The organism is Janthinobacterium sp. SUN120, assembly GCF_030397735.1.
In the GTDB taxonomy this organism is placed as follows: domain Bacteria; phylum Pseudomonadota; class Gammaproteobacteria; order Burkholderiales; family Burkholderiaceae_D; genus Janthinobacterium; species Janthinobacterium kumbetense.
This window is the reverse complement of sequence record NZ_JAPUBW010000007.1, coordinates 1-56,244: the sequence shown is the minus strand read 5'-3', so window position 1 is coordinate 56,244 and position 56,244 is coordinate 1. Positions and strand designations below refer to the sequence as shown.

The 56,244-nt window shown below is 62.5% G+C and carries 52 protein-coding genes, 1 other RNA gene and 1 riboswitch; of the genes, 29 read left to right on the top strand and 24 right to left on the bottom strand.

Annotated features, from left to right (window positions below):
• The first annotated feature begins 899 nt into the window (after positions 1–899).
• Positions 900–1,997 (top strand): porin, encoded by a 1,098-nt coding sequence (locus O0879_RS26315; protein ID WP_289913654.1) that lies wholly within the window; start codon positions 900–902, stop codon positions 1,995–1,997.
• Positions 1,998–2,148: 151 nt separating this feature from the next.
• Positions 2,149–2,691, top strand: coding sequence for a hypothetical protein (locus O0879_RS26310; RefSeq protein ID WP_289919574.1), 543 nt, complete (start codon positions 2,149–2,151; stop codon positions 2,689–2,691).
• Between the two features lie 73 nt (positions 2,692–2,764).
• Here the strand turns inward: O0879_RS26310 and O0879_RS26305 are convergent, their stop codons facing one another.
• Positions 2,765–4,468 carry a thiamine pyrophosphate-binding protein gene (locus O0879_RS26305; protein ID WP_289919572.1) on the bottom strand — a complete coding sequence of 568 codons (1,704 nt, stop codon included), beginning with the start codon at positions 4,466–4,468 and terminating at the stop codon, positions 2,765–2,767.
• A gap of 198 nt (positions 4,469–4,666) precedes the next feature.
• On the opposite strand from O0879_RS26305, the gene rnpB reads away from it, so the two are divergent.
• From rnpB to O0879_RS26220, 17 genes are all read left to right on the top strand, one after another.
• An RNA gene (gene rnpB, locus O0879_RS26300) (RNase P RNA component class A) lies at positions 4,667–5,006 on the top strand.
• Between the two features lie 661 nt (positions 5,007–5,667).
• A complete protein-coding gene (gene mraZ, locus O0879_RS26295) occupies positions 5,668–6,096 on the top strand; it encodes a division/cell wall cluster transcriptional repressor MraZ (RefSeq protein WP_034748899.1) in 429 nt (142 codons plus the stop codon).
• 9 nt (positions 6,097–6,105) lie between these two features.
• A complete protein-coding gene (rsmH, locus tag O0879_RS26290; protein ID WP_251351073.1) occupies positions 6,106–7,083 on the top strand; it encodes a 16S rRNA (cytosine(1402)-N(4))-methyltransferase RsmH in 978 nt (325 codons plus the stop codon).
• Entirely contained in the window at positions 7,080–7,349 is a 270-nt protein-coding gene (gene ftsL / locus O0879_RS26285; RefSeq protein ID WP_034748894.1) for a cell division protein FtsL, read from the top strand. Before rsmH ends, ftsL begins: the two co-directional genes overlap by 4 nt.
• Positions 7,349–9,127, top strand: coding sequence for a penicillin-binding protein 2 (locus O0879_RS26280; RefSeq protein WP_034748891.1), 1,779 nt, complete (start codon positions 7,349–7,351; stop codon positions 9,125–9,127). The genes ftsL and O0879_RS26280 overlap by 1 nt, the downstream gene beginning before the upstream one ends.
• Before the next feature lie 8 nt (positions 9,128–9,135).
• Positions 9,136–10,644, top strand: coding sequence for a UDP-N-acetylmuramoyl-L-alanyl-D-glutamate--2,6-diaminopimelate ligase (locus O0879_RS26275; protein ID WP_289919569.1), 1,509 nt, complete (start codon positions 9,136–9,138; stop codon positions 10,642–10,644).
• An 11-nt stretch (positions 10,645–10,655) separates the two neighbouring features.
• Positions 10,656–12,086 carry a UDP-N-acetylmuramoyl-tripeptide--D-alanyl-D-alanine ligase gene (gene murF / locus O0879_RS26270; RefSeq protein ID WP_289919769.1) on the top strand — a complete coding sequence of 477 codons (1,431 nt, stop codon included), beginning with the start codon at positions 10,656–10,658 and terminating at the stop codon, positions 12,084–12,086.
• Positions 12,087–12,088: 2 nt separating this feature from the next.
• A complete protein-coding gene (gene mraY / locus O0879_RS26265) occupies positions 12,089–13,264 on the top strand; it encodes a phospho-N-acetylmuramoyl-pentapeptide-transferase (protein ID WP_077399841.1) in 1,176 nt (391 codons plus the stop codon).
• Positions 13,264–14,820 carry a UDP-N-acetylmuramoyl-L-alanine--D-glutamate ligase gene (gene murD / locus O0879_RS26260; RefSeq protein WP_289919568.1) on the top strand — a complete coding sequence of 519 codons (1,557 nt, stop codon included), beginning with the start codon at positions 13,264–13,266 and terminating at the stop codon, positions 14,818–14,820. Before mraY ends, murD begins: the two co-directional genes overlap by 1 nt.
• Positions 14,820–16,031, top strand: a complete 1,212-nt coding sequence (ftsW, locus tag O0879_RS26255; protein WP_289900367.1) for a putative lipid II flippase FtsW — start codon at positions 14,820–14,822, stop codon at positions 16,029–16,031. Before murD ends, ftsW begins: the two co-directional genes overlap by 1 nt.
• Positions 16,028–17,122, top strand: a complete 1,095-nt coding sequence (gene murG, locus O0879_RS26250) for an undecaprenyldiphospho-muramoylpentapeptide beta-N-acetylglucosaminyltransferase (RefSeq protein ID WP_289906880.1) — start codon at positions 16,028–16,030, stop codon at positions 17,120–17,122. Before ftsW ends, murG begins: the two co-directional genes overlap by 4 nt.
• A gap of 10 nt (positions 17,123–17,132) precedes the next feature.
• Positions 17,133–18,536, top strand: a complete 1,404-nt coding sequence (gene murC / locus O0879_RS26245) for a UDP-N-acetylmuramate--L-alanine ligase (RefSeq protein ID WP_070222485.1) — start codon at positions 17,133–17,135, stop codon at positions 18,534–18,536.
• Position 18,537: 1 nt separating this feature from the next.
• Positions 18,538–19,506, top strand: coding sequence for a D-alanine--D-alanine ligase (locus O0879_RS26240; protein WP_289919566.1), 969 nt, complete (start codon positions 18,538–18,540; stop codon positions 19,504–19,506).
• Position 19,507: 1 nt separating this feature from the next.
• Positions 19,508–20,326 (top strand): cell division protein FtsQ/DivIB, encoded by an 819-nt coding sequence (locus tag O0879_RS26235; protein ID WP_099665427.1) that lies wholly within the window; start codon positions 19,508–19,510, stop codon positions 20,324–20,326.
• Between the two features lie 49 nt (positions 20,327–20,375).
• Positions 20,376–21,608, top strand: a complete 1,233-nt coding sequence (gene ftsA, locus O0879_RS26230; protein WP_010394955.1) for a cell division protein FtsA — start codon at positions 20,376–20,378, stop codon at positions 21,606–21,608.
• A 154-nt stretch (positions 21,609–21,762) separates the two neighbouring features.
• Positions 21,763–22,971 (top strand): cell division protein FtsZ, encoded by a 1,209-nt coding sequence (ftsZ, locus tag O0879_RS26225; RefSeq protein ID WP_034748865.1) that lies wholly within the window; start codon positions 21,763–21,765, stop codon positions 22,969–22,971.
• A gap of 297 nt (positions 22,972–23,268) precedes the next feature.
• Positions 23,269–23,775 carry a peroxiredoxin gene (locus O0879_RS26220; protein ID WP_034784976.1) on the top strand — a complete coding sequence of 169 codons (507 nt, stop codon included), beginning with the start codon at positions 23,269–23,271 and terminating at the stop codon, positions 23,773–23,775.
• A gap of 140 nt (positions 23,776–23,915) precedes the next feature.
• Here O0879_RS26220 and O0879_RS26215 read toward each other — a convergent pair whose 3' ends face one another.
• Positions 23,916–24,683, bottom strand: a complete 768-nt coding sequence (locus O0879_RS26215) for a class I SAM-dependent methyltransferase (protein WP_289919562.1) — start codon at positions 24,681–24,683, stop codon at positions 23,916–23,918.
• Positions 24,684–24,787: 104 nt separating this feature from the next.
• Between O0879_RS26215 and O0879_RS26210 the strand changes: the two genes are divergently transcribed.
• The 3 genes from O0879_RS26210 to lpxC all read left to right on the top strand — a co-directional run bounded on the left by O0879_RS26210 (position 24,788) and on the right by lpxC (position 27,575).
• The gene (locus tag O0879_RS26210) at positions 24,788–25,561 is read left to right on the top strand and encodes a helix-turn-helix transcriptional regulator (protein WP_289919561.1); all 774 of its coding nucleotides are present in this window, start codon (positions 24,788–24,790) and stop codon (positions 25,559–25,561) included.
• Between the two features lie 160 nt (positions 25,562–25,721).
• Complete coding sequence (locus O0879_RS26205; RefSeq protein WP_099668227.1) at positions 25,722–26,564, top strand: DMT family transporter; 843 nt, start codon at positions 25,722–25,724, stop codon at positions 26,562–26,564.
• Positions 26,565–26,639: 75 nt separating this feature from the next.
• On the top strand, positions 26,640–27,575 hold the full coding sequence (lpxC, locus tag O0879_RS26200) for a UDP-3-O-acyl-N-acetylglucosamine deacetylase (RefSeq protein ID WP_077399869.1): 936 nt from the start codon (positions 26,640–26,642) through the stop codon (positions 27,573–27,575).
• 159 nt (positions 27,576–27,734) lie between these two features.
• Here lpxC and O0879_RS26195 read toward each other — a convergent pair whose 3' ends face one another.
• Positions 27,735–28,244 (bottom strand): DciA family protein, encoded by a 510-nt coding sequence (locus O0879_RS26195; protein ID WP_099665424.1) that lies wholly within the window; start codon positions 28,242–28,244, stop codon positions 27,735–27,737.
• 279 nt (positions 28,245–28,523) lie between these two features.
• Here O0879_RS26195 and secA point away from each other — a divergent pair, with 279 nt between their 5' ends.
• Complete coding sequence (gene secA, locus O0879_RS26190) at positions 28,524–31,292, top strand: preprotein translocase subunit SecA (protein ID WP_289919560.1); 2,769 nt, start codon at positions 28,524–28,526, stop codon at positions 31,290–31,292.
• Positions 31,293–31,372: 80 nt separating this feature from the next.
• Here secA and O0879_RS26185 read toward each other — a convergent pair whose 3' ends face one another.
• Complete coding sequence (locus O0879_RS26185; RefSeq protein ID WP_289919559.1) at positions 31,373–32,452, bottom strand: alpha/beta hydrolase; 1,080 nt, start codon at positions 32,450–32,452, stop codon at positions 31,373–31,375.
• 505 nt (positions 32,453–32,957) lie between these two features.
• On the opposite strand from O0879_RS26185, the gene argJ reads away from it, so the two are divergent.
• From argJ to O0879_RS26160, 5 genes are all read left to right on the top strand, one after another.
• Positions 32,958–34,196 (top strand): bifunctional glutamate N-acetyltransferase/amino-acid acetyltransferase ArgJ, encoded by a 1,239-nt coding sequence (gene argJ / locus O0879_RS26180; RefSeq protein WP_289919558.1) that lies wholly within the window; start codon positions 32,958–32,960, stop codon positions 34,194–34,196.
• Positions 34,193–35,074, top strand: coding sequence for an ATP-binding protein (locus O0879_RS26175; protein ID WP_289906890.1), 882 nt, complete (start codon positions 34,193–34,195; stop codon positions 35,072–35,074). The genes argJ and O0879_RS26175 overlap by 4 nt, the downstream gene beginning before the upstream one ends.
• Positions 35,071–35,493 carry an NUDIX domain-containing protein gene (locus tag O0879_RS26170; protein ID WP_289919556.1) on the top strand — a complete coding sequence of 141 codons (423 nt, stop codon included), beginning with the start codon at positions 35,071–35,073 and terminating at the stop codon, positions 35,491–35,493. Before O0879_RS26175 ends, O0879_RS26170 begins: the two co-directional genes overlap by 4 nt.
• A 120-nt stretch (positions 35,494–35,613) precedes the next feature.
• The gene (locus O0879_RS26165) at positions 35,614–35,823 is read left to right on the top strand and encodes a DNA-binding protein (protein ID WP_289919554.1); all 210 of its coding nucleotides are present in this window, start codon (positions 35,614–35,616) and stop codon (positions 35,821–35,823) included.
• Positions 35,824–35,829: 6 nt separating this feature from the next.
• Entirely contained in the window at positions 35,830–36,246 is a 417-nt protein-coding gene (locus O0879_RS26160; RefSeq protein WP_289919552.1) for a PIN domain-containing protein, read from the top strand.
• A gap of 3 nt (positions 36,247–36,249) precedes the next feature.
• Here the strand turns inward: O0879_RS26160 and yacG are convergent, their stop codons facing one another.
• From yacG to O0879_RS26130, 6 genes are all read right to left on the bottom strand, one after another.
• A complete protein-coding gene (yacG, locus tag O0879_RS26155; RefSeq protein WP_034748814.1) occupies positions 36,250–36,441 on the bottom strand; it encodes a DNA gyrase inhibitor YacG in 192 nt (63 codons plus the stop codon).
• 18 nt (positions 36,442–36,459) lie between these two features.
• Positions 36,460–37,215, bottom strand: a complete 756-nt coding sequence (gene zapD / locus O0879_RS26150) for a cell division protein ZapD (protein WP_077399896.1) — start codon at positions 37,213–37,215, stop codon at positions 36,460–36,462.
• Between the two features lie 62 nt (positions 37,216–37,277).
• Entirely contained in the window at positions 37,278–37,925 is a 648-nt protein-coding gene (gene coaE, locus O0879_RS26145) for a dephospho-CoA kinase (protein WP_289919550.1), read from the bottom strand.
• Positions 37,926–37,956: 31 nt separating this feature from the next.
• Positions 37,957–38,826 (bottom strand): A24 family peptidase, encoded by an 870-nt coding sequence (locus O0879_RS26140; protein WP_289919548.1) that lies wholly within the window; start codon positions 38,824–38,826, stop codon positions 37,957–37,959.
• 106 nt (positions 38,827–38,932) lie between these two features.
• Positions 38,933–40,129, bottom strand: a complete 1,197-nt coding sequence (locus O0879_RS26135; RefSeq protein ID WP_289919547.1) for a type II secretion system F family protein — start codon at positions 40,127–40,129, stop codon at positions 38,933–38,935.
• 73 nt (positions 40,130–40,202) lie between these two features.
• The gene (locus O0879_RS26130; RefSeq protein WP_289919546.1) at positions 40,203–41,675 is read right to left on the bottom strand and encodes a DHA2 family efflux MFS transporter permease subunit; all 1,473 of its coding nucleotides are present in this window, start codon (positions 41,673–41,675) and stop codon (positions 40,203–40,205) included.
• A 206-nt stretch (positions 41,676–41,881) separates the two neighbouring features.
• On the opposite strand from O0879_RS26130, the gene O0879_RS26125 reads away from it, so the two are divergent.
• The gene (locus O0879_RS26125; protein ID WP_289919544.1) at positions 41,882–43,039 is read left to right on the top strand and encodes a hypothetical protein; all 1,158 of its coding nucleotides are present in this window, start codon (positions 41,882–41,884) and stop codon (positions 43,037–43,039) included.
• Positions 43,040–43,042: 3 nt separating this feature from the next.
• On the opposite strand, the gene O0879_RS26120 is transcribed toward O0879_RS26125, so the two are convergent.
• The 14 genes from O0879_RS26120 to O0879_RS26055 form a co-directional block, all read right to left on the bottom strand.
• Entirely contained in the window at positions 43,043–44,497 is a 1,455-nt protein-coding gene (locus O0879_RS26120; RefSeq protein ID WP_289919542.1) for a cobyric acid synthase, read from the bottom strand.
• Entirely contained in the window at positions 44,494–45,315 is an 822-nt protein-coding gene (locus O0879_RS26115; RefSeq protein ID WP_289919540.1) for an ABC transporter substrate-binding protein, read from the bottom strand. The genes O0879_RS26120 and O0879_RS26115 overlap by 4 nt, the downstream gene beginning before the upstream one ends.
• Positions 45,312–46,223 (bottom strand): cobalamin-binding protein, encoded by a 912-nt coding sequence (locus O0879_RS26110; protein WP_289919537.1) that lies wholly within the window; start codon positions 46,221–46,223, stop codon positions 45,312–45,314. Before O0879_RS26110 ends, O0879_RS26115 begins: the two co-directional genes overlap by 4 nt.
• Positions 46,220–47,206, bottom strand: coding sequence for a threonine-phosphate decarboxylase CobD (gene cobD / locus O0879_RS26105; protein WP_289919536.1), 987 nt, complete (start codon positions 47,204–47,206; stop codon positions 46,220–46,222). The genes O0879_RS26110 and cobD overlap by 4 nt, the downstream gene beginning before the upstream one ends.
• Entirely contained in the window at positions 47,199–48,152 is a 954-nt protein-coding gene (gene cbiB / locus O0879_RS26100) for an adenosylcobinamide-phosphate synthase CbiB (protein WP_289919535.1), read from the bottom strand. The genes cobD and cbiB overlap by 8 nt, the downstream gene beginning before the upstream one ends.
• The gene (gene cobU / locus O0879_RS26095) at positions 48,146–48,712 is read right to left on the bottom strand and encodes a bifunctional adenosylcobinamide kinase/adenosylcobinamide-phosphate guanylyltransferase (protein WP_289919534.1); all 567 of its coding nucleotides are present in this window, start codon (positions 48,710–48,712) and stop codon (positions 48,146–48,148) included. The genes cbiB and cobU overlap by 7 nt, the downstream gene beginning before the upstream one ends.
• Positions 48,713–48,719: 7 nt before the next feature.
• Positions 48,720–49,352, bottom strand: coding sequence for a cob(I)yrinic acid a,c-diamide adenosyltransferase (gene cobO, locus O0879_RS26090; RefSeq protein WP_099665407.1), 633 nt, complete (start codon positions 49,350–49,352; stop codon positions 48,720–48,722).
• Between the two features lies 1 nt (position 49,353).
• The gene (locus O0879_RS26085) at positions 49,354–50,121 is read right to left on the bottom strand and encodes an ABC transporter ATP-binding protein (RefSeq protein ID WP_289919533.1); all 768 of its coding nucleotides are present in this window, start codon (positions 50,119–50,121) and stop codon (positions 49,354–49,356) included.
• A complete protein-coding gene (locus O0879_RS26080; RefSeq protein WP_289919532.1) occupies positions 50,118–51,143 on the bottom strand; it encodes an iron ABC transporter permease in 1,026 nt (341 codons plus the stop codon). The genes O0879_RS26085 and O0879_RS26080 overlap by 4 nt, the downstream gene beginning before the upstream one ends.
• Before the next feature lie 85 nt (positions 51,144–51,228).
• Complete coding sequence (locus O0879_RS26075; RefSeq protein WP_289919530.1) at positions 51,229–53,091, bottom strand: TonB-dependent receptor; 1,863 nt, start codon at positions 53,089–53,091, stop codon at positions 51,229–51,231.
• A gap of 127 nt (positions 53,092–53,218) precedes the next feature.
• Positions 53,219–53,461, bottom strand: a riboswitch (cobalamin riboswitch).
• A gap of 44 nt (positions 53,462–53,505) precedes the next feature.
• Positions 53,506–54,060, bottom strand: coding sequence for a histidine phosphatase family protein (locus tag O0879_RS26070; RefSeq protein ID WP_289919529.1), 555 nt, complete (start codon positions 54,058–54,060; stop codon positions 53,506–53,508).
• 6 nt (positions 54,061–54,066) lie between these two features.
• Positions 54,067–54,873: an adenosylcobinamide-GDP ribazoletransferase gene (locus O0879_RS26065; protein ID WP_289919526.1), complete on the bottom strand. Its 807-nt coding sequence runs from the start codon at positions 54,871–54,873 to the stop codon at positions 54,067–54,069.
• A gap of 4 nt (positions 54,874–54,877) precedes the next feature.
• Positions 54,878–55,918, bottom strand: coding sequence for a nicotinate-nucleotide--dimethylbenzimidazole phosphoribosyltransferase (gene cobT / locus O0879_RS26060; RefSeq protein ID WP_289919524.1), 1,041 nt, complete (start codon positions 55,916–55,918; stop codon positions 54,878–54,880).
• Between the two features lie 44 nt (positions 55,919–55,962).
• Positions 55,963–56,133: a hypothetical protein gene (locus tag O0879_RS26055; protein WP_289919523.1), complete on the bottom strand. Its 171-nt coding sequence runs from the start codon at positions 56,131–56,133 to the stop codon at positions 55,963–55,965.
• Positions 56,134–56,244 lie beyond the last annotated feature (111 nt).

Below are 56,244 nucleotides of genomic sequence, written 5' to 3'. Positions count from 1 at the left end.
TTGATTTCGGTCAATGTGTCGTTTTTTAGACACAAATATGTCAAAATATTGAGAAGGCAACATTGTAAGAAATTGTTTCAACTGATGCGGAATTTGCAAGCAAGAGTCGTCCTCATCCGTTCCAAGCGGGCACCCGGCGCGCGTGCCGAAAAACATGGAAAACATTTCTATGTGAGCAATTTAAATTACCGGAAAGTCAGTAATTGTGTTGATACTCTGCCTATTTTCCTGACGCGCGCGCCGACGTCGAAAATCGCGTCTACGCCCCTGAATAATGCGGCAACGCACCAAAACAGGGCGTCTTATTTCCCGTTTTCGGGCATCCGGCAGCAAACATTGGCGATGCCGTGTATGCTTCGTCCCGTTTATCCATTATCGCCTGACAAATTGTGCGCTTTGTCGCGTAAATCATGCAGGGCAAATGATGGGTAAAGCATGTTGACGTTTTAATCACACGCCTGATACTGTTGCACTAATACAACGGGTGTCGACAAGGCATGCGCTATGATGGAATGGTCAATCAGGCCAATGCATTGGTTGGCAAGGGGCACTGGCTCTGTCGCGTAGTACGGTTGGCGATGGTCGGGATGCCTGAAAAAGCCCTCGGCCTGGTACCGGAAGTAACATGTTGGAACTTGATGGAATGTGAAACGGTCGTTATAGTGCCGCTTCCGGTGCCCTTTGAGCACCGAACCGGCGCATGAAAATACGGTCGCTCTGCAGCCTTCAAGCTTATCGGTGCAATAGCGTGCCGATACCGATGTGAATTGTTCCCCTGACCGGAACAGCAATGTGGCAGGTGGAGACCTTGCCCTCACTCATAAAAAGCGCTCTGTTAGAGCGCAGCTCGAGATGCATAGGCTGTATTACTTTTTGCTTCAAAATTAAAGGAAATCGCAATGAAAAAAACTCTGATCACCCTGGCAGTTCTGGCAGCAGCAACTGGCGTAGCCCAAGCTCAATCGAGCGTTGTTATCTACGGTACCGTTGACGCTGGTTTCGTCAGCGAGCGCGGCGGTGTTAACGGCAACGTTAACAAACTGGACAGCGGCGTTGCTTCGGCTTCCCGTCTGGGCTTCAAAGGCACCGAAGATCTGGGCAGCGGCCTGTCGGCTCTGTTCGTTCTGGAAGCTGGTTTCGGCGTTGACACCGGCGCGCAAGGTAAAAACGAAGCCCTGTTCGGCCGTCAATCGTACGTTGGTCTGAGCAGCAAAACGACCGGTACCCTGACCCTGGGTCGTCAATACACGCCTTGGTACAACACCCTGTCGAAAGTTGCTGATCCATTCGCAGTGGGCTACGCTGGTTCCGCCAAGAACCTGTTCCCATCGAAAGCACTGACCCGCACCAGCAACACCGTGCTGTACACCTCGCCAAACTTCAACGGCTTTGACGCTGACGTGGCTTACACCTTCGGCGAAAAAGCTGAGTCGAACAAATACGGCCGTCAAATCGGTGCGTCGGCTGGCTACTCGAACGGTCCTCTGAACGCGCGTCTGGCCTACAACACCACCAGCAACGAATCCGCTACCAGCAACAAAGGTAGCGCACGTAACTGGTTGGCTGCAGCTAACTACGACTTCGCAGTTGCTAAAGCTTACGTCGCATATGGCGTGAACAAAGGCGACAACAGCGCTGTAGCGAACAACGCCAAGGAAAACGCAGACGGCACGTTCTCGACCGCCAACTCGTTCAACTACAACACCGCTGCTTACAGCAACGACAGCAACAACATCCTGGTTGGCGCAACCGTACCTGTTGGCCCAGCTGGCACCGTAATGGCTTCGTTCATCCGCACGAACGACAAAGCTGCTACGAACGCTGATGCTGATCAATGGGCAGTGGGTTACTCCTACGCTCTGTCGAAGCGCACGAGCACCTACGCTTCGTACGCCAAGATCAAGAACAAAAACGGCGCAGGCTACACCGTTGGTAACAACAGCAATGTTGGTACGGGCGACAAAGCCTTCAACGTTGGTGTTCGTCACTCGTTCTAATATTCGCGCAAGCGAAGCTTAGTACCGCTGCCAGCATCCCTTCGGGGATGCTGATAAGCAAGGAAACGCGTCTCCAGGCTAGTCCTGGCGGCGCGTTTTTGCATGTGCGGCGCCAGTTATAATGGCGCCGTTACTCAAGTAAAGGAATGCCATGTATCCACACACATCGCCGCGCCTGGCCGCCTTGCTGGCCGCGCTGCTGTTCGCTGGCGCCACAGGCGCCGCTGTCGCTGCCGTCAAGGGCAAGAAGCCGGCCGGACTGGAGCGCTATGGCGTGGCCGTCTATTCCGACCTGTGCCTGCAAAAGGATAGCGGCGAAATCGGCGGCCAGCGCGTGACCCTGCACCGCTTCGCCGAGGCCGATTCCGTCATCTATGAATTCACGGCAGGCGCCCTGAGCTGGCCCATCGTCGCCAACGACGTCAACCTGGACGCCGCCACGGGCGCCTTCGACTTCACCATCGCCGGCGCCGACAGCGAAGAGCGCACCATCGTCGGTAAGTTTTCCAAGGACGGCCAGACCCTGACCCTGGAAGGCGATTATTGCGGCGGCAACGTGCGCATGCCCATGAAACTGAGCCGCGTGCGCGATTTCGGCCGCCCTTTGAAAAACTGCACGCCATGCCCGCCGATGCCGCAGGCGCCCGCCGAGGCAGTGCCTGCCGAGGAAAGCGCGCCAGTGCCCGCCGCCTGAGCGATTGCTGCTGTGAAAAAGAAAAAGGCCCGGTATCGACCGGGCCTTTGTTATTTTCAGCGCTGCAAGGGGCTTATTTGGCCGCTTGCGCCTTTTCCGCCGTGGCGCGGATGGTGGCGAGCGTCGCATTTGGCGTGATCAGGTTGCCGTCGTAGCGCAGCTCGATCAAGGCCGGCAAGTTGTTGGCCTTGGCGTGTGCCAGCGCCCGCTGCAGGGCAGGGGCGAACTCTTCTGTCGTAGCCACCACTTCGCCATGCGCGCCATACGCTTGCGCCAGCGCCGCAAAATCCGGGTTGTGCAGGGTCGTGCCCGACACCCGGCCCGGGTAATCGCGTTCCTGGTGCATGCGGATGGTGCCGAACATCTGGTTATTGAAGACGATGATGACCACGCCCGCCTGGTATTGCACGGCGGTGGCCAATTCCTGGCCATTCATCATGTATTCGCCGTCGCCGGCGAAGGTGATCACGGTGCGCTCGGGGTGCACGATCTTCGCCGCTACGCCCGACGGCACGCCGTAGCCCATGGCGCCATTGGTCGGCGCCAGCTGGGTGCGCATGCCGCCGTAGCGGTAAAAACGGTGCGCCCACGAGGCGTAATTGCCGGCGCCGTTCGTCAGGATGGTATCGAGAGGCGCCTGCGCCATGATCTCTTGTGTCACTTGCCACAGGTCCAGCGGCGCCTGGCCATCCTGGAAGATGGGCGGGCGCTCTTGGTAGGCGGCCAGCTCGGCTTTCGCTTCGGCCGGCGTATGTTTCCATGCGGCAGCATCGACGGGTGCCATGGCGGCCAGCATGGCGCACACTTGCGGCATGCCGCTGTTGATCATCAGTTCGGCCTGGTAAACGCTGCCCAGTTCCTCGGCATCCGTATGGATGTGCACCAGGCGCTGGCGCGGCACGGGCGAGTCGAACAGGGTATAGCCGCCCGTCGTCATTTCGCCCAGGCGGGGGCCGATGGCGATGACCAGATCGGCATTTTTCACGCGCGCGGCCAGTTTCGGGTTGATGCCGATGCCGACGTCGCCGATGTAGTTCGGGTGGGCATTGTCGAGCAAGTCCTGGAAACGGAAGGCGCAGGCGACGGGCAGGTGATTGCTTTCCGCGAACTGTTGCAGGTCGGCGCACGCTTGCGGCGTCCAGGTGGTGCCGCCCAGCAAGACCAGCGGCTGTTTCGCGGTGGTCAGCATGCTGCGCAGCTGCTGCAGCTGGGCGTCCGATGGCGCTGCCTGCACCGGCTGGTAGGCGCGCGTGTCGGCCACCGTGGCCAGCGAAATGAGCATGTCCTCCGGCAAGGCCAGCACGACGGGGCCGGGACGCCCGCTGGTGGCCACCTGGAAGGCGCGCGCCAGGTATTCGGGGATGCGCTCGGCGCGGTCGATCTGCGCCACCCACTTGGCCATCTGGCCGTACATGCGGCGGTAGTCGATTTCCTGGAACGCTTCGCGGTCGACGAAATCATTGCCCACCTGGCCGATGAACAGGATCATTGGCGTGGAATCCTGGTAGGCCGTGTGCACGCCGATCGAGGCGTTGGTGGCGCCCGGTCCGCGCGTGACGAAGCAGATGCCCGGCTTGCCCGTCAGCTTGCCATAGGCTTCGGCCATGAAGGCGGCGCCGCCTTCCTGGCGGTTGATGATGAAGCGGATGCCCGAGTCGTGCAGGGCGTCGAGCACGTCGAGGTAGCTTTCGCCAGGCACGCCAAAGGCGGTGTCGACACCGTGGATCTGCAGGGCATCGACCAGGATCTGGCCGCCGGTACGGGATTGTTGCGTCATGTTCGGCTCTTTATATTCTAGTGGGTGGCAAAGAAATGGGGCAAGCGGTGCGCATGCGCCTGCATGCAAGCAGCTTGCCTCATTCTATGTGAGCCGATTTGGCCCGGCTTTTGAAATGGCGACACCGAATTACACAATCCCCCGGCTGGTGCGGCGCGCTTTTGCAGAAACATGCTGCGGCGCGGTACAATGGCGGGTGAAGCAGGCCAGACAGTCGCTGGCCGGCGCAGCAATGCGCTGGCGGGAGGAAGGTCCGGACTCCATAGAGCGGGGTGACGGTTAACGGCCGTCCGTCGAAAGCCGCAAGGTATAAGGCGAGGAATAGGGCCACAGAGACGAGCGTATTAAGTTACGGTGAAACGCGGTAACCTCCACCTGGTGCAATTTCAAATAGGCACGCGATGATGCTGCTCGCGGAGCGTGCGGGTAGAAAGCTTGAGCGCCCGAGTAATCTGGCGCCTAGAGGAATGACTGTCATAGCGCCGACCTGCAAGGGAAGGCGCCGTAACAAAATCCGGCCTACCGGCCTGCTTCACTTGAATTCCGTTCCCTGGCCTGCCAGGGAGCACCTCGGCAGCGGCGGCTTTTCCTGCTGCGCGCCACGCAAAAGCCCCCGCAACGGGGCTTTTTTTGTTTCTAAAAGTATAGCACTTAAGATAAAGTTGTATATACAACTAAAAGTGAATAATTGGTTAAAGTTTCTTATCTACAATTAATTGCTGCATTGCAAAAATAGTTTTCCTGCGTCAGGCCAACCCCTGAAAACAGGGCCGATACGCGCCGTGGACGATTATTTTTTGCTTTAAACCAAGTCTTACGTTGCGGCTGATTGCTGTTGTGTCTGGATGACGAAATTATTGTCATGTGTCAACTAACTGTAAAAAATTCAATTTTTCGATTTCGTTTTTTTCGATGTTTACGGTAGGAAAACACATGTGTGCAGATGAGGTAGCACATTCACTATCTTTCATAAGTATCTAATTTATCGATATATTTTTATTTGAGACTCCTTCAACGATATGCGCTAAGTCCTTAATTTCATTAATAAAATTCCTGTTTTGCCAATCGGAAACCGCTTGACCACTATCTTTGCTTCCTCTAAAGTGGGCAACTGTGTGAAAAAGTGTGTTTTTGTGGGAAATTTTCCCTTTTCATCATGATGCGCAAGCGTCGCAACCCAAGCTCAAAAAAGGTCTTCCGTGTTTCAAGGCGCGTCCGCAATCAATCTCGATGCCAAAGGCAGGATGTCTATCCCTGCCAAGCACCGTGACGCGCTGGCGATTCAATGCGAAGGCCGCTTGACCCTGACCAAACACCCCGATGGCTGCCTGCTGTTTTTCCCCCGTCCCGTGTGGGAAAGCCACCGCCAGCAAATCGCCGCCTGGCCCATGTCGGCGCGCGCCTGGCAGCGCATCTTCCTCGGCAACGCCGTCGATGTCGAGCTGGACTCGGCCGGCCGCGTGCTGATCTCGCCTGAATTGCGCAACGCCGTCGGGCTGGCGCGCGAAGTCATGATGATCGGCATGGGCAGCCACTTTGAAATATGGGATGCCGCCAAGTTGGCCGACAAAGAACAGCAGGCGATCGATGCCGGCACCCCCGATGTACTTTCCAATTTTTCTTTCTAAGGCTCCGTAATGACACAACTCACGGTGCCGGAATTTCAGCATCGCACGGTGCTGCTCGATGAAGCGGTCGATGCGCTCGACCTGTCGGGCGACCGCGCGCACGGCGTTTACGTCGACGGCACGTTTGGCCGCGGCGGCCATAGCCGCCTGATTTTGTCGCGCCTGGCCTCCGACGCGCGCCTGATCGGCTTCGACAAGGACTTGCAGGCGATCGCCACGGCCGAACAGATCGGCGACCCCCGCTTTGAAATCGTCCACGACAGCTTTGCCACCATGACGGCCAGCCTGGCCGAACGCGGCGTGCAGCAGGTGGACGGCATCCTGCTCGACCTGGGCATCTCGTCGCCGCAGGTTGACGACGCGGCGCGCGGTTTCAGCTTCCGCAACGACGGACCGCTGGACATGCGCATGGATACTACGCGCGGCATCTCCGCGGCCGAATGGCTGGCGGTGGAAACCGAGCAGAATTTAGAGAAAGTGATACGCGATTATGGGGAAGAACGGTTTGCTTTTCAGATTGCAAAGGCGATTGTTGCTGGCCGGGCAGTCCAGCCAATTTCAAGCACACGACAGCTTGCCGGCATCGTGGCAGGCGCCGTCAAGACCCGCGAGAAGGGTAAGGACCCCGCTACCCGCACCTTTCAGGCCATACGCATTTTCATTAACAAAGAGCTCGAGGATCTCGAGATCGGTCTGAACCAGGCGTACGCCTGCCTGGCGCCCGGCGCGCGCATGGCCGTGATCAGTTTCCATTCGCTGGAAGACCGCATGGTCAAGCGCTTCTTCGCCTCGAAGGCGAACGTGGAGCAGCCTGACCGCCGCCTGCCGATCCGCGCGGTGGACTTGCCGCAGCCGGAAATGAAGCTGATTTCGAAGATGAAGCCGTCCGACGCCGAGATCGAGGGCAACCCCCGTTCGCGTTCGGCCGTGATGCGCGTGGCGCAGCGCCTGCCGCTGGCCGCCCCTGCAAACGGCGGCGCCCGATGACTGGCAAGCTGTGTGTCGTGCTGTCGGCCCTGCTGGTGTGCTGCGGCCTGTCGCTGGTGAACGCGCAATACCAGTCGCGCCACCTGCTGATCGACCTGGAGCGCGCGCAAGCGCTGTCGCGCCAGCTCGACATTGACTGGGCGCAGCTGCAGCTGGACCAGTCCACTTTGGGCAAGCATGAACGCATCGAATCGATCGCGCGGCGCGACCTGAGCATGACGCCGCTGACGGCGGCGCGTACGCAATACCTGACGGAGGGCGAATAATGAAGTTGGGCGGTAACAGCAACGGCCGGGTGGCGGCATCGAAAGGCGTGCCATTCTCGAAGAACCCCGTACTGGCGGTGCGCCTGCCCGTCTGGCGTTCGCGCGTCGTTCTGTTCCTGCTGTTCTTCGCTTTCGCCGGCCTGGGCGCACGCGCGCTGTGGCTGCAGGGCGTCTCGACCCAGTTCCTGCAAAAGCAGGGCAAGGCGCGTTATGAGCGCACGCTGGAATTGCCGGCCACGCGCGGCAAGATCACCGACCGCAATGGCCAGGTGCTCGCTTCGTCCGTCCCTGTGAAAGCCATCTGGGCGATTCCCGACGACGTGCTGCAGGCGTCGCCCGAGAAAATCAATGCGCTGGCCGGCCTGCTGGAAATGAACGTCAACGAATTGCGCAAGAAGCTCGATTCGGACCGCAGCTTCGTTTACCTGAAACGCCAGGTCGAGATGGACGTGGCCGACAAGATTTCCAAGCTGGGCATCGACGGCATCGACGAGCGCAAGGAATACAAGCGCTTTTATCCACAGGGCGAAGTGATGACCCACGTGGTGGGCTTTACCAACGTGGAAGACGTGGGCCAGGAAAGCATGGAGCTGGCGCAGCAGAAGACCCTCGTCGGCACTACCGGCAGCCGCCGTGTGATCAAGGACCGCCTGGGCCACATCGTCGAAGACATCGGCTTCATCCACGAACCGCACGATGGCAAGGATCTGACCCTGTCCGTCGACAGCAAGATCCAGTACATCGCCTTCACGCAGTTGAAGGAAGCGGTGGAAAAATTCAATGCCAAGGCCGGCGGCGCCGTGGTGCTCGACGTGCACACGGGCGAAGTGCTGGCCCTGGCCAATTACCCCAGCTACGACCCGAACGACCGCCGCAAGCTCACGGGCCAGCAGCTGCGCAACCGCGTCATGACCGATACTTTTGAGCCGGGTTCGACCCTGAAACCGATCACGGTCTCGCTGGCGCTCGACACGGGCCGCGTCAAGCCGGGCACCCTGATCGACACTGGGCCGGGCCGCTATACCATCGCCGACCGCACGATCACCGACACCAAGCCGCACGGCGTGATCAATGTCTCCGAAATCATCGAGATGTCGTCGAACATCGGCACCTCGAAGATCGCGCTGGGCATGCCGTCGCAGGAAATGTGGGAAATGTTTACCAAGGTGGGCTTCGGTCAGCAGCCGAAATGGGGCTTCCCCGGCGCCGTGGCCGGCCGCGTGCGTCCGTATAAGTCGTGGCGCCCGGTGGAACAGGCGACCATGAGCTACGGTAACGGCATTTCCGTCTCGCTGATCCAGCTGGCGCGCTCGTACATGATGTTCGCGCGCGACGGCGATACGATTCCCCTGTCGTTCCAGAAGGTCAATGAACTGCCCGTGGGCCAGCAAGTGATCAAGCCGAAGACGGCCGCCGAAATGCGCGCCATGCTCGAACTTGTGGTCTCCGGCGCGCACGGCTCGGCCAAGCGCGCCCAGGTCGCCGGCTACCGCGTGGGCGGCAAGACGGGTACCGCCTATAAAGTGGAAAACGGCCGCTATGCGATGCCGCGCAAATATATCGGCTCGTTCGTGGGCATGGTGCCGATGTCGGCACCGCGCTTCATCATTGCCGTGATGATCGATGAACCGACCGGCCCTGCCCACTATGGTGGCCAGGTTGCCGCTCCCGCTTTCGCGGCGATTGCGACCAACGCGCTGCGCGCGATGAACGTACCGCCCGATTCCTCCGTTACCGAAATCGTGGTCCCGGCCAATGCCGGCCCGGAGGCCATGTGAAGTCACTCATGACCATACAAGACATCAGTTTGTGGATCAAAACGGCTGCCCCGTCCGGGCAGCTGACGTCCGATTCGCGCCGCGTGCAGCGCGGCGACGTGTTCTTCGCCTACGCGGGCGCCACGCATTTCATCGAAGCGGCCATCGAGCAGGGCGCCGCCGCCATCGTGCACGACGCCGTTGAATGGAACGCCGCATGGAGCGTGCCGCACCTGCTGGTCAGCGACCTGAAACGCGTGGCCGGCCCCGTGGCGCATGCTGTTTACGACATGCCCGACAGCGCCATGTTCAGCGCCGGCGTGACGGGCACGAATGGCAAGACCTCGTGCGCGCTGTGGCTGGCGCAAGCCCTGGCGCGCCTGGGCGAAACGTCGTCCGTCATCGGCACCTTGGGCGTAGGCCTGTGCAAGCCGCGCGGCGCCATCGAATTCGACGTGACCGGCTACACCACGCCGGACGCCGTGCTGCTGGCGCGCAAACTCGCCGCCATGCGCGACGCCGGCGCCAAGGCCGTCGCCATCGAAGTGTCGTCGATCGGCCTGGACCAGGACCGCGCGGCCGGCATGCATTTCGATGTCGCCATGTTTACCAATTTGACGCGCGACCACCTCGACTACCATGGCGACATGGCTGCCTACGAGGCGGCCAAGGTCAAGCTGTTCGACTGGCCCGGCCTGAAAACGGCCGTTATCAACCTGGACGACCCCATGGGCTTGCGCCTGGTCCGCCATGTGGACGGCAAGCTGGCAGGCGAGTATCCGGTCATCGGCTATACCCTGCAGGATGCGGCCGCCTTGCCCGATTTGCCGGGTGTGCTGATGCTGCGCGCCAGCCAGTTCCGCAGCCGTAATGCCGGCACCGACTTCCATCTGGAATGCGCGCTGGGCGTTGCGCTGATCAAGACGCAGCTGGTGGGCCACTTCAATATCAGCAACGCGCTGGCCGTGCTGGGCGCCTTGCTGGCGCACGGAACCGGTCTGCGCGCCGCCATCGACGGCATCGAATCCCTGCAGCCGGCCCCGGGCCGCATGCAGCAGGTGGGCGGCCAGGAAGCGCCGATGGTCGTCATCGATTACGCGCATACGCCTGACGCGCTGGAAAAAACCCTGGCTGCCTTGCGCCAGGTGGCGCAGGAGCGGGGCGGCCAGCTGTGGTGCGTGTTCGGCTGCGGCGGCGACCGCGATCCGGGCAAGCGTCCGCAGATGGGCGCCATCGCGCAGCTGGCCGATCACGTGCTGGTCACCAGCGACAATCCGCGCAGCGAAGACCCGCATGCCATCATCGCGCAGATCGTCGCCGGCATGCGTGCCGACGGTCCGCAGCCGCAAGCCATCGAAGACCGCGCCGGGGCCATTTTGTCGGCCATTAAGCACGCGGCCAAGCCGGACGTGATCCTGTTGGCGGGCAAGGGCCATGAGCCGTACCAGGAAATCAAGGGCAAGAAACTGCCGTTCTCCGATGCCGACCATGCGCAGCTGGCCCTGTCCGCGCGCCTGACGATGATGAGGACGAATTGATGGATAGCCTGATGCACGCAAGCCTGACTGAATTGATGCCGTCGCTGGACGGCGCACAGCTGACGGGCGACGCCGTTTTTGACGGTGTGTCCACCGACAGCCGCAGCGCCCCAGCCGGTTCGCTGTTCGTGGCCCTGCGTGGCGAGAGTTTCGACGCCCACGATTTCCTCGACCAGGTGGCCGCGCGCGGCGTCGCCGCCGTGGTGGTCGAGCGCCTGCCGGCGGGCTGGGACAGCGACAAGGTGCCAGCCATCGTGGTCGCCGATACCCTGGCCGCGCTGGGTCGCATCGCCAACCACTGGCGCTGCCGTTTCAATTTACCCGTCATCGGCGTCACCGGCAGCAATGGCAAGACCACAGTCAAGGAGATGATTTCATCCATCCTGGCGGCAGCCTTTGGCGAAGAGGGCCGGCTGGCCACGCGCGGCAACCTGAATAACGAGATCGGCGTGCCCCTGACCCTGTTCCGCCTGAGCGAACAGCATAAGGCAGCCGTCATCGAGATGGGCATGAACCACCCTGGCGAGATTGCGCGCCTGGCGGCGATTGCCACGCCAACCCTGGCGATGGTCAACAATGCGCAGCGCGAGCATCAGGAATTCATGCACACGGTGGAAGCGGTGGCACGCGAGAACGGCGCCGCGCTGGCGGCCCTGGCGCATGACGGCGTGGCCGTCTTCCCGCATGGCGATGAGTTTACGCCCGTGTGGCGCGAACTGGCCGGCGCGCGCGCCGTCATCACCTTCGGCCTGTCGAAAGAGGCGGATGTCAGCTGCACGCACCGCGCGGCCGAGGATTTTGGCAGCGACCTGTTCGTCAGCGTGCGCGCACAGGACGGCGGCTTGCGCCAGTTCTTCGTGGGCTTGCAGGCGGCAGGCGAACACAATGTGCGCAATGCGCTGGCGGCAGTGGCATGCGCTATCGGCGTCGGCATCGCGCCAGAACATATCAAGCAGGGCCTGGAGGCGTTTTCTCCCGTGAACGGCCGGCTGCAGAAAAAACGCGCCGCCAATGGCGCCACCATCATCGACGACACGTATAACGCCAATCCGGATTCGGCGCGCGCGGCCATCGATGTGCTGGCGCAGGCCGCGGCACCGCGCATCCTGGTGCTGGGCGAGATGGGTGAAGTCGGCACGCAGGGGCAGCAGTTCCACGAAGAGATCGGCGCCTACGCCGCCGCCAAAGGCATCGAACACGTGCTGGCGACGGGCGGTCTGGCGCGCCATCTGGTCAATCCGGCACAGGCAGCCGCGAGCCAGGAATCAGGCACGGTCGTGGAGTATTTCGAACAGTTCGACGGTTTGCTGGCGGCGCTCGATGCGCATTTGTCCGGCCGTTCGGATGCAACAGTATTAATCAAGGGCTCCCGTTTCATGAAGATGGAACGGGCCGTGCAGCATTTGATTGGTTCAAACAACAATAACAAGGAAGCTCACTAATCATGCTGCTCTGGCTCGCTCATTATTTCCAGGACGACATTGGCCCATTGCGGGTCTTTAACTTCATCACGTTCCGCGCCGTCTTCGCCACCCTGACGGCGATCTTGATCGGCCTGTGCGCCGGTCCTGCCGTGATCCGCATGCTCACGCGCATGAAGGTTGGCCAGGCCGTGCGTACGGATGGCCCGCAAACGCATCTGAAAAAACACGGCACCCCCACCATGGGCGGTGTGCTGATCCTTATCGCCATCGGCATTTCCACCTTGCTGTGGGCCGACCTGTCGAACCGTTTCATCTGGCCCGTGCTGATCGTCACCTTGGGCTTTGGCGCCGTCGGCTGGGCCGACGACTACCGCAAGGTGGTGCACCAGGATCCGGAAGGCATGCGCTCGCGCGAAAAATACTTCTGGCAGTCGCTGATCGGCATCGCCGCCGCGTTTTACCTGGCGTTTTCCGTCTCCATCTCCGAGCCCAATGCCGGCCAGGTGTGGAATCTGATCTACGCCTGGGTGCAGTCGGGCTTCGCCATGGACTTGCCGCCGAAGGCCGATCTGATCGTCCCCTTCTTCAAGACCATCAGCTATCCGCTGGGTGTGTGGGGCTTCATCGCGTTGACGTATTGCGTCATCGTCGGCACCAGCAACGCCGTCAATTTCACCGATGGACTTGACGGCCTGGCCATCATGCCGACCGTGATGGTGGGCACGGCCCTGGGCCTGTTCGCCTACTTGACCGGTAATGCCACGTATGCGCGCTACCTGTTCATCCCGCACATTCCGGGCGCCGGCGAACTGGTGATCTTCTGCGGCGCGCTGGCCGGTTCCGGTCTGGCCTTCCTTTGGTATAACACCCACCCCGCGAAAGTGTTCATGGGCGACGTGGGCGCGCTGGCACTGGGCGGCGCACTGGGCACTATCGCCGTCATCGTGCGCCAGGAAATCGTCCTGTTCATCATGGGCGGCATCTTCGTGGTTGAAACGCTGTCCGTGATCATCCAGGTCGTCTGGTTCAAGTACACCAAGAAGCGCTTTGGCGTTGGCCGTCGCGTCTTCCTGATGGCGCCATTGCATCACCATTTTGAACAAAAAGGCTGGAAGGAGACGCAGGTTGTCGTGCGTTTCTGGATCATCACCATGATGCTGGTGCTGCTCGGCTTGACCACCTTGAAGCTGCGCTGATGATGTACGACGCTAAAACCGCACTGGTACTGGGCCTCGGGGAGTCAGGCCTGGCCATGGCCCTGTGGCTGGCCCGCAGTGGTGCGACCGTGCGCGTGGCTGACACAAGGGAGGCCCCGGAGCGCCTTGCCGCGTTGCGGGCCGCCGTGCCGCAGGCGCAGTTCATCGCCGGCGCCTTCACGGCCGACTTGCTTGACGGTGTCGATTTCGTTGCCGTCAGCCCAGGCCTCGCGCCGGGCCGCGAACTGGCGCAGATTGCGCCGGCCGCTACTGAGAAAAACATCCCCGTGTGGGGCGAAATCGAACTGTTCGCCCAGGCGCTGGCCGCCTTGAAGGCAGAACGCGGCTATGCGCCGAAAGTTATCGCCATCACGGGAACGAATGGCAAGACGACCGTCACTAGCCTGGTAGGCTTGCTGTGCGAACGCGCCGGCCTTGCCACGCGCGTGGCCGGCAATATCAGCCCGGCCGCGCTGGACGTGCTGCGCGAAGTGCTCGATGCCGAGCCTGCGCCGCAGCCGGTGGATGTGGAAGCTGAAGTGGCGGAACCCGCCGCCAGCACTTTGCCGCAAGCGTGGATCCTGGAATTATCCAGCTTCCAGTTGCACACGACGTTCAGCCTGCAGGCCGATGCGGCCACGGTCTTGAATCTGTCGCAGGACCATCTGGACTGGCATGGCGACATGGCCGCCTACGCCGCAGACAAGGCGCGCATCTTCGGCGACCAGACCGTGCGCATATTGAACCGCGACGATGCGGCCGTGATGCACATGGCCGACCCGTTGGTCGAGACCATCACCTTCGGCACGGGCGAACCGGCGGAAGTCGACAGCTTTGGCCTGGTCAATGAACGTGGCATCTTCTGGCTGGCGCAAGCCGTGCCCAGCGAAGAAGTGATCGAGAAAAAACGCAGGAAGAACGATCCGGCGCCGGAACCGGTGCCGACGATGGCGAAAAAGCTGATGCCAGCCGACGCGCTGAAAATCCGCGGCCAGCACAATGCCTCGAATGCGCTGGCGGCGCTGGCCCTGTGTCGCGCCATCGGCCTGCCATTCGCGCCGCTGCTGCATGGTTTGCGCGAATACCAGGGCGAGCCGCATCGCGTGGAGCTGATCACGGCAGTGGGCGAGGTTGAATACTACGACGACAGCAAGGGCACGAATGTGGGCGCGACCGTGGCGGCCCTGTTCGGTCTGGGCAAGGCGTTTGGCGGCGCAGAACAGCGCCTGGTGCTGATCGCCGGCGGCGATGGCAAGGGGCAGGATTTCTCGCCGCTGGCCGAACCCGTATCGCGCTACGTGCGCGCCGTGGTGCTGATCGGACGCGATGCCCCGGCCTTGCGCGCGGCCCTCGAACCGTCCGGCGTGGACATCGTCGACTGCGCCACCTTGCCGGAAGCCGTCAAGCGCGCCAGCAGCCTGGCGCTGGCTGGCGATGCCGTACTGCTGTCGCCCGCGTGCGCCAGCCTGGACATGTTCAAGAACTATGCGCACCGCGCGCAGGTGTTTGTCGACGCCGTGCGCGACATCGCCCTGGAAAACGGACAGGATATCTGATGGCTTTCCAACTGCCCTTCAGCTTTGGTTCCGGCTCGGCTGCCAAGCCGCTGGATAGCCGCGCGCGGCAATCGAAGATGATGGACTATGACAAGCCGCTGGTATGGGTCGTCCTGCTGCTCATGTTGCTGGGCATGGTGATGGTGTATTCGGCGTCGATCTCGCTGTCGGATGCACGCAAGTTTGCCGCCTACACGAACAATTATTTTGTCGTGCGCCAGGCGCTGTTCATCGGCGTGTCGATCATCGTCGGCGCGATGGTGTTCCGCATCCCCGTCGCCACCTGGCAAAAGATGGCGCCGTGGCTGTTCATCGGCACCCTGGTGCTGCTGGTGATGGTGCTGATACCTGGCCTGGGCGTGTCGGTCAACGGCGGCCGCCGCTGGCTGAACCTGCCGGGCCTGCGGCCGCAGCCGTCCGAGCTGATGAAGGTGGTGATGGTGCTGTATGCGGCCGATTACACGGTGCGCAAGCAGGAATACATGCACAAGCTGACCAAGGGCTTCATGCCGATGGCGCTGGCCGTCAGCTTCGTCGGCCTGCTGCTGCTGATGGAGCCCGATCTGGGCGCCTTCGGCGTGATCGTCTGCATCGCCATGGGTATCCTGTTCCTGGGTGGTGTCAACGCTATCTGGTTCGGCGGCATTGGCGCCATGCTGACGGCGATTTTCGTTACCATCATCGCCCTGTCGAAATTCCGCCGCGAGCGGTTTTTTGCGTATCTCGACCCGTGGCAGGAAGACAATGCCCTGAACAAGGCTTACCAGTTGACACACTCGCTGATCGCCTTCGGGCGCGGCGAACTGTTTGGCGTGGGATTGGGCGGCAGCGTGGAAAAACTGCATTACCTGCCCGAAGCCCACACGGACTTTTTGCTGGCCGTGATCGGCGAGGAACTGGGCCTGGTGGGCGTGCTGGTCGTGATCGGCATGTTTTACTGGATTATCAAGCGGGCGTTCGACATCGGCCGCCAGGCGATCGCCATCGACCAGACCTTCGCGGGACTGACGGCGAAAGGCATCGCCATCTGGATCGGCGTGCAGACCTTCATCAACATGGGCGTGAACCTGGGCCTGCTGCCGACCAAGGGCCTGACCTTGCCCTTGATGAGTTATGGCGGCACGGGCGTATTGATTAACTGTATCGGCCTGGCGATTTTGCTGCGCATCGATTACGAAAACCGGATCCTCATGCGGGGAGGCCGGCTATGAACAACGCGACGAACTTGAAAACGACGAAAAGACTGATGATCATGGCGGCCGGTACCGGCGGCCATATTTTCCCTGGCCTGGCGATTGCGCAGACGATGCGCGCGCGCGGCTGGGAAGTGAGCTGGCTGGGCACGACTCACGGCATGGAGCAGGAGCTGGTGCCGAAGAGCGGCATTCCCATGGATGCCATCGCATTTTCCGGCATGCGCGGCAAGGGCTTGGCGCATACCATTCAAGGCGGCTTCAAGATGCTGGCGAGCTTTTTTGCCATCCGCCGTTTCATCGCCAGCCGCAAGCCGGACGTGGTGATGGGCATGGGCGGCTACGTCACTGTGCCTGGCGGCCTGATGGCGCGCCTGAAAGGCGTGCCGCTGGTGCTGGTCAATGCCGACGCGGCGCTGCTGTTGTCGAACAAGACCCTGGTGCCGCTGGCGCAGCAAGTGTGCTTCGGCTTTCCCGCCGATTTCGGCAGCGCCGCCGGCAAGGCCGTCGTGACGGGCAATCCGGTGCGCGCGGAAATCCTCGCCATGGAGCCGCCGGCGCCGCGCTTTGCGGGCCGAAGCGGCCCATTGCGCATCCTCGTGGTAGGTGGCAGCCTGGGTGCGAAAGCGCTGAACGACAGCCTGCCTGCCGCGCTGGCGCTGATGCCGGAAGGCGAGCGTCCGCTGGTCACGCACCAGTCGGGCAAGAAGAATATCGACGCCCTGCATGCCGCGTATGCGCAGGCGGGCGTGCAAGCCAATGTGGTCGACTTCATCGATGACATGGCCAAGGCGTATACCGAGGCCGACCTGGTGATTTGCCGCGCTGGCGCCATCACCCTGTCGGAATTGACGGCGGCCGGCGTGGCCAGCGTGCTCGTGCCGCTGGTGGCATCGACCACCAGTCACCAGCGCGACAACGCGCAATGGATGGCGAAACAAGGCGCGGCGATTCATCTGCCGCAGACGGAAATGAGTGCAGCGTCGCTGAGCGCGCTGCTGGCGTCGCTGAGCCGCGACACTTGCCAGCAGATGGCGCAGGCGGCACTGGCAGCAGGCAAGCGCGACGCCAATGAGGCGATCGCACACGTATTGGAAAAACTGGTATGAGGTTAGCTCTGTGAAGCATAAAGTAAACAATATCCACTTTGTCGGCATTGGCGGCAGCGGCATGAGCGGCATCGCCGAAGTGCTGGTCAACCTGGGCTACAAGGTGTCGGGCTCCGACCTGGGCAGCAATGCGGCGACGCAGCGCCTGGCGAGCCTGGGCGCGACCGTGATGCTCGGTCACGCGGCGGAAAATATCGGCGACGCCGATGCGGTGGTGACGTCGGGCGCCGTCCCGCAAGACAATCCGGAAGTGGCGGCCGCCCGTGCGCGCAAGATTCCGCTGGTGCCGCGCGCCGTGATGCTCGGCGAATTGATGCGCTTGAAACGCGGTATCGCGATCGCGGGCACGCATGGCAAGACGACGACGACCAGCCTGGTCGCTTCCGTGCTGGCGCAGGGTGGCCTCGATCCTACTTTTGTGATCGGCGGCCGCCTGACCAGCGCCGGCGCGAACGCCAAGCTGGGTTCGGGCGACTACCTGGTGGCAGAAGCCGATGAATCGGACGCCTCGTTCCTGAACCTGACGCCGATGATCGAAGTGATCACGAATATCGACGCCGATCACATGGACACCTACGAGCACGATTTCGAAAAGCTCAAGCAGGCCTTCGTGCAGTTCACGCACCGCTTGCCGTTCTATGGCCGTGCCATGCTGTGCATCGACGATCCGCACGTGCGTGCCATCATCCCGTCCGTCACCAAGCCGGTCACCACCTATGGTTTCGCGGAAGACGCGCAGGTGCGCGCCATCAACGCGCGCGCCGTAGGCCTGGAAATGCATTTCACCGTGCTGCAGGAAGGTTACCCGGACCTGGACGTGGTGCTGAACCAGCCCGGCATGCACAATGTGCAGAATGCCTGCTCGGCGATTGCCATCGCGCGCGAAATCGGCATCGCCGACAGCGCCACGCAGCAGGGCCTGGCCGAGTTTTCCGGCGTGGGCCGCCGCTTCACGCGCTATGGCGACGTGGCGCTGCCGAATGGCGGCACCTTTGCGCTGGTCGACGATTTTGGCCACCATCCAGTGGAAACGGAAGTGACCCTGGCCGCCGCGCGCGCCGCCTATCCGGGCCGCCGCCTGGTGCTGGCGTTCCAGCCGCACCGCTACAGCCGTACGCGCGACCTGTTCGAGGATTTCGTGAAGGTGCTGGGCGCACCCGACGTGCTGCTGCTGTCCGAAGTGTATGCGGCGGGAGAAGCGCCTATCGTCGCTGCCGACGGCCGTGCCCTGGCGCATGCGCTGCGCGCGCGCGGCAAGATCGAACCGATTTTCGTCGAGTCCATGACGGACATGGCCGACACCATCATGAGCGTGGCGCGCGACGGCGACGTCGTGCTGACCATGGGAGCCGGCTCGATCAGCGGCATCCCGAATCAACTGACAACGTATCAATCTCACACTGTAAAGGCCTGACGTGAACCAAGCTTCAGCTATCGACGTTAAACAATTGGGCAAGGTCGGCGTCCTGTTCGGCGGCCGTTCGGCCGAGCGCGAAGTGTCGCTGATGTCCGGCGCGGGCGTGCTGGCAGCCCTGAAAAGCCATGGCGTGGATGCGCATGGCTTCGATACGGGCGAACGCAGCCTGGCCGACTTGGCCGCTGAGCAATTTGACCGTGTCTTCATCGCGCTGCACGGCCGCTTCGGCGAAGACGGCAGCCTGCAGGGCGCGTTGGAGCAACTGGGCATCCCGTACACGGGCAGCGGCGTGATGGCTTGCTCGGTGGGCATGGACAAGGTCTATACCAAGATGATCTGGTTGATGCACCAACTGCCGACACCAAAGTACGCGGTGCTGGACGACAGCTCCGACCTGGCCAAGGTGGCCGCGGAACTGGGCTTGCCGCTGATCGTCAAGCCGCCGCATGAAGGCTCGAGCATCGGCATCACGACCGTCAACGAAGCGTCGGCCTTCCAGGCCGCCTACGACATCGCCGCCGGTCTCGATGATTCGGTGCTGGCCGAGGAATTCATCAAGGGCCGCGAATTCACCGTCGCGATCCTGGGCAAGGGCGCCACGGCGCGCGCGTTGCCGCCGATCGAAATCGTCGCCCCGCAAGGCAATTACGACTACCAGAACAAGTATTTTACGGACGATACGCAGTATTTCTGCCCGCCGCAGCTCGATGGCGCGATCATCGCAGAGATGGAGCGCATCGCCCTGGCCGCCTACCGCGCCCTGGGCTGCGAAGGCTGGGGACGGGTCGACGTGCTGATGCGCACGGCAGACAGCGCGTTGTTCCTGCTGGAAGTGAACACCTCGCCCGGCATGACGGGGCATTCGCTCGTGCCGATGGCGGCGCGCGCGGAGGGCACCAGCTATGAAGACCTGTGCCTGGAAATCGTCGCCGGCGCAAGCTTGAAAATGCACAAGGGACAGCGCTGATATGTGGCATGACGCTAAAAGCCTCAATACGACTGCCAACGGCTTGCTGGCCGCGGTTCTGGTCGTGTGCGTGGCCGCCGGCGTCTGGTGGGTGTCGCAGCGTCCCATGTTCGACCTGCGCACGATCAAGGTGGAAAGCGCGGACGACAAGGGCCTGCGCCACGTGAATTACCTGACCCTGCGCAGCGGAACTCTGGGCCGCATCAAGGGCAATTTCTTCACGACCAACCTGGAAAGCGTGCGCGGCGTGTTCGAATCGGTGCCCTGGGTGCGCCGTGCCAGCGTGCGGCGCGAGTGGCCGAATCAGCTGATCGTGGCGCTGGAAGAACATGAAGCGCTGGGTACCTGGGGCGAGGACGGGCGCTTGCTGTCGGTCAAGGGCGACGTGTTTACGGCGAATGTGGCCGAGGCCGAAGATGACCATGAATTACCGGCCTTCGCCGGCCCCGATGGCAGCGAAAAGGAAGTGCTGGCGACCTACGTGCAGCTGGCAAAGTGGTTTGCGCCGTTGAAGATGGTGCCGGAAACCCTGTCGCTGTCGAGCCGCTATGCGTGGACCGTAAAACTGGATAACGGCATGAGCGTGGCGCTGGGGCGCGAACAGAATCATACGACCCTGAAGGCGCGGGTCGACCGGCTGGTAGGCATCTACCCGCAGCTGGCGAGCCGGCTGGAAAATATCGACACGATCGATATGCGTTACCAGAATGGCCTGGCGCTCAGTTCCGCCGGCCTGGTGATACCGGCCGAAGGCAAGGATGGCAGGCCGGCAGCGGCAATCAAGAAGAAAAATGGCAGTCCGATTAAAAAACCGACTTAACCGAATAATCAATTAATCAATTAATAGCCCAAAAAACTAGGCGAAAGAAATGACAAAAGACGCGAAAAACCTGATCGTCGGCCTCGACATCGGCACCTCGAAAGTGGTGGCGGTGGTAGCCGAAGTGATGTCCGACGGGCGCCACGAAGTGATCGGGCTGGGCCAGCACGAATCGAAGGGCCTGAAAAAAGGCGTGGTGGTCAATATCGAGGCCACGGTGGAGTCCATCCAGCGCGCGCTGGAAGAGGCCGAGCTGATGGCCGACTGCAAGATCCGCAATGTCTACGCGGGCATTGCGGGCAGCCATATCCGCAGCTTCAATTCCAGCGGCATGGTGGCCATCAAGGACAAGGAAGTGACGGCGACCGACGTGGCGCGCGTCATCGAGACGGCAAAAGCGGTTAACATTCCGACCGATCAGCAATTGCTGCACACGGTGCCGCAAGAGTTCATCGTCGACAGCCAGGAAGATGTGCGCGAGCCGATCGGCATGAGCGGCATCCGCCTGGAGGTGAAGGTGCATATCGTCACCGGCGCCGTGTCGGCAGTGCAGAACATCGTCAAGTGCGTGCGCCGCTGCGGCCTGGAAGTGTCGGACCTGATCCTGCAGCCGATGGCGTCCGCCGATGCGGTGCTCACGCCCGACGAGAAGGAACTGGGCGTGGTGCTGATCGACATCGGCGGCGGCACGACCGATGTGGCGGTATTCTCCGATGGCGCGATCCGCCATACGGCAGTCATTCCCATCGCCGGCGACCAGATCACCAACGACATCGCCATGGCCTTGCGTACCCCGACCGCGGAAGCGGAAGAAATCAAGATCCGCTATGGCGTGGCCAAGCAGGTCCTGGCCGATCCCGGCGAATCGCTGGAAGTGCCGGGCCTGGGCGACCGCGGCCCGCGCAACCTGTCGCGCCAGGCGCTGGCGGCAGTGATCGAGCCGCGCGTCGAGGAGCTGTTCGCCATGGTGCACCAGGTGGTGCGCGAATCCGGTTACGAAGGCGTGCTGTCGTCGGGCATTGTGCTCACGGGCGGCACTTCCATCATGCCCGGCATGGTGGAAATGGCGGAAGACATTTTCCTGAAACCGGCGCGCCTGGGCACGCCCGAGTATCGGGGCCAGCTGGCCGACGTGGTGCGCAGTCCGCGCTATGCCACGGTATTGGGCCTGCTGCTGGAAGCGAAGAAGCAATACCTGCGCGGCCACATCGTGACGCGTCAGGACGGCTCGGTGAAGGCAGTCTGGCAGCGCATGAAGGAATGGTTTTTAGGGAATTTTTAAGGGCATGACTTTCGCCCGGCAGTACAGGTTTTTTGGCAGCATCGCAGGTACACACACATAACTTTATTTTATATTTAACCGCAGTTTTCAATCTCCAGTTCTCCTACCAATATGAGGCCTGGCGCTTGGAAACCGCATCTGATAGGAGCACATCATGGAGTTCGATATGGTCGATAACACAGCTTTAGGTACCGTCATCAAGGTCGTCGGCGTCGGCGGTGCGGGTGGCAATGCAGTCCAACACATGATCAACAAAGGCATGTCGGGTGTGGAGTTCATTGCCGCCAACACCGACGCACAAGCCCTGTCGACATCGAAGGCCCACAACATCATCCAGATCGGCGATACCGGTCTGGGTGCCGGCATGAAGCCTGCCGTCGGCCGCCAGCTGGCGGAAGAATCTCGCACGCGCATCGCCGATTCGCTGCGCGGCGCGCACATGGTCTTCATCGCTGCCGGCATGGGCGGCGGTACGGGCACGGGCGCCGCTCCTATCGTGGCTGAAGTGGCCAAGGAACTGGGCGCGCTGACGGTGGCCGTGGTTTCCAAGCCATTCTCGTATGAAGGCCAGAAGTGCATGGACATCGCCGACGAAGGCCTGGAGCAGCTGTCCCTGCACGTCGATTCGCTGATCATCATCCTCAACGAAAAACTGGAAGAGATCTACGAAGACGAAAGCATGCTGGAATGGATGCAGCATGCCGATGATGTGCTCAACAATGCGGTGGCCGGCATTGCCGAGATCATCAACGTGCCGGGCCACATCAACGTCGACTTCAACGATGTGAAAACCATCATGGGCGAGCAGGGCAAGGCCATGATGGGCACGGCGACGGCGTCCGGCGTCGACCGCGCGCGCATCGCCGCGGAACAGGCTGTCGCTTCGCCGCTGCTGGACGGCATCGACCTGTCCGGCGCGCGCGGCGTGCTGGTCAACGTCACGGCCAGCCGTGGCTTGAAAGGTAAAGAGATCAAGGAAGTCATGGCCGCCGTGCGCGCGTTTGCCGCGCCGGACGCGTCGATCGCGCAAGGTATCGCCTACGACGACGCCATGGGCGACGACATCCGCGTTACCGTGGTGGCCACGGGCCTGGGCCGCGCGAAGAAAAACATCCAGCTGGTACCGCAGCAAGTGCTGCGCACCGGTACGCACAACAGCCCGTTGACCCCATCGGCTGCCATGGGTAGCGCGCAAGCGGCGACGACGACGGTTGGCGTGGCTACGCCGGCTGCCGGTTTCGACGGCATGAAAGCGCCGGCGGTATGGCGCCGCGAATCGGCTTCCGAGCAGGTGCGCGCGATGGAAAAGAATGGCATGGAGACGTACGATATTCCAGCCTTCCTGCGCAAACAAGCCGACTAATCACAGTGAAAAAAGCCCATGGCGGCGTTGCATAGCCTTGCCCTGCGCATTTTTCATGTGATTAGGTGACCGGAGGTGATCTGATGTCAGCAAACATGACGGCGGCCTGAGGGCCGCCGTTTTTTTATCTTTTTCTTGATGTCGGCCTTTGCCTTTCCTGCCACTTTCTGCACAAATACGGCAAGTCAGGCATACTATCGCGCAGTGTCGGCAGCATGCCGGCAGAACCAGATCACGGGCGCTGTCCGCTCCATGGAACGGGCGGCGCCTTCAACCGACAGTACACAAGGAGTCAACATGACCATCAAGATCGGCGACACCCTGCCAGAAGGCACCCTGGCTGAATTCATCGAAAGCGAAACCGAAGGCTGCGCACTGGGCCCGAACACGTTCAACGTGCAAGACTTGGTCAAGGGCAAGAAGATCGCCATCTTCGGCCTGCCAGGCGCCTACACCCCGACCTGCTCCGCACAGCATGTGCCAGGCTACGTCAAGCACGCCGCCGACCTGAAAGCCAAGGGCGTCGATGAAATCTGGTGCATCTCTGTCAACGACGCGTTCGTGATGGGCGCCTGGGGCCGCGACCAGAAAGCTACCGGCGTCGTGCGCATGATGGCTGACGGCAACGCCGCCTACAGCAAGGCCCTGGGCCTGGACGCCGATTTTTCCAAGCACGGCATGGGCACGCGCTCGCAGCGCTACTCGTTGCTGGTCGACAATGGCGTCGTGACGCAATTGAACATCGAGCAAGGCGGCAAGTTTGAAGTGTCGAACGCGGAAACCTTGCTGGGCCAACTGGCTTAAGTCCCTGAGAAAAAGTCCATGGCGGCGTTGCACTGCCTTGGCGTACTACTCGTACTGCCTGCGGCAATGCGCCTTGCCCTGAACATTTTTCAGGGACTTGTCTTTTTTGACGTAAAAACGGCGCCATCGGCGCCGTTTTTTTATTGTACCGACGGCTTGCTCGCCTCGAACATGGCCGCATCGATGCTGAACGAATAATCGTCCTGCAGTGCGAAATACCGGCGCGCTTCCTCTGGCGCGCCATCGAACAGGTTGCGGATGGCCGCCACTCTTTCGCTTGGCGTGCGCATGCGGGCCACCCACTCGTCGAACTGCATGGTCAGTTTCCACACGCTGCGCAAGCTGTGCGTAAAACCCGCGTTGTCAAACTTGGCGCCCCATTCGCAGCTGCGGTAGTCGCGTACGTGGGACGCGTCGCGCAGCATTTCCACCGCTTGCAGGGTGCTGTCGTAGAGGGCCGTCTTGGGCGCGACGATGTCGACGACTAATAAGGTGCCGTTCGGGCGCAGCACGCGCCACGCTTCTGCCAGGGCTCCCGCCACATCGTTCCAGTGATGCGCGGAAAAGCGCGTGACGACCATGTCGAAGCTGGCGTCGGCAAACGGCAGGCGGGCCACGTCGCCCTGTTGCGTGCTGATATTGTGCAAGCCGCGCTGCACCCTGGCGCAGTCGACCACGTCGAGCATGGGCTGCGCCAGGTCATAGGCGACCACGGATTGCGCCACGGGGGCGACGGCGAAGCTGGCGTGGCCGGCGCCGCAGCCCAGGTCCAGGACGACGGGCTTGCCATGGCGGCGCGCGCATTCCTGCATCAGCACCAGGTCGGCACCTTGCGCGTGTACGGCGCTGCTCAGGTAGGCATTGGCCGTCTTGCCAAACTGTTCGGTAACGACATCGTGCTGCTGCATGGTTTTCTCCTGTGGATGGCTGAGTTCCTGCAGAATAGGGATAAAATTATCCTGTAACAAGACCATAACTTATACTGGTATATCTACTACCATGCTTCCCCGTCATGTCGAACAAACTTGCTGAATTCATCCGCGCCCGGCGCGAGGCCGTCACCCCCGCCATGGCTGGCTTGCCCGGCGGCGGACGGCGGCGCACGCCCGGTTTGCGGCGTGAAGAGCTGGCGCAGCTGTGCGATGTCAGCCCCACCTGGCTGACGTGGCTGGAGCAGGGGCGGCCCGTGTCGGCGTCGGCCAAGATGCTGGCCCGCCTGGCGCAGGTGCTGCAGCTGAGCGCGGCCGAGCGCGCCTATCTGTTCGAGGTGGCAGACAAACATGACCCCAGCCATGGCGCAGGCGAGGGCGGGGGACCCGCCGCCGCCGAGTTGGCCGCCATCGTCGCCGCCATCGACGCGCCCGCGTACATCCTGGACCGCGCATGGAATGCCGTGGCGTGGAACGGCGCGGCGTCCATGTTGTTTACGGGCTGGCTGCACGGCGACGGGGACGCGCCGAACCAGTTGCGCTTCATGTTCCTGGAACCTGGTGCGCGCGATCTGGTCGTCGGCTGGCCCGAGCGGGCGCAGCGCCTGGTAGCAGAGTTTCGCGCCGATATCGGCCGGCAGGCGGACCAAGCGCCGCTGGCCGGCCTGATCGCCGAACTGGCCGATGCCAGCCTTGAATTTCGCCAGTGGTGGGGCGCGCAGCAGGTGCAGGGCCGCGATGGCGGCTTGCGCCAGTTCCGGCATGCGCAACAGGGCCTGCTTGCGTTCAATCAAGTGACCCTGCACCTGGCGCGCCAGCACGACTTGAAACTGGTGATGCTGTTGCCTGTGTCATAAGGTAAAACGGCCGCGCTTGTTATAATCGGGCTGACCGCCTGGCCCTGCCTTTCCAGACCATGCTGTCCTGGCTCCGGCCGTCGCCATGATGACGGTCCCGCTCTTTCGCCAGGAGTCTGTCCTGATACCCCGCAATCCCAACCTGCGCAGCATCTATGTGATGCTGGTCGCCGTCGCCATGTTTTCCCTGATGGACACAGCCATGAAGCTGTTGTCCGCCCATTATCCGCCCATGCAGGTGACGGCCTTGCGCGCCCTGTCGTCGTTGCCGCTCGTCTGCCTGTACCTGCTGTACCGCGGCGCCTTCAAGAACGTGCTGAAGGTGCGCTGGCCGCTGCACCTGTTGCGCGGCGTCCTGGGCGTGTTGATGATCACCCTGTTTGCCTACGGCCTGAAGCGCATGTCGCTGGCCGAGACGTATGCGCTGTTTTTCGTCGCCCCCTTGCTGATTACCGTCCTGTCGGTTTTTATCCTGAAGGAAAAAGTGGACTTCGCGCGCTGGTGCGCCATCGCCGTGGGTTTGCTGGGCGTGCTGGTGGCGCTGCGCCCCGACGGTTCGGGATTCTTTTCGGTGGCCGGGCTGGCCGTGCTGGGCTCGGCCGCCTGTTACGCCATTTCCGCCGTCACGGGCCGCATCCTCAGCCGCACGGACGCCAGCGAAAGCATGGTCTTTTGGCTGATGGTGATGATGGCCCTCGGCGGCGTGGCCCTGTCGGCGCACGAGTGGGTGAGCATCCGCCGCGAAGACTGGTGGCTGCTGGCGGGCTTGTCGCTGAGTGGCTTCCTGGGGCAGCTGGCGATTACGGAAGCGTTTCGCCATGGCAAGGCGTCCAGCGTGGCGCCATTCGAATACTCGGCCCTGGCCTGGGGCATGGCCCTGGACTGGATGCTGTGGCGCGCCTTGCCCGACGAATACACCCTGATCGGTGCGGCCATCATCATCGGCAGCGGCATTTACCTCGTGCGCAGGGAGGCTGTCCACGCCGAGAGTGAGCATCCATGAGTAGCGGTTGTGGTATTTCTGGCGTGGGCCATGCCGCGCCGCAACGAAAATCCGGCAAATAGATATAATCGACAGATGTTAAAACAACGCACCATCAAACAACAGGTCCGCACCATCGGTGTCGGTTTGCATTCTGGCACCAAGGTCGAGCTGACTCTGCGTCCTGCCGCGATCGACACGGGCATCGTGTTTCGCCGCATCGACCTCGATCCCATCGTCGAGTTCCCCGCCAGCGCCATGGCCGTGGGCGATACGCGCATGGCTTCCGTGCTGATCAAGGATGGCGCCAGGGTTTCTACAGTGGAACACCTGATGTCGGCTGCGGCTGGCCTGGGCGTCGACAATATGTATATCGACGTGAATGCGGAAGAAATCCCCATCATGGACGGTTCCGCCTCGTCCTTCGTCTACCTGCTGCAGCAGGCTGGCGTGGAAGAGCAGCAAGCGCCAAAGAAATTCATCAAGGTCATCAAGCCCGTGGAAGTGCGTCACGGCAAGGGTGACGCGGAGAAATGGGCGCGCTTGTCGCCGTATGACGGCTTCAAGCTCGATTTCTTTATCGAATTCAATCACCCGGCCGTCGATGGCACGATGCAGCGCGCCTCCGTCGACTTTGGCGACGTGTCGTATGTGCACGACGTGGCGCGCGCACGCACGTTTGGCTTCATGCAGGACGTGGAAAGCTTGCGCGGCATGGGTCTGGCCCGTGGCGGTTCGCTGGAAAACGCCATCGTGATGGACGAGTACCGCATCCTCAACGCCGATGGCTTGCGCTATGAAGACGAGTTCGTGCGCCACAAGATCCTCGACGCCATCGGCGACCTGTACCTGGTGGGCCACCCCTTGCTCGCGTATTACACGGCACACAAGTCGGGCCACGCGCTGAACAACCAGCTGCTGCTGGCGCTGCTGGAGCAGCCGGAATCGTATGAAATCGTTTCCTTCGATACCAATGAGGCGGCGCCGCAGTCCTATCTGCGCCAGATGGAGCGCGAGTGGTCCTTGACCTGATCTGAGCGACACCTCATTAAACCTACTGCGCGTCGGTATAGGCGGCCTGCGATGCTCACCGGCTCGGCGCCCCCGTACTTCGTACGGTTGCGCTTCTTAGCCACCTCTCCCTTCCGCTCGCTACGGTTTTCTGAGGTGTCAAAATGTTGCCGGGCAGTCTTAATCTTTAGGTTCGCGGTGGTGGCGCACCATATTGCGCAGCGCCGCGATCAACTGCTCGTTCTGCTTCGACGCTGGCAGGGCCGTGCTCAGCTCTTCCAGGGCCGACATGGCTTTTTCCGGCAAGACCAGTGCCCGCGTATGCACGATGGGCGCGATGCTCTTGATCACTTGCACTTTCAGCTTGATGCCTGAAATCTGCCAGCCTTTTCTTTCCAGTTCCCCTTGTAACTTTGGCAATTGCTGCTTGAGCTTGGCCGCCAGCGCCGCGTTCGGCGTGGCCAGCACCAGTTGGCCGCTCTCGAACTGCAGGATGTCGCAATGCTCGAACATGGCCGGCAAGGCCTTGGCGCAATCTTTTTGCAGGGCGGCCAGGCGCGTGACGGTGGGCATCAGGGAAGCCATCGTCGCATTGCCGCGCAGAAAATCGGTTGCGCCCGTGACGGCCGGGCCGGAGCGGGCAAAGCCGTAGCCGCGGCGCGGCGCCGGAGAATAAGTGGGAGTTCGCATGGCCGAAACATAGCACACTCGCCCCCGCGTGACGAGTGCGGCGGCGGGTGCGGTGCAGGCGGGCGGACCGTATTGCCTTACAGTATGGAAAATGTCCGCAATTTCTGCTATTTGTTTGTCATTAAGCTATTGTTATATGGCGCATTACCCCAATCATGTCGGGAACGCATGATAAAATCATCGTCTTTTGCCATAGTCGAACTCCGTGCGGTGACGCGATTACTACCGCGTTGTTCCCTACCGAGCTTTTTTTAACGGCGTTTTTTCAAGAATTCAAGCATGTCATTACTGACCCAGATTTTCGGTAGCCGCAACCAGCGGCTGCTCAAGCAATACCAAAAAACGGTACGCGAGATCAATGCGCTCGAGCCGGCCATCGAAAAGCTGTCGGATGCCGAGCTGCAAGCGAAGACGCCTGCCTTCAAGGAACGCATCGCCGCGGGCGAATCGCTCGATGCCTTGCTGCCGGAAGCCTTTGCCGTCTGCCGCGAGGCCAGCAAGCGCGTCCTGCGCATGCGCCATTTCGATGTGCAGATGATCGGCGGCATGGTCTTGCATTTCGGCAAGATCGCGGAGATGGGCACGGGCGAGGGCAAGACCCTGATGGCAACCTTGCCAGCCTACCTGAATGCCTTGTCGGGCAAGGGTGTGCATATCGTCACCGTCAATGACTACCTGGCGCAGCGCGATGCCGAGACCATGGGCCGCCTGTATGCATGGCTGGGCCTGTCGACTGGCGTAAACATGTCGCAGATGGAGCACAGCGCCAAGCAGCAGGCGTACAACTCCGACATCACGTATGGCACGAATAACGAATTCGGTTTCGACTTCCTGCGCGACAACATGGTCTACGAAGCGCGCGAGCGCGTGCAGCGCAGCCTGAACTTCGGCATCGTCGATGAAGTCGACTCGATCCTGATCGATGAAGCGCGTACGCCGCTGATCATTTCGGGCCAGGCCGAGAACCATACGGACCTGTATCACAAGATCAATGAAGTGCCTGCGCGCCTGACTTTGCAGATCGGCGAAGAAACGCCGGACGGCAAGGGCAAGGTTGAAGTGCCGGGCGACTACACCAAGGATGAAAAAGCGCACCAGGTGCTGTTGACGGAAGCCGGCCACGAAAAGGCCGAAGGCATCCTGATGGAGATGGGCCTGCTGCCGGAAGGCGCCTCGCTGTACGATTCGGCCAACATCACCCTCGTGCACCACCTGTATGCGGCCCTGCGCGCGCATGCGCTGTACTTCAAGGATCAGCACTATGTGGTGCAGAACAATGAAGTGGTGATCGTCGATGAATTCACGGGCCGTCTGATGACGGGCCGCCGCTGGTCCGATGGCTTGCACCAGGCCGTCGAAGCGAAAGAGGGCGTCAAGATCCAGAACGAGAACCAGACCCTGGCCTCGATCACCTTCCAGAACTACTTCCGCATGTACGCCAAGCTGGCCGGCATGACGGGTACGGCCGATACGGAAGCGTACGAATTCCAGGAAATCTACGGCCTGGAAACGGTTGTGATTCCGCAAAACCGTCCGCTGCAACGCAAGGATCGCCAGGATCAGGTCTATAAATCGTCGGCGGAAAAGTACAACGCGATGTTGAACGACATCCGCGACTGCTACGAGCGCGGCCAGCCCGTGCTGGTGGGTACCACCTCGATCGAGAACTCGGAACTGTTGTCGGGCATCCTGACCAAGGCCGGCTTGCCGCATAACGTGCTGAACGCGAAACAGCATGCGCGCGAAGCGGAAATCATCGCCCAGGCAGGCCGTCCGAAAGCCATCACCATCGCCACCAACATGGCCGGTCGCGGTACGGACATCGTGTTGGGCGGTAACGTTGAGAACCAGATCAAGTTCATCGAAGCCAATGCTGAACTGAGCGACGCCGACAAGGCCGCCCAGTCGCAGACCTTGCGCGATGAATGGCAATCCCTGCACGACCACGTGGTCAATGCGGGCGGCTTGCACATTATCGGCACCGAACGCCACGAATCGCGCCGCGTCGACAATCAGCTGCGTGGCCGTGCCGGCCGCCAGGGTGATCCGGGTTCGTCGCGCTTCTACCTGTCGCTCGACGACGCGCTGCTGCGCATCTTCGCCGGCGACCGCGTGCGCGCCGTGATGGACCGTTTGAAAATGCCGGAAGGCGAACCGATCGAGGCAGGCATCGTCTCGCGTTCGATCGAATCGGCCCAACGCAAGGTGGAAGCGCGCAACTTCGATATCCGCAAGCAATTGCTGGAATACGATGACGTCGCCAACGACCAGCGCAAGGTCATCTACCAGCAGCGTAACGAGCTGCTGGAAACGACCGATATTTCCGACATGATCGCTTCCTTGCGTCATGGCGTGTTCACCGACCTGGTGCACGAGTACGTGCCGCATGAATCCGTGGAAGAACAGTGGGATATCAAGGGCCTGGAAAATACCCTGGCCAGCGAATGGCAGCTGGACTTGCCGCTGCATGAAATGCTGGAAGCCGATTCGACCCTGACGGACGAAGAGATCCTGGAAAAAGTGCTGGCCGCGGCCGATGCCGTGTACCAGTCGAAGATCGATATCGTCGGCAAGGAATCGTTCGGCGGCTTCGAACGCAATGTCATGCTGCAAAGCGTGGACAGCCACTGGCGTGAACACCTGGCGGCGCTCGATCACCTGCGCCAGGGCATTCACCTGCGCGGCTATGCGCAGAAGAATCCGAAACAGGAATACAAGCGCGAAGCGTTTGAACTGTTTGGCCAGATGCTCGACATGATCAAGAACGACGTCACGAAACACGTGATGACGGTGCGTATCCAGTCGCGCGACGAAGTCGATGCGGCCGAACAGGCGATGCAGCAGTCGCACGTGGAAAACGTGCACTACCAGCACGCCGAATTCGACCCGAACGCGGCGCCGGAAGAACTGCTGGCTCCTTCGGCCGGCGGCAACATGGACAACGTCGACGACATGAGCGTGAGCATGGGCGTCAAAGTGGGCCGTAACGACCCATGCCCTTGCGGCAGCGGCAAGAAGTACAAGGCTTGCCACGGCAAGCTGGCGTAAAGCCCGCTGCATGGCTTGAACAAGAACGGAGACCGCGGTCTCCGTTTTTTTATGTCCGGCATGCCTTGCCCGGTCCCTGCTCAGGGAAAGGCCCAATATTGCGGCGCCTGCGAGGGAATGCCCTTCAAGCCGCCGCGGTTTTTTGCCCGTTGGCCCGTCTTGATCATGGTGGCGATATCGGTCAGCAGGACGCGGTTGCTGGCGAAGTAATCGTGCCCCATGAAGTTCATGATGACGGCCGAGGCATCGACGAGCTCCATGCCGGGAATGCCGACGACGGGACCGCGGATGTCGCCTATCCTGTCCCAGTCGGCAAAATTGTAGGAGGCGCGGATGGCCTTGTCGTTCGCGGACGCGTACAGGGTGGCGGAGAGCTTGAGGCTGGCAAAGCGGGGGGCGATCTGGTCGCGGAAGACATCGGCATTGATGTCCGGCGCCGCCAGCACCACCTGCTTGAACAGGGGCAGCAGGTCGGGGCGCTTTTCCAGCAGGTTGGCCAGGGCCACGGTCATCGGACGGTTGCCCATGCTGTGGGCGATGAGGTAGATATCGGTGGCCGAGGAGTGCTCCGCGAAATCGGCCAGGAATGCCTGCAGGTGCGCTTGCGTCCATTCGGCGGAATTCTGGTCGTATTCGTAGCCGGCCAAGGTGCCTTTCGATGGCCAGCTGTAGAACACGGGCAGGGCGCCGATATCGAGGTCGACGGCCATCTGCGCCGTGCGCCGGGCGGCGTCATCAAAGGAATTGCTGTAACCGTGGATATAGATGAAGGCGGCGCGGCGTTCCGGTGCGGCTTGAATGCTTGCCTTGACGGTGGCGAGGAAATCCGCGTGCGACAGGCGCGTGGTTCCCTTGATCAGCACATATTTTTGCGCATCGTCGCCGGACAGGATGTCGTACCACGGCGGCAGCGGCAGTTCGCCCGGCGCTCTTTTTTCAGGGATGCTGACGAGGACGCTGCCGTAACTCAGGTGGGGCGCGGCGCGGTTGGGCTGCCAGCCATAGCTGCGGCGGCTGGCTTGGTATTGCCTGTCGGTGGCGTAGTACACGGTGACGTGCACGGCGCCGGCCGGCGGTGGATCGTTACCAGGCTTGGGCATGCCGCTGCTGCCTGTGAGCATGCCGCTGCTGCCGGTCAGGTTGCCCAGGTTGCCGACCAAGCCGCCGATGCCTGACCATGAGCTGTTCCATGGGAAGGTTGGCGGCGGTCGTCCCACCCCGATCGCGGGTGGAAATTCTGCGGCTGGCGGTGTTTCAGCGGCCGGCGGCGCTGTGGATGCCAGATCGGTGGCGTGGCCGATGGCATGATCGGCCGGTTCACCTGGCAGCGTACAGGCCGTCAACGAGGCCAGCAGGCAAAACAGGCAGCATACACACCATAGACGCGACGGGCGTGACGAGCCTGAATCGCTGCGATGCATGCGGTAGGATTTTCCATGCGCCATGACATCCCCTCCCCGGGCGCTTGTGCGAGACGCGTGATCGTCTGTTCCTCTACCTTAGCGCCGCCAGGCGGCAGCGTTCTGATAAATCGCAAGCCTGGTCATGTTGCCGACCCGCTTCGCGACTGCCCTGGCCGGCGCGACTATTCCCTTGCCGCATGTTCACCGGCGCCGCGAAGGCGCTACAATAGCGCTTCCCTTTTCCCTCGCAGAAGAAATCACCATGGCCGTCAATTCCCCCAAGCCCGTCGCCGCCGACTTGAAAGCCGTCGCCGGCATTGAAATCGGTGTTGCCGAAGCCGGCATCAAGAAACCTAACCGCAAGGATTTGCTGGTATTGAAACTGGCGCCGACGGCCACCGTGGCCGGCGTGTTCACCTTGAACCGCTTCTGCGCCGCGCCCGTGCAAATTTCGAAGGCCAACCTGGCCGCCGTGACGGCCGGCGCCGCGCCGATCCGCGCGCTGCTGGTCAATACGGGCAACGCGAATGCGGGCACGGGCGAATCGGGCCTGGCTGACGCGCAGGCCAGCTGCGCCGCGCTGGCCGAGCTGCTGGGCTGCACGCCGCAGCAAATCCTGCCGTTTTCCACCGGCGTGATCCTCGAACCCTTGCCCGTGCAGCGCCTGGTCGCCGGCTTGCCGCAAGCCGTGGCCGCACTGACGCCGGACAACTGGTTTTCGGCCGCCGAAGCCATCATGACCACCGACACGCAGCCGAAAGCCGGTTCGCGCACCGTCGCCATCGGCGGTCACGCGGTCACCCTGACGGGCATCAGCAAGGGCGCCGGCATGATCAAGCCGAACATGGCCACGATGCTGGGTTTCCTCGCGTTTGACGCCACCGTGGCGCAACCGGTGCTGGACCAGCTGGTGAAACAGGCGGCAGACAAATCGTTCAACTGCATCACCATCGACGGCGACACGTCCACCAATGACTCGTTCATGCTGGTAGCGACGGGCGCCGGCAGCCTGGTCATCGATTCCATCGATTCGCCGCACTACGCGGCACTGGCAGCCGCCGTGACCGAACTGTCGACTTTCCTGGCGCAAGCCATCGTGCGCGACGGCGAAGGCGCCACCAAGTTCATGACCGTGATCGTGGAAGACGGCCGCAACGTGGAAGAGTGCCGCAAGATCGCCTATTCCATCGCCCATTCGCCGTTGGTGAAAACGGCATTCTTTGCCTCCGACCCGAACTTGGGCCGCATCCTGGCCGCCATCGGCTACGCGGGCGTGGACGACCTTGATGTGGGTCAATTGAACCTGTATCTGGACGACGTGTGGGTGGCCAAGAACGGCGGCCGCAACCCGGACTACCAGGAACAGGATGGCCAGCGCGTGATGCAGCAAAGCGAAATCACCATCCGCGTGAAACTGGCGCGCGGCGATGCCACGGCTACCCTGTGGACGTGCGATTTGTCGCATGACTACGTGTCGATCAACGCCGATTACCGCTCATGACCGGCCTCGATCAATTCCTGATCCGCGCCGAACGGGTATTGGCGCGCCTCGAGTCGATCTTGCCGCCGGCCTTGCCGGCGACCGACTGGAACAGCTTCGCCTTCCGCTGGCGCCGGCGCCAGGGCGCGGCCAGCCATCTGCAGGCCGTGGCCCACGTGTCGTCCATCGCCTTGGATGACTTGCACAATATCGGCACGCAAAAGGCGCAGATCGAGCAAAATACGCGCCAGTTCGTCAGCGGACGCCCCGCCAACAACGTGTTGCTGACGGGCGCGCGCGGCACGGGCAAGTCGTCGCTGATCAAGGCATGTCTGAACCAGTTCGCCGATCAAGGCCTGCGCCTGATCGAAGTGGACAAGGCGGATCTTGCCGACTTGCCCGACATCGTCGACCTGGTGGCGGCGCGCCCCGAGCGCTTCATCATCTTTTGCGACGACCTGTCGTTCGAAGAGGGCGAGAGCGGCTACAAGGCGCTGAAAGTGGCGCTCGACGGCAGCATCGCCGCGCAATCGGACAATGTGCTGATCTACGCCACCTCGAACCGCCGTCACCTGATGCCGGAACGCATGTCCGACAACAGTAGCTACAAGACGGATGACGACGGCGATTTGCATCCGGGCGAGACGGTGGAAGAGAAAATCTCGCTGTCCGAGCGCTTCGGCCTGTGGCTGTCGTTCTACCCGTTCAAGCAGGATGATTATCTCGATATCGCGGCGCACTGGCTCGCTTCGTTCGGCTGCACGCCGGAACAGATCGCGCAGGCGCGCGGCGACGCCCTGCGCTGGGCCTTGCAGCGCGGTTCCCGTTCTGGCCGGGTAGCGTGGCAATTCGCGCGCGACTATGCTGGGAAACTACCTGCGGGAAAGTTGCCGCAATGAGCGAAGTGAAAGTCACACCAGTGGATGTCGCCGTCGGCATCCTGATGAAGCCGAATGGCGACGTGTTGCTGGGCCAGCGCCCGGCCGGCAAGCCGTATGACGGCTATTGGGAGTTTCCCGGCGGTAAAGTCGAACCGGGCGAAGCCATTTTTAACGCCTTGAAGCGCGAGTTTGTCGAGGAACTGGGTTTATATATCGACAGTGCCGAGGCTTGGTGCGGCGTCGAATACGTGTATCCGCACGCCCATGTGCGGCTGCATTTCTATATCAGCCGCGAGTGGCGGGGCGAGCCGCAAAGCCTGGAAGGGCAGGCGTTCGCCTGGCAGGGCACGGTCGGCGTGGAACCCTTGCTGCCGGCCACCATTCCCTTGCTGGAATGGCTGGACGAGGTACGCCGGGAATCGCTGGCGCTTGCCTGATTGACACTTGTGCCAGCGGGCAACACCATGCTGCGTGCTGGCGCAAGCTTTCCTGTTACTGTCCTTGTATCGCGCGCGCTTTGCGCTACAGTGCTTTCATCTAGCATTGGGGAGTTGCGCATGCCGCTGACACTGACCTTTACCGATACCGATGAATTGCTGATCGCCGCCTTGCACAAGCGTGCGCGCGCGCATGGCCGCAGCATCGAAGACGAGCACCGCGACATCTTGCGCAGCGCCTTGCGGCCGCTGCCGAAGCGTCCGCTCGACGATATTTTGCGCTGCATGCCCGACGTGGGGCACGATGCGGATTTCGAGCGCCGCACCTGACGTGCGATGTCCGCCTACCTGGTCGACACGGATGTGATCGTTGCGGTGCGCAAGGGCAGCGCGGCGCCGGAGGGCGTGCGCGCATTTTTCGAACGGGTGGCGCCGGAAATGCGCTATGTGCCGGTGCAGGTCATTGCGCAGCTGCGCGCAGGCATACAGCGCAGCTGGCGGCGCGAAGCGGCGCTGGAAGCACTGGCGCTGGAAGGTTGGCTGGAAGCCGTGCTGGCAGACTATGCGCCGCGGCTGCTGGAATTCGACCTCGATTGCGCCCTCGTGTGCGCGCGCCTGCATGCTCGCGGCCATGCGCATGGCGTCGATGGGCAGATCGCGGCGATGGGTATCGCTTATGGTTTGACGGTGGTCAGTGGCAGGCTCGACAGTTTCGCGGCGCAGGGGCTGCGCCTGGAAAATCCGTTTCGCTGAGAATTATTGCGGCTTGTTGTCTTCGTCCGCCAGCGGATCTTCGAACGGGTCGGCGGCGGGGATCGTGTATTTCTCTTCGGCCCAGGCGCCCAGGTCGATCTGCTTGCAGCGTTCCGAGCAGAAGGGGCGGAATTTGTTGGCTTCAGTCCATTCGACTTTGGCGGCACAGGTAGGGCAATTAACGACGGTCATGATGGGGCAAATAAGTAACAGTTAAAAATTACAGAGCGTGAGCTCGAATGGTACATCTTCTTCCAGCGGCTTGGGCTTCAAGTCGCCGCCCTGGGTGGTAAAGCGTACCCACAGCATATATTTATTGGCGGAAATTTCCGGGATGGCGCCGCTGCTTTCGTCCAGGCTCAGGCGCAGCATCTGGTATACCTTGCCTTGCAGCATTTGCTGGTAGCTGCCGCCATTGGCGATCAGTTTAACGGGTCCGCCGGAATCGCGCAGCAGGCGCAATACGAGGGCCAGCGCGTCGAACAGCGGGGCGAGCGGGGCGAACCAGGCGTGGATATCGGTCAAGCGCTGTTCCGAGCTGCGTTTTTGCCAGGCAAAGTAGGACGGCAAGTCGAATTCGCAGGCGCCGCCGGGGATGATGGTGCGGCCGCGGATGCTCATCAGCCATTCATTGTCGCGGATATTCTGCCCCGTCTTGCCTTGCGCCGCCACCAGGGCGCCGCTGACACTGTCGAGTTCGCCAAGGATGGCATCGAGCGTTTCCGGTTCCACATTTGGATTGCTGCGGTAACCGAGCAGGCTTTGGCGCTGGCGCTCGAGTTCCTGCAGCAGGTCGGACTTCAGGTCGGCGCGGCCAGCCACTTCGAGCATATCGAAAATAGTTGCCAAGGCAACATGGTGCTGCATTGCATGCTCTTGCTGGATGAAGAACTTGAATTTGTCGTACAGGTCTTCCAGCCGCAACAAGGTACGTATGCGTTCGTTGAAAGGGTATTCGTAGACAATCAAAATAATTCCCTTAAGTAAGGACCTGCAAACAATCCCGTGATTTTGAACCAAGCGTCGACAAATTACAAACGTTGCGGCCCGATTCCGGCCATTCTTTTTGAAAATGCCAGATATAAATCGTGCAACTGGGCAATCTGCGGCGCCAGGGCGGCCAAATCGCCATTATTGTCGATCACATCGTCCGCCGCCGCCAGGCGCATGGCGCGCGTGGCCTGCGTGGCCATGATGGCTTTGACTTGTTCTTCCGATAAGCCATTGCGCGCCATCACGCGCGACACTTGAAGGCTTTCCAGGCAATCGATGGCGAGAACTCGGTTGACGCGTTCTACCCATCCGCCGGACTCGACGAGCAGGGGGACGGCAAAGATCACGTAGTTGCCCGTCGCTTCGGCGGCCGCCGCCAGGGTCGCCTGGCGGATGCGCGGGTGCAGGATGGCTTCCAGTTTTGCCTTGGCGGCGGCGTCGGCGAATACCAGGTTGCGCATTTTTGCGCGGTCGAGGGCGCCGCGCGCATCGGCGTAGTCGGGGCCGAATTCCGCCACCAGGGCCGGCATGGCAGCGCCATTGGGCGCCGTCAGGCTGTGCGCGATCTGGTCCGTGTCGACGATGGAGGCGCCCAGCGCGGCGAACTGGTCGGCCACCGTGCTCTTGCCGCAACCGATGCCGCCGGTGAGACCCACGCTGAAATACGGTGCGTTATGTAGTTGCATGTGTTTTTCCATAGGGGCAGTGTTGCGCGGGTCAGCTGGTCAGGTCCAGTGTGAGGCGCGACAGGGGCGTGCCGTACAGCAGCGCGATCAGGCCTGCCGCCGCCAGGTAGGGGCCGAACGGAATCGGTTTGTCGCGCCCCCGCTTGGCAAACACGATCAGGCCGATGCCGACCACGGCGCCCACCAGCGACGACAACAGGATGATCGTCGGCAGCATGGTCCAGCCCAGCCACGCACCGAGCGCCGCCAGCAATTTGAAGTCACCATAGCCCATTCCCTCCTTGCCTGTCGCCAGCTTGAAGGCCCAGTACACGGCCCACAGGGCCAGATAGCCGGCGGCCGCGCCGATGACGGCGTCCTGCAGGGGCACGAAAGTGCCATTGATATTGATCAGCAAGCCGGCCCACAGCAGGGGGAAGGTGAGGTCGTCGGGCAGCATTTGCGTATCGGCGTCGATGAAGGTCATGGCGATCAGCAGCCAGGCAAACACGAGCGTGGCCAGGCCCGTCCAGCCGCTGCCGAAGTGCCAGATCAGGAGAGCCGACAGCGCGCCCGTCAGCAGCTCGACCAGCGGATAGCGCACGGAGATAGGGGCTTGGCAGGCGCTGCATTTGCCGCGCAGCAGCAGGTAGCTGATGACGGGAATGTTTTCCATGGCCGTGATGCGGTGGCCGCAAGCGGTGCAGTTCGAATGCGGCAGCATCAGGTTGTAGCGGTCCGTGTGCGGCAAGGGCAAGCCGCTTTCTTCCGCCACATAATTGTCGGATTCGCGCTGCATCATTTTCGGCACGCGGTGGATCACCACATTCAGGAAGCTGCCGACGATCAGGCCGAACAGGGCGGCAACGAGGGCGACGGGCAGATTGCCGGGCGCGGCGAACAGCAGGGTATCTTGCAGCATGGTGAACTTGTCTGAGGTGATGAATGTTGCCGTGCAAACATTGCCTGGCACTGCCGCAGTGTAAAACATCCGCCGGCACATGGGGACGTTTTAGGCGGGTGAATGGTCAAATCACGGCCCCCAGCTTGAAAATCGGCAAATACAGGGCGATCACGAGGGAACCGACGAGCACGCCAAGCACCACTATCAGCGCCGGTTCCAGCAGCGTGGAAAGGGTGGCCACGGTGGCGTCGATATCGGCCTCGATGATGTCGGCCGCGCGCGACAGCATGGCGTCGAGCGCGCCGGACTCCTCGCCGATCAGGGTCAGTTGCGTCAGCAAGGGAGGGAACACGCCGCTGTGTTCCATGGCCAGGGCCAGGCTGCCGCCGGCGCGGATTTCGCGTTCGATGCGCGTCGTCGCTTCCTGGTACAGCGCGTGGCCGGAGGCGGCGCCCACCAGGCCGAGCGAGTCGAGCAGCGGTACGCCGGCGGCGAACATGGCGGCCAAGGTGCGCGTCCAGCGGGCGATCGCCGCCTTGCGCAAGAGGGGACCGAACACGGGCAGGCGCAAGGCCTGCAGTTGGATGTTGCGCCGCCACGCGGGAGAGCGGCGCCAGGCCAGGTGCAGCAGCACGCAAGCGAGCACGAGCACCGCCAGCAAGGCCAGCCAGTAGCGGACAACAAACGCGGATACGCCCATGACGAGCAGGGTGGGCAGCGGCAAGGGCGCGCCGAAGCTGTCGAAGACCTGGCGGAAAGCGGGCACGACCACGCTCATGATGATGGCCGTGACGACGAAGGCGACGAGCACGATGGCCAGCGGATACATCAGCGCGCCGCGCACCTTCCGCCGCAGGGCGATGGCCTTTTCCTGGTGCGTGGCCAGGCGCGCCAGCAAGTCTTGCACGATGCCGGCCTGTTCGCCTGCCGCCAGCAGGTTGCAATACAGTTCGTCAAACAGCAGCGGGAACTGGCGGAAAGCCTGCTGCAGGCTGCTGCCCGCTTCGATGTCGTGGCGCAAGTCGCGCATCAGCGCCGTGATCGCGGGCTTGGCATGGCCCTTGCCGGCGATGTCGAAGGCGTGCAGCAGCGGCACGCCAGCCGCCATCATGGTCGACAGCTGGCGCGTAAACAGCGCGATATCCTTGCGCGTGATGGCCTTGCCCGGTGCGCTGCGCGCGGCCTGCACCCGGGTGGCCAGGATGCCCTGGCTTCTCAATGTGGCCTTGGCAGCGCAGGCGTCGGCGGCGCGCAAGACACCATCGACCGGCTTGCCATGGCGGTCCGTGCCCTTCCACGCAAAGCGCCGCTCGGCCGCCATGTGCACCTCCTGCCATCACGATAGCAGCGTCAGGCAAAAGTACCAGCGGCGCTGGCGGCAAGCTTGATGTGGCTCAGCCTTTTGTAGTTTGCACTTCCGTCTGCACAACGGCCTGGGCCTTGACGTCGGCCGCATCCTCCTCGTCGCTGTCCGTGCCCTTGCTGATGCTTTCGCCATCGTCGCGGCGCAAGGTCCAGAAGGTCAGCGAGGACAGCACCGTCAGAGCCGCCAGGGTGAGGAAGGCGTGATGCAGGGCCGTGCTGAGCATGGCGCGGTCCGACTGCGGCATGTCGCCCAGGTACCAGCCCGTGATCAGCGAACCGAAGGCGAGGCCAAAGCTCATCGACAGTTGCTGCATCGAGCTGGCGATCGTGCTGGCCATGCTCGAATCGTTCTTGTCGACGTCGGCATACGCGATGGTATTCATGCTGGAAAACTGCAGCGAATTGAAAAAACCCATGCACAGGCTGATGGCGACGATGACGTACAGGGACGTGCCCGCGCTCACCTGTGAAAACATGGCGATGGTCACGCCGATCAGCACGGTGTTGACGATCAGTACCTGGCGATAGCCGAAGCGGGCCAGCACGCGTGCGGAAATGAATTTCATGCCCATGGCGGCAGCGGCCGACGGCATCATAAGCAAGCCCGATTGCCAGGCGGGCAAGCCCAGGCCCAGCTGGTACAGCAGCGGCAGCAGGAAGGGCAGGCCGCCCACGCCCAGGCGCGTGACGAAGCCGCCCACCACGGAAACGCGGAAGGTGCGGATCTTGAACAGGGTCAGGCGCAGCAGCGGATGCAACACTTCGCTCGAATGCCAGACATACGCTGTCAGCAGGCTGATGGAGATGAACAGCAGCACGGCAAACGAGGTGCCGTCGATGCGGTGTTCGCCAAAAATTTCCAGCAGCCATGACAGCAGCGCGATGCCCGTGCCGAACAACACCAGGCCGATCAGGTCCAGCGGACGCGGCTTGTCGCCGTAGTAATCAGGCATGTAGCGGTGCGCCAGATACAGCGCCGCCAGGCCGACGGGCACGTTGACGAAGAAAATCTCGCGCCACGACAGCCAGTGCACGATCAGCCCGCCGACCGTGGGCCCCAGCAGGGGACCGATCAAAGCGGGGATGATGACGAAATTCATGGCCGCCAGCAGTTGCGACTTGGGAAAGGTGCGGATGATGGTGAGCCTGCCCACCGGCATCATCATGGCCGCGCCCACTCCTTGCAGCAGGCGCGCGGCCACCAGCATGGGCGCATTCACGGACAGGCCGCACAGGATGGAGGCGAGGGTAAAGATGGCGACGGCGGCGGAAAACACGCGCCGCGTGCCGAAACGGTCGGCCATCCAGCCGCTGATGGGAATGCACACGGCCAGGCTCAGGATGTAGCTGGTGACGACGGCTTTCAGGCTCAGCGGCGTCACGTTGAGGCTGGCGGCCATGGCGGGGATGGCGGTGTTGACGATGGTGGAGTCGAGTTGCTCCATGAACAGGGCGGTGGCGACCACCCAGGGAAGGTAGCTTTTAATCGGGGAACTGGTCATGGATGCGAGCCTGAAGAGGAGAAACGGAGCCGACAGTACGATGAATTGTCACATAAATGACGCAGGCGTGCCGCCCGCGCCTTCCCTTTTGGCAACATGCCGGGGGCGTAGTCCATGGAACATTTGTTCTATAGCAATAGATTGCGGGCAAGGCTAGCATGTGTTTTCTGGCTGCTCCTACCTCTTTTCCCTGAAAGTCACTCCACATGAAAAATGCACTTACGTTCCTTGTCCTGGGCGCGGCCCTGTCCGCATGCGGTGGCGGCAGCGATGGCGGCAGGCCAGCGACGCCGGTGACACCGCCGGCCGTCGTGACGCCTCCCGTCGTTCCCGCCGACAGCGTGACGGTGGCGTCAGTTGCCGTGGCCAGGGAGGCTGGCTTGAGCGTCATTGCCGGCGCCAGCGCCGATGAAAGCGTGTATGACGTGGCTGCCGATATCGGCGACACCTGGCGCATCACGTTCGACAGCGTCAAGAAAACCTATGCCATCCGCGTGCTGTCGACGCAGTTCGGCTTGAGCGACCGCAGCGGCACGTTTACCGCGTCCACCACCGGCAATCTCACCACTTACACGGCAACGGATTTCAGCGTCGCCGTCGATGCGCGCACGCGTCTTCTTTCTGGCAACATCAAATTGGGTAGTGTGGTCTCGACCGTCAGCGGCACCGGCTATGCGGTGGGTGACGTGGCCAAGCTGGCCGGCAACTATATCTTCCTGGGCGGCATGCGCAATGCCTCGAACGGCGGTGACCGTTTCAATCCGAAAGGCAGTCTCAAGATCGCTGCCGACGGGGCGGCCCAACTGTGCAATGGCGGCGTGTTCAACGCGCAAGGCGTGTGCTCGCCAGTATCGCCGCTGCTGGAAGCGGAAAACGCCAGCCTGACCCTGGTCAAGGATGCGAAGAACGGCTTGCTCGTCGCCCGCCAGGGCAGCCAGGACTTCGGCATCGTGCACGTGCATGCGGGGGACCGGGGGCTGGCGCTGTTCATCGACCGCTACAGCCGCAATCAGGAAAACGTCCTGCGCGTGGGCACCATCGTGGCGGCCAGACAGCAGAAAATCGGCACGGAAATCGATGGCAGCTACGCCTGTGCGGCGCAGGGTGGCACGACGGGCAAGATCGACATCGCCAGCAATGTGGCGACCATCACCAATAACGGCACGGGCAAGGTGCACGCGGAAAACGTGACCCTGAACAAGCTGGGCCTGGGTGCGCAGGCCGTCGATGTCGATGGCATCGCCGTGTTCAAGGACCCCGCCGACGTGCCGGCCGACTATGCGATGTTCATGCCCGTGTCATCGAGCATGGCCGTCGAATTTTCGACCGACCGTTCGTACATGGGCATGTGCCTGAAAAAATAATCGTTAGCGATTGATGCGATCCAGGGCCGCCAGCAGCGGGATGGCCGCATCGGCGATGCGTTCCAGGCTGGCCTCGCGCAGGGCGGCGGTATCCACCGTGTGGCCGGAGTCCAGCCCCGCCCAGCGCAGCAGCGCCGCACACACGGCGGGCGTGTCGAACATGCCGTGCAAATAGCTGCCGAGGATTTGCCCGTCGCCCGATACCGCTCCTTCCGGACGGCCGTCGATGAGGAAGGCCGGCTGCGCCAGCGCCGCGCCATGCGAGACACCCATGTGGATTTCATAGCCTGCCACGGGCGCAGCGGCCGCGCCGGCAAACGCGCAGTGGCCGCGCACCTGTTCCAGCCGCTTGTCGCGCGTCAGCTCCGTCGCCATGTCGAGCAATCCCAGCGCCTTTGACTCTCCCGCCGCGCCTTCCACGCCCAGCGGATCGCGTACGGACTGCCCCAGCATCTGGAAGCCGCCGCAAATGCCGAGCACCTTGCCGCCGTAGCGCAGGTGTTTTGCCAGGTAGGCGGGCCAGCCTTGCTGCTGCAGCCACGCCAGGTCGCCGCGCGTGTTCTTGCTGCCGGGGAGGATCACCAGGTCGGCCGCTGGAATCGGCTGTCCCTGTTTGATGAATTGCAGGTCGATATCGGGATGAGCGCGCAGCGCGTCGACATCCGTGTGGTTGCTGATGCGCGGCAGTTGCGGCACCACCACCTTGAAGGCGCCGCGTTCGGCCTGCATCGCTTCGACGGCGTCCTCCGCGTCGAGGAACAGGCCTTGCAGGTAGGGCAGCACGGCCAGCACGGGTTTGCCCGTCTGCTGTTCCAGCCACTCGATGCCGGGTTGTAGCAGCGAGATATCGCCGCGGAAGCGGTTGATGACGAAGCCAAGGATGCGCGCCCGTTCGCTGTCGGACAAACAGGCCAGGGTGCCGATGATGTGCGCGAAGACGCCGCCACGGTCGATGTCGGCCACCAGGATCACGGGACAGTCGACGGCTTCGGCAAAGCCCATGTTGGCGATGTCGCGCGCGCGCAAATTGACTTCGGCGGGGCTGCCCGCGCCTTCGACGACGACGGCGTCGTATTGCTGGCGCAAGCGCGCGTACGATTCCAGCACGGCGCCCATGGCGATGGTTTTATATTGCTGGTAGTCGCGCGCATCCATCTCGGCGCGCACCTTGCCGTGGATGATCACTTGCGCGCCCGTGTTCGATGAAGGCTTCAGCAGCACCGGATTCATGTCCGTGTGGGGCGCGATGCCGCAGGCCAGCGCCTGCAAGGCTTGCGCGCGGCCGATCTCGCCGCCGTCGCTCGTCACCGCGCTATTCAAGGCCATGTTTTGCGGCTTGAACGGCGCCACCGTCACGCCACGGCGTTTCAAGAGGCGGCACAGGGCCGCGACGACGGTGCTCTTGCCCGCGTCCGACGTCGTGCCTTGCACCATCAAGGCGGGGAAGGGACTCTTCATGCCTGCCGCTCTTTCTGATTCTCCTGCCACTGCGCGATGATGTCGCTGATCTGGCGCAAGCCTTGCGTGATGGCGGCCGGACCGGGCGAAAGAATGTCGGGCGACTTGATCTCGAACAGCATGTCATTGCGTACGGCGGGAATCGCATCCCAGCCCGGGCGTGCCGTCAGCTGCGCCGGCTGGAACTTCTTGCCGCACCAGGTGGCGATGATGATGTCGGGCGCGCGCCGCACCACCTCTTGCGGATCGGCGATGATGCGCTCTTTCGCGCCCGGCTGCGCGGACAATTCCGGGAAGGCGTCCGTGCCGCCGGCGATGCCGATCAATTCCGCCGCCCAGCCGATGCCGCTCATCAGGGGATCGTTCCACTCTTCAAAGTAGATCACGGGCTTGCGCGTCCAGGCCGCAGCGCGGGCCCGGGCGGCGGCGATGTCGGCGCGCAGGCTGGCGATCAGTGCGCGTCCCGCTTCCTCGCGCTGCACCAGCGCAGCCAGCACGGCGATCATGCGCAGGATGCCTTCCACCGTGCGCTGGTTGAACTGGTGTACCTCGATGCCGGCCTTGACGAGGTCGCGGCAGATATCGGCCTGCATGTCGCAAAAGCCGATCACGAGATCGGGCTGGACGGCCAGGATGCGCTCCAGGCTGGAAGAGGAAAAGCCGCTGATCTTGGTCTTTTCCTCGCGCGCGCGGGGCGGACGCACGGTAAAGCCGGAAATGCCCGCGATGACGTCTTCCGCGCCCAGCGCATACAGCGTCTCCACGGCTTCCGTCGACAGGCAGGCGATGCGCTGGTAGTGACTCGCTGCGTGACTCATGGAGCGGCCTTGGCGGCGGGCGTGTTGCGGCGCTGGCGTGCCACTTCCAGCTGCTCGCACATGGCGGCCGTGCCCTCGATCATGCGCGGGCCGGCGCGGTTCAGCAGGTCGCCGTTCAGGCGGAACAGGTTATTCTTGCGCACGGCCGTCATCGACGGGAAGGCGCGCCACATGGCCAGGCCGCCTTCGCTGCGCGGATCGCTTTTTTCGCTGGTGCCGAAGATGACTTCCGGGTCTTCCTGCAGCACGCCTTCCGGCGTGACGACGGGCGCCACCACCTTCATCGCGGCAAAGATATTTTGCGCGCCGCACACGCGCATGGAATCGCTGATGATGCTCGCGCCGCTCAAGGTATATAAAGGTTTGTCCCACACCTGGTAAAACACGCGCACGGGCGGGCGCTGCGTGTATTGCGCCGTCAGGCTGGCCAGTTTGGCGCGCAGCTGGGCCGCCGCCGGTTTGGAGGTTTTTTCCGTTCCCATCAGCTGCCCCAGGCGCTCCATGCTGTCGGGGATGTCGGCCAGCTTGCGCGGTTCGCTGTGATAGATGGGCACCTTCAGCTGGCGCAGCATGGCGATCTGGCGCTCGGCGCTGCCATGCATCCACACGACGATCAGGTCCGGCTTCAGGGCGATGATGCGTTCCATGTCGTACTGGCGGTTGTCACCCACTTGCGTGATCTTCTTTGCAGCTTCCGGGTAGTCGCTGTAGCTGACGACACCGGCGATCCTGTCGCCGCCACCGGCCGCGAACAGCAGTTCCGTCACATGCGGCGCCAGCGCCAGAATGCGCTGCGCCGGTTTTTGCACGGTGACGGTGTTACCGTCGTCGTCGCGCACGGTGATGGCGGCCTGCGCCTGCAGCGAAACCAGTCCGGCCAGTAGCAGTGCTGTTTTCAAGTGATTCATATGTGTTTCCATGTGGTGAGGGCCTGCTGCAGGCGCAGCCAGGAATGTTCGTCGGGGGGCAGGCCCAGGCGGATGCCGTGGGCGGCGTGGCGGAACAGGCGCACCCAGATACCCGCTTCCGCCATGTGGCGCCAGAATGCTTCGGCGCGCTCTTCCTGCCACCACTGGAACAGCGCCGTGCCGCTGCTGGCGATGCCGTGCGCTGCCAATAGCTGGCGCAGGCGCGTGCCTTCGCCGCGCAGGCGCTCGCGCATCGCGTCCTGCCAATGCGTGTCGGCGAGGGCGGCCAGCGCCATGTGCTGCGCCGGGCCGCTGACGGTCCACGGGCCCAGCATGTCGGCCAGCTGTGCCAGCAAGGCTGGAGAGGCGGCGACAAAGCCCAGGCGCAGTCCCGCCAGGCCGAAGAATTTGCCGACGGAGCGCAGCATGATGAGTCCCGGCCGGGCAGAGTGGGAGCCCAGGCTGGCGCACGATTCCGTATCGCCAAACGCTTCATCGACCACCAGCCAGCCGCCGCGCGCGGCCAGTTTGTCCGCCCACTCCAGCAGCAGCTCGGGCGCGATGCGCTCGCCCGTGGGATTGTTCGGGTTGCAGACGACCAGCACGTCGCAGCGGTCGACCGCTTTGGCCAGCTGCGCATACGGCACTTGGCGCAACTGGTGGCCGTGCTGGCCCCAGTGGTGCGCATGTTCCGCATACGACGGCGCGGCCACCACCACGCGCGACGGCGCGCGCAGCCGGGGCAGGGCCTGGATGGCGGCCTGCGTGCCGGCCACGGGCAGCATGGCTGGCGCGCCGTAATACGCGCAGGCGGCAGCGGCCAGCGCGGGATCGGCTTCCGGCAGCCGGTGCCAGGCGTTGGCGTTCGGTGCTGGCGCTGCATACCAGTGCGGGTTGATGCCGGTCGACAGGTCGATCCAGTCTTCCAACGGCCTGCCGTATTCGCGCGCGGCGTCGCGCAGGTTGCCGCCATGTTCAAGCAAGGTATTTTCCCTTCAGGTAGAACAGGCCTGCCAGCAGCGCCATCCAGGTCAGCCACAGCACGGCCGTTTCAGCCACCAGGCGCCAGGCGCGGTCGATATCGCGCGCTTCGGCGGGACGGCCACTACCCAAAGGCGGGCGGCGTTCCAGTTCGCCGTCGTAGATGGCGTCGCCGCCGAGGGCCAGGCCCAAGGCGCCGGCGCCGCTGGCCATCACGGGGCCCGCATTCGGGCTGCCCCAGTTGGGTGCCTGGCTGCGCCAGCACTGCCACGCGCGTTTTTTGTCGGCCACGGTCTTGCCCAGCAAGACGTACGACAGGGCCGTCAGGCGCGCCGGCAGATAATTCAACAGGTCGTCGATGCGCGCGGCGCAGCAGCCGAACCAGTTGTAACGTGCGTTGCGGTAGCCCCACATGGCGTCCAGCGTGTTCGCCAGGCGGAACAGCACGGCGCCGGGGCCGCCCGCCACGGCAAACCAAAACAGGGTGCCGAAGACGGCGTCGTTGCCGTTTTCCAGCAGGGATTCGGTGCTGGCCTTGGCCAGGCTGGCCGCGTCGGCATTGGCCGTGTCGCGGCTGACGATGCGCGCCGTCAGCAGGCGCGCGTTGTCCAGGTCATCGATGGCCAGGGCGTCGGCGATCGGCTGATTGTGGTCGCGCAGGCTGCGTAAACCCAGGCATAGATAGAGCAGGCAGACGTGGAGGGCGGCGCCCGCCAGGCCGCACAGCCAGTAGGTGGCACAGCTGATGGGGAGCACGGCCAGCGACCACGCCAGCGCGCCGCGCAGGAAGCGCCCACGGCCCCGGTTCAGCAGGCACTCCAGCGCGCTGGCGAGGCGGCCAAAGCCCACCAGCGGATGCCAGCGGCGCGTCTCGCCCAGCAGCAGGTCGAGCAGCACGCCGGCCGCCATCAAAGCAGCCAGCATGGGCAGCGACAAGCCGCTCAGCATGGGCCGCCTTTCAGGTGCAGCGGCAGGCCGGCGGCGACAAAGACAGCCTTGTCGCACACGGCCGCCACGGCCTGGTTCAAACGGCCCGCTTCATCGGTAAAGCAGCGCGAGATGGCGCCGTAGGGCACGATGCCCATGCCCACTTCGTTCGACACGAGAACGAGGTCGCAGCCGGTGTCTTCGCTTTCGGCCAGCGCATACAGCAGGTGCGCGCGCTCGCTGTGGAACAGCTCGGGCAGGGCGATGTCGCCTACGTCCGGATAGGTCTCGCCGCTGGAAAACATCAGGTTGGTCAGCCACAGGGTCAGGCAGTCGACCAGCAGCAGCCGGCCTGGCAGTGCTTCCCGCAGGATGGCGTCGCCCAGGCGCAGCGGTTCTTCCAGGGTTACCCACTCGGCTGGGCGTTGCGCTCGGTGGTGCCTGACGCGCGTGGCCATTTCAGCATCGCCCGCCTGCGCGGTGGCGATGTAGATCACTTCCTTGCCGGACTCGCGGGCCAGCGTTTCCGCATGGGCGCTCTTGCCGGAACGGGCGCCGCCGAAGACCAGGGTGCGCGTCATGGCGCTGTTACCACTCGGTGCCGATTTGCGCGCCGATGCCGGCCGCATAGGCATGCTTGACAACGGCCATTTCCGTGACGGTGTCGGCGATGGCGATCAGTTCGTCCGGAGCGCCGCGGCCCGTGATGACCACGTGTTGCATGGCCGGGCGTTCCAGCAGGTCGGCGATGACTTTATGCACGTCGAGGTAGTTGTATTTGAGGGCGATATTGAGCTCGTCGAACAGCACCAGGCCGTAGCTGGGGTCGGCCAGGAAGGTCTTCGCCTGTTCCCACGCCAGTTCGGCCTTTTCGATGTCGCGTTCGCGGTTTTGCGTTTCCCAGGTATAGCCTTCGCCCATCGCATGAAAACTGATTTCATCGGGGAAGCGGCGCAGGAATTTTTCTTCTCCCGTCGACATGGCGCCCTTGATGAACTGAACCACGCCCACTTTCATGCCGTGACCCATGGCGCGGATGGCCATGCCGAAGCCGCTCGAACTCTTGCCCTTGCCATTGCCCGTGTTGACGATGATGATGCCGATTTCCTTGTCGGCCTTGGCGATGGCCGCGTCGATGATGGCTTTTTTGCGTTCCATGCGTACGCGGTGGCGTTCGTTGATGGCCGCGGTGTCCGCATCGATTGTCTTCTTGTCGCTCATGTCAGTCCTCTTTCGGTATGAATATCTTGCGTTTGCCGTGATCGATGATCTCGATCGGGTGGCCCAGGTAGTCGCCCAGGATGGATGCCCGCATTACCTCGGCCACCGGACCGGCCAGCCAGCCGCCGTCGCCCATCAGCAGTAGCGCATGGGTCGAGACGCTGTGCGCGAGGTTCAGGTCATGCCCCACCATCACCACGGTTTTATTCTGTTCGCGGCACAGCTTTGACAGCAGGCCCATGACGCTGACCTGGTGCGCCAGGTCCAGCGCATTGGCCGGTTCGTCCAGCAGCAGCAAGGGCGTGTCCTGCGCCAGCATGGCGGCGATGGCCACGCGCTGGCGTTCGCCGCCGGACAGGCTGCGCACGTCGCGCTCGGCCAGGTGTTCCACTTCCATCGACGCCAGCGCCGCCAGGGCGATGCGCTGGTCGTCGCTGCCTTCCCAGTAATGGTTGTCGTGATATGGGTGGCGCGCCGACAGCACGGTTTCGATGACGCGGTACGAGAACGCATCGTGCCGCGCCTGCGCCAGGAAGGCCCGTTCGCGCGCCAGTTCGTCGAGCGGCCAGTCGACCAGGGCGCGGCCCTGTATGGTCACGTGGCCCGCATCCGGTTCGCGCAAGCCGGCCAGGGTGCGCAGCAAGGTGCTTTTTCCCGCGCCATTGCGGCCGATCACGCTCCAGCATTCGCCATCCCTGATTTGCCAGGTGAGGTTTTCCACGAGGGAGCGCGTGCCTGCCTTCAGGCCGAGTTGGTAGGTACGTATCATGTGCGTCGCAACCGGTGCAGTTGGTACAGGAAGACGGGCGCGCCTATCATGGCCGTGACCACGCCGACGGGCAGCTGTAACGGTGCCAGCACGGTGCGCGCAAGCGTGTCGGCCAGTACGAGGAAGGTGCCGCCGGCCAGCGCGGCAGCCGGTATCAACAGGCGATGGTCGGGGCCGCAGGCAAAGCGCAGCGCGTGCGGCACGATCAGGCCGACAAAGCCCACGCTGCCGGCACTGGTGACTGCGCTGGCCGTGAGCAGGCCGGAACAGAAGAACAGGCCCTTGCGCAGGGCGCCCACGCGCACGCCCAGGGTGCTGGCCGCTTCCGCGTGCAGCGCCATGACGTTCAGCGAGCGCGCGCAGCGCAGTGCGAAGACCAGGGCACCGGCCAGGACCAGCCAGGGCATCAGCCGCGCGGGCGCGCCGGACAGGTCGCCGATCATCCAGAACACCATGCTGCGCAAGCGGCTTTCCGGGGCGATGGAGAGCATCAGGGTGACGATGGCCATGCAGGCCGAGGCCAGGATCACGCCCGTCAGCAGCAAGAGCGAGGCGCCGCCTTCGGCCGCCGTGCCGCCGCGCAGGTCGCGGCGCGCAAAAAAGTACAGCAGCATGGACACCCCGACGGCGCCGGCAAACGCGGCCGCGTCGACGACCCACAGCGCGCACATGAACAGCAGCACGGCCAGCGCGCCGACGGAAGCGCCGGCGGAAATGCCCAGCACGTACGGATCGGCCAGGGGATTGCGCAGCAGCGCCTGCATCATCAGGCCGGCCAGCGACAGTGCCGCGCCGGTGACAAAAGCGGTCAGCGCGCGGCCAAGGCGCAGGTCGAGCAAGGTGGCGGCGAGGGTATCGGTCTTACCCTGCATGACATGGAACAGGGCGGAAGGCAGGTCGGCGAGCGGAATCGCGATCGAACCGATCATGCCGGAGAAAATCAGGCTGGCAACCGCGCACACGATCAGCACCGTGAGGATCACGGTGGCGCGGTGGCGCATATTGCGGAAAAATGGGTGCATGTACTGCCTTAAAAACGGGGACTGCAGAACTGCATCTGCGGGCGACGGCATGCCATCGCCCGCAGCTTACATCATTACGACGCGGTTACTTCATGCCGTAGCGTACGCCAACGAAGAGGTTCGAGCGTGGCGTCGCATAGAAACGGCCCAGTTCATAGTCTTTGTTGGTGATGTTGTTCCAGCGTGCCAGCACCGACCAGTCGCGTGCGAACTGGTAGGTGGTGTACAGGTTCAGCAAGCCATAGCCACCGAGGGTGGTCTTGTTGGCAGGATCTGCAAAACGTTTGTCCGACAACTGCCATTCCGTACCGGCGGTCAAAGGACCGGTCGTGTAATCGACAGCGAAATTGGCGTGCTTTTTCGCGCGGAGTGTCAGTTGCTTGTCAATGGATTCATTGCGTGGATCTTGCAGGTCGAGATTGCCACTGACGTTGAAGGCGCCGAACTTGTGCGCGCCAGCCAGCGTCACGCCTTCGAGCAGGGCTTTGTCGACATTCGTGCTGCAGCCATAGCCTGGTTTCCATCCAATAACTGGGCAAGCCGACACATAGTTGATCATATCGGTAATCTTGTTATGGTAGTAGATCGCGCTCAGTTGCGATTGGCCGTCGTTGTAGTGCAATCCAATTTCAGCATTGCGGCCTTTTTCTGGCTTGTTCGTGGGGGTGCCAAAATCAGGGTAGTAGAGATCGTTGAAGGTCGGTGCGCGGAAACTGGTGCCATAGCTGGCGTTGGCGCGCAAGGCATTGCTGAAACGATAGCCATAGGCGACGCTACCCGTGTTGTACGTACCAAACGCCGAGCTGTCGTCGCGACGGCCGCTGATGCTGGCCAGGTGGGCGCCGCGTACCAGGTTGTACGATGCCGCGAAAGACTTTGTATTGCGTCCGCCGGACAGGCCTTTGGTCGAGCTCACGACATCTTCGTCACGGTATTCACCCAGTAATTGCAAAGTATCACGGCCAATGAGAATATCGTTTTGCCAGCTGATGTCAGTTTGCTTGGTGTCGAACTGGCTTCTGCCGGAGGAGCCGAGCGCGGAAACTGAGGTAAGTTTGTCCTTCGATTCTGCGTAGCGCAGCTCGCTGGTCCAGTTCGGCAAGAACTGGTTCTTCGTGAAGACAGAGGCGCTTTCCTGCTTATTGTAGTTGCGTGCGTCGAAGTTCAAGCCCGCATCGTATTGTGCATCCAGTTTGCTGTTCAGGAAAACCAGGCCGACGTCATGTCCCTTCGCCATCTGATAACCAAACTGGCCGCTGACGCTTTCTTTGTCGTAGCCGTCTTTATCGCCGTTATAGGAAGAATTACCAGGTTTGGTGGCGGAATAGCCATCTGATTTTTCCTTGCCCGCGGTCAGCGCGTAGCTGAAACTGTTGTTGCCACCGGTAGAGCCGGCAACGCTGGCTTCCACCTGGCGGGTGCTGTCGCGGCCGTAGCCGGCGAAGGCGGAAAAGCGCGTCGCGCCGTCGCCTTTCTTGGTAAAGATCTGGATCACGCCGCCGACGGCATCGGCGCCATACATGGTGCTCAGTGGGCCGTAGACGATTTCAACGTGGTCGATGCTCGACAGCGGCAGGGCGCTCCAGTTGGCAGCGCCCGATGTGGCGGAGCCAATGCGCACGCCGTCGACCAGCACGATATTCTGGTTGCTGTTCGCGCCGCGAATGAATACGCTCGAACTTGTGCCTGGGCCGCCATTGCGATTGACTTCGATGCCGCGCTGCTTTTGCAGCAGGTCGATCAGCGTACCGGCGCCCGAGCGCGCGATGTCTTCCGAGCTGATGGTCTGCGTATCGCTCAATACTTCGCTCAGATGCTGCGGGTAGCGGTTGGCGGTAACGACGATGGGATCGAAGGTGTCTGGCGTGGCTTGGGCGAAAGCGGCAGGCGCGGCAATGGCTAGCGCGAGCGACGTGAGGGCCGCGTGGCGGGAAACAGCATGGGTCATGATAATTTTCAGTAAGTAATATGCAACCAGCCGACGTCCCCGTAGGCCAGATTGAACAGAAGTGGGAACTGAAGATGACGATCGAAGACGGCCAGTCGGCCATTCGGATCGCGAACATCCCCGTTCGCACACTTCCACCTGTCCTGGCCGGTATCCGGGCTGGCAAGTACGGCTATCTCACCTTCCCATGCTCGATGATTGCAAGCACAGTGGTTGTCAGAGATAGCTTGTCGCCCGTTTCCGGTAGGGAGGGGCGACACTTGCTTACCGTTGCGGGGGCAGCACACGCTCGCCGCGATCGCGGCATCGTGTTTCCCGTTTAACTGCGCTCATGGACATGAACGCGGGCACCAAAACCCCGCCATTATACGTGCAGCAGGCATGGACTGACATGGTCGGCTGGACAATTCAGTATCAGAAATCGACGACGACCGTCGCACCGTAGGCGATTTTATGGGCAGAATGGGCGGCCAGCAGGGCTGTTTCCTCCAATGGCAGCCGGGCTTGCAGTGCCGACAGCAGGCGGATGGTGCCCGCATGGCAGATGATGACGACCGTTTCGTGTTGTTCGCGCAACAGATCGCCTAGAAACGCGTCGATGCGGGCGGCCATCGCCAGCACGTTCTCGCCCCCGCCGGGGCGGTGCCAGGCCAGGTCGGCTGCCCAGGCATCGATTTCCGCGCGCGCAATCGCGTGCCAGGGCTGCATTTCCCACGCGCCGAAATCCATCTCCGCCAGCCGCGCGTCGAAGCGCAGGGCGCTTGCGGGCAAGTCCTGCGCCAAGGCTGTCGCCAGGTCGGCACAGCGGCGCAGCGGACTGGTATACAGCGGTACATGCGGCGGCAAGGTTGCCTGCAAGCTGGCGCGCACCGTGGCCATTTCGTGCGGCGCCACCGCCACGTCGCTGCGGCCATAGCAGGTGCCGCTGCTCACTTGCGGTGCGGGGTGGCGGACTAGGATCAGGCGCATGCTGGCTTAATAGAAGCGCACGGGAGGCTGGAAGCTGGAGAGGATGGCCAGATAGACCGCCACTTCCGCCACCTGCTGCACGGCGCCCAGGCAGTCGCCCGTGTAGCCTTGCAGGCGGCGCTGGCATTTGCGGCCCAGCCAGAAAGCGGCAGCTGCCGTCACCACGACGGCAAAGACCAGCGTGGCCCAGTCGAATATCCCCAGAGCGCCGCACACGATGACGGGCAGCAGGCCGCAGACGGTGGCGATGATGAATTCACCCGTGCGCATTTCCTGCGCCATGGGCTTGGACTTGCCTTCGTCGCGTGCATAGTCCATGAACCGGATCAGCGAGACGGCGGCCAGGCGGGACAAAGGATGGGCGATGCACAGTGTCGCCACGACGATGTGTGGCGGCAACGAGGCCAGCGCCGTGCACTTGATGGCCAGCAGGCAGACGATGCCGATGGCGCCATACGCGCCAATGCGCGAGTCCTTCATGATTTCCAGTACACGCTCGCGCGTCAAGCCGCCGCCAAAGCCGTCGCACATGTCGGCGAAACCATCTTCATGGAAGGCGCCCGTCAGGTAAATGCCGGCGGCGATGGCCAGCAGCACGGCCACCGCAGAAGGCAGCAGCCAGCTGGCCAACAGATACACGGCGCCACTGATGGCTGCCACCACCAGACCCACCAGGGGGAAGTAACGCGAGGCGTGCTGCAGCCAAGCCGGCTCGAAACCCACCCAGCGCGGGATGGGCAGGCGCGTGAAGAACTGCAGCGCGATGAAGAACAGACGGCACTGGTGGATTGCGGCGGAAACGGGATTGGCCATAGTATTAGTCTGGCGTGGACTTTTCGCTGACCTGGGCCGAGGCGAAGGTCGCCATCTCGCGCATGAAGTTGACGGCCGCGTGCAGCAGCGGCAAGGCCAGCGCGGAACCCGTGCCTTCACCGAGGCGCAAATCGAGGTGCAGTAGCGGACGCGCGCCAAGGCTGGCCAGCAGTTGGCGGTGACCGTTTTCATCGGAGCAGTGCGAAAACACGCAGTAATCGAGAATGGCTGGCTGCAAACGGGCCGCCACCAGCAGGGCGCTGCTGACGATGAAGCCATCGATCAGCAGAATCATGCGCCGTTCGGCCGCCTTCAGCATGGCGCCGGCCATCATGGCGATCTCGAAACCGCCAAAGGTGGCCAGCACGTCGAGCGGCTCATCGACTGCCGCATGATGGGCGACGGCCGCTTCGATCACTTGCTGTTTATGTAGTACGCCTTCTTTCGACAGGCCCGTGCCGGCGCCGACGCAATCGGCAACGGGCGTGCCGGTCAGCTTGTGCATCAGTGCTGCCGCGGCCGTGGTGTTGCCGATGCCCATTTCGCCAAAGCCCAGCACATTGCCGACCAGGCTGGCGACCAGGCCCATCCCCGCCTGCATGGCGGCCAGGCACTGTTCCCGGCTCATGGCGGGCTCTTTGGCAAAGTTGCGGGTGCCGGGACCTTGTTTATGGTCAAGCAAGCCGTCGCGCGGGCCGAAATCGTGGTTCACGCCCGCGTCTACTATATATAAGGCGCAATCGTTCTGGCGGGCAAAGACATTGATGGCGGCGCCGTTGCCCAGGAAGTTTTCCACCATCTGCCAGGTAACGCTTTGTGGATAGGCAGAAATGCCCTCGGCGACGACGCCATGGTCGGCCGCGAAAACGATGATGGCGGGCTGGTGCAGCGCCAGTTGCGTACTTTGCTGGATCAGGCCGATTTGACGGGCCAGGGTTTCCAGCATGCCAAGGCTGCCCAATGGCTTGGTCTTGCTGTTGATGGCGTGTTCAAGTGCGCTGGCCAGGGCGGGATTGGCGGTCGGGCTGATGTGTGGGATAGGCATGGGAATCTATGTGGATGAGGCAGGGTATGGTCGGCGCTACGATATCACACAGCAATATTTACCCAACTGCAAAATAGCGCTTGCGGGGTGCGCAGGGCACGGCTATAATTCCCCCCCTCGCTGAACGACGCATGCAAATGCAGCGTAAAGTGAGAAAAGTTTTTAAGCGCAATGCGCTGAAAAACGGGGTTGACGGAGGTAGCGAAATGCTTCATACTCTTCCTTCTTCGCAGCTGACAAACACAACGCTTTGTCGATAGCGCGAAAGCAGTACCGAATACAGTTCTTTAACAATTAACAGTCGATAAGTGTGGGCATTTGATGTC

What these genes read in the sequence shown, in the direction of transcription:
- O0879_RS26125 (WP_289919544.1), top strand. Translation starts at nt 41,882, where the DNA reads ATGAAAAATGCACTTACGTTCCTTGTCCTGGGCGCGGCCCTGTCCGCA.
- O0879_RS26310 (WP_289919574.1), top strand. Translation starts at nt 2,149, where the DNA reads ATGTATCCACACACATCGCCGCGCCTGGCCGCCTTGCTGGCCGCGCTG.
- murG (WP_289906880.1), top strand. Translation starts at nt 16,028, where the DNA reads ATGAACAACGCGACGAACTTGAAAACGACGAAAAGACTGATGATCATG.
- O0879_RS26165 (WP_289919554.1), top strand. Translation starts at nt 35,614, where the DNA reads ATGCCGCTGACACTGACCTTTACCGATACCGATGAATTGCTGATCGCC.
- cobU (WP_289919534.1), bottom strand. Translation starts at nt 48,712, where the DNA reads ATGACGCGCACCCTGGTCTTCGGCGGCGCCCGTTCCGGCAAGAGCGCC.
- O0879_RS26115 (WP_289919540.1), bottom strand. Translation starts at nt 45,315, where the DNA reads ATGAGTCACGCAGCGAGTCACTACCAGCGCATCGCCTGCCTGTCGACG.
- cbiB (WP_289919535.1), bottom strand. Translation starts at nt 48,152, where the DNA reads ATGCTGAGCGGCTTGTCGCTGCCCATGCTGGCTGCTTTGATGGCGGCC.
- O0879_RS26140 (WP_289919548.1), bottom strand. Translation starts at nt 38,826, where the DNA reads ATGCTGCAAGATACCCTGCTGTTCGCCGCGCCCGGCAATCTGCCCGTC.
- O0879_RS26065 (WP_289919526.1), bottom strand. Translation starts at nt 54,873, where the DNA reads ATGGCCAATCCCGTTTCCGCCGCAATCCACCAGTGCCGTCTGTTCTTC.
- O0879_RS26070 (WP_289919529.1), bottom strand. Translation starts at nt 54,060, where the DNA reads ATGCGCCTGATCCTAGTCCGCCACCCCGCACCGCAAGTGAGCAGCGGC.
- murD (WP_289919568.1), top strand. Translation starts at nt 13,264, where the DNA reads ATGATGTACGACGCTAAAACCGCACTGGTACTGGGCCTCGGGGAGTCA.
- O0879_RS26175 (WP_289906890.1), top strand. Translation starts at nt 34,193, where the DNA reads ATGACCGGCCTCGATCAATTCCTGATCCGCGCCGAACGGGTATTGGCG.
- mraY (WP_077399841.1), top strand. Translation starts at nt 12,089, where the DNA reads ATGCTGCTCTGGCTCGCTCATTATTTCCAGGACGACATTGGCCCATTG.
- O0879_RS26275 (WP_289919569.1), top strand. Translation starts at nt 9,136, where the DNA reads ATGACCATACAAGACATCAGTTTGTGGATCAAAACGGCTGCCCCGTCC.
- O0879_RS26135 (WP_289919547.1), bottom strand. Translation starts at nt 40,129, where the DNA reads ATGGCGGCCGAGCGGCGCTTTGCGTGGAAGGGCACGGACCGCCATGGC.
- O0879_RS26305 (WP_289919572.1), bottom strand. Translation starts at nt 4,468, where the DNA reads ATGACGCAACAATCCCGTACCGGCGGCCAGATCCTGGTCGATGCCCTG.
- lpxC (WP_077399869.1), top strand. Translation starts at nt 26,640, where the DNA reads ATGTTAAAACAACGCACCATCAAACAACAGGTCCGCACCATCGGTGTC.
- O0879_RS26130 (WP_289919546.1), bottom strand. Translation starts at nt 41,675, where the DNA reads ATGACCAGTTCCCCGATTAAAAGCTACCTTCCCTGGGTGGTCGCCACC.
- O0879_RS26170 (WP_289919556.1), top strand. Translation starts at nt 35,071, where the DNA reads ATGAGCGAAGTGAAAGTCACACCAGTGGATGTCGCCGTCGGCATCCTG.
- O0879_RS26315 (WP_289913654.1), top strand. Translation starts at nt 900, where the DNA reads ATGAAAAAAACTCTGATCACCCTGGCAGTTCTGGCAGCAGCAACTGGC.
- O0879_RS26160 (WP_289919552.1), top strand. Translation starts at nt 35,830, where the DNA reads ATGTCCGCCTACCTGGTCGACACGGATGTGATCGTTGCGGTGCGCAAG.
- ftsZ (WP_034748865.1), top strand. Translation starts at nt 21,763, where the DNA reads ATGGAGTTCGATATGGTCGATAACACAGCTTTAGGTACCGTCATCAAG.
- O0879_RS26235 (WP_099665427.1), top strand. Translation starts at nt 19,508, where the DNA reads ATGTGGCATGACGCTAAAAGCCTCAATACGACTGCCAACGGCTTGCTG.
- O0879_RS26215 (WP_289919562.1), bottom strand. Translation starts at nt 24,683, where the DNA reads ATGCAGCAGCACGATGTCGTTACCGAACAGTTTGGCAAGACGGCCAAT.
- O0879_RS26110 (WP_289919537.1), bottom strand. Translation starts at nt 46,223, where the DNA reads ATGAATCACTTGAAAACAGCACTGCTACTGGCCGGACTGGTTTCGCTG.
- ftsA (WP_010394955.1), top strand. Translation starts at nt 20,376, where the DNA reads ATGACAAAAGACGCGAAAAACCTGATCGTCGGCCTCGACATCGGCACC.
- cobO (WP_099665407.1), bottom strand. Translation starts at nt 49,352, where the DNA reads ATGAGCGACAAGAAGACAATCGATGCGGACACCGCGGCCATCAACGAA.
- O0879_RS26280 (WP_034748891.1), top strand. Translation starts at nt 7,349, where the DNA reads ATGAAGTTGGGCGGTAACAGCAACGGCCGGGTGGCGGCATCGAAAGGC.
- O0879_RS26210 (WP_289919561.1), top strand. Translation starts at nt 24,788, where the DNA reads ATGTCGAACAAACTTGCTGAATTCATCCGCGCCCGGCGCGAGGCCGTC.
- O0879_RS26075 (WP_289919530.1), bottom strand. Translation starts at nt 53,091, where the DNA reads ATGACCCATGCTGTTTCCCGCCACGCGGCCCTCACGTCGCTCGCGCTA.
- O0879_RS26205 (WP_099668227.1), top strand. Translation starts at nt 25,722, where the DNA reads ATGCTGGTCGCCGTCGCCATGTTTTCCCTGATGGACACAGCCATGAAG.
- argJ (WP_289919558.1), top strand. Translation starts at nt 32,958, where the DNA reads ATGGCCGTCAATTCCCCCAAGCCCGTCGCCGCCGACTTGAAAGCCGTC.
- O0879_RS26220 (WP_034784976.1), top strand. Translation starts at nt 23,269, where the DNA reads ATGACCATCAAGATCGGCGACACCCTGCCAGAAGGCACCCTGGCTGAA.
- O0879_RS26080 (WP_289919532.1), bottom strand. Translation starts at nt 51,143, where the DNA reads ATGCACCCATTTTTCCGCAATATGCGCCACCGCGCCACCGTGATCCTC.
- O0879_RS26085 (WP_289919533.1), bottom strand. Translation starts at nt 50,121, where the DNA reads ATGATACGTACCTACCAACTCGGCCTGAAGGCAGGCACGCGCTCCCTC.
- secA (WP_289919560.1), top strand. Translation starts at nt 28,524, where the DNA reads ATGTCATTACTGACCCAGATTTTCGGTAGCCGCAACCAGCGGCTGCTC.
- ftsW (WP_289900367.1), top strand. Translation starts at nt 14,820, where the DNA reads ATGGCTTTCCAACTGCCCTTCAGCTTTGGTTCCGGCTCGGCTGCCAAG.
- ftsL (WP_034748894.1), top strand. Translation starts at nt 7,080, where the DNA reads ATGACTGGCAAGCTGTGTGTCGTGCTGTCGGCCCTGCTGGTGTGCTGC.
- O0879_RS26055 (WP_289919523.1), bottom strand. Translation starts at nt 56,133, where the DNA reads ATGAAGCATTTCGCTACCTCCGTCAACCCCGTTTTTCAGCGCATTGCG.
- coaE (WP_289919550.1), bottom strand. Translation starts at nt 37,925, where the DNA reads ATGCAACTACATAACGCACCGTATTTCAGCGTGGGTCTCACCGGCGGC.
- rsmH (WP_251351073.1), top strand. Translation starts at nt 6,106, where the DNA reads ATGACACAACTCACGGTGCCGGAATTTCAGCATCGCACGGTGCTGCTC.
- murF (WP_289919769.1), top strand. Translation starts at nt 10,656, where the DNA reads ATGCACGCAAGCCTGACTGAATTGATGCCGTCGCTGGACGGCGCACAG.
- O0879_RS26120 (WP_289919542.1), bottom strand. Translation starts at nt 44,497, where the DNA reads ATGAAGAGTCCCTTCCCCGCCTTGATGGTGCAAGGCACGACGTCGGAC.
- cobT (WP_289919524.1), bottom strand. Translation starts at nt 55,918, where the DNA reads ATGCCTATCCCACACATCAGCCCGACCGCCAATCCCGCCCTGGCCAGC.
- O0879_RS26195 (WP_099665424.1), bottom strand. Translation starts at nt 28,244, where the DNA reads ATGCGAACTCCCACTTATTCTCCGGCGCCGCGCCGCGGCTACGGCTTT.